Here is a 56,777-nt window from a genome sequence, read left to right as displayed (position 1 = left end):
CAGGTGACGCCGATCGTGGCCATCTTCCCGCTGATCAACATCTATGTCGACAACCAGACGACCAAGCTTCTGCTCTGCGCCTGGATTGTCGCCTTCTTTCCGATCCTCTCCAACACCACCCTCGGCCTGAACTCGGTCGACCGCAATCTGCGCGACCTGTTCAAGCTCAACGGCGCAACGCGCTGGCAGCAATTGCGCTATCTCAGGCTGCCGGCGGCGATGCCGTATTTTCTCGGCGGGCTGAAGATCGCCGGCGGCCTGTCGCTGATCGGCGCGGTGGTGGCCGAGTTCGTCGCCGGCGCCACCGGCCAGTCTTCGGGCCTCGCCTCGCGCATCATCGAGGCCGGCTACCGGCTGAACGCGCCCAGGCTGTTCGCGGCGCTGTTCCTGATCTCGCTGACCGGCATCCTGATCTTCCTCGTGCTGTCGCTGATTTCGCATCTCATCTTACGGCGCTGGCACGAGAGCGCGCTGAAGCAGGAGCGGTAGCGCCTTGATTCCGAACACAGGTTCATACCGGCTCGCCAACGCACGCGTTCATCGGTCCGTCACGCCTGGCCTTGCCGCGCCCTTCGACGGCGACGGTTTCGCACTTGCCGACATCGCGGTGGGCGACGGCAAGATTTCCAGCATTGCTGTTCCTGGCAGATCGAACGCACCTGCCGATGAGATCCACCTCGGCGGGCGGATTCTGCTGCCGTGCTTCATCGATTGCCACACCCATATCGACAAGGGCCATATCTGGCCGCGAAAACCCAATCCTGACGGCACTTTCATCGGGGCGCTGAATGCCACAGGTGCCGACCGCACTGACCGCTGGAGTGCCGAGGACGTGGCGCGGCGCATGGATTTCTCGCTGCGCTGCGCCTACGCGCATGGCACCAAAGCACTGCGCACGCATCTGGACAGTGTCCCGCCGCAGGAGGAAATCTCCTGGCCGGTGTTCGAGACGATGCGCGAGAGGTGGCGCGGCCGCATCGAGTTGCAGGGCGCCTGCCTGATTGGCGTCGAGGGCGTGCGCGACAAGAATTGGTTCGACAGGCTGGCCAAAAGGGTGGCCGCCGCCAAGGGCGTGCTTGGCGTCGTCACCTACATGGTGCCGGATCTGGAAGAACTGCTCGACCATGTCTTCTCCCAAGCCGTCAAGCATGGCCTCGATCTCGATTTCCATGCCGACGAGACCGACGACGTCGCGGCGATCTCGCTGAAGAAGATCGCCGAGGCGTCGCTGTGGAGCGGCTTCGAGGGCAAGATCCTCGTCGGCCACTGCTGTTCGCTGGCGCGCCAGCCGGACCTCGAGGTGCTGGACACGCTGGACAAGGTGGCGAAAGCCGGGCTGGCGATCGTCTCGCTGCCGATGTGCAATCTCTATCTGCAGGACCGGCGGCGCGATCAAACCACGCCGCGCTGGCGTGGGGTGACGCTGCTGCACGAGATGAAGGCGAGGGGCATTCCGATCGCGGTCGCTTCCGACAATACCCGCGATCCGTTCTATGCCTATGGCGATCTCGACATGCTGGAGGTCTACCGCATGGCGACGCGCATCCTGCATTTCGATCATCCGGTCGCCGATTGGCCGCAGGCCGTCACGGCAACGCCGGCTGATGTGATGCGGCTCGATGGTTTCGGCACGCTTGCCGCCGGCGGGGATGCCGATTTCATTGTCTTCAAGGGCCGCAGCTGGACGGAATTGCTGTCGCGGCCCGAATCGGATCGCATCGTCGTGCGCGCCGGGCGCGCAATCGACCGGCAATTGCCCGACTATGCCGAACTCGACGAGCTGATGGTGGACTGATGGATATCGCCGCGCTGAAACGCGATCTCGACGGGATAAAACTCGACGACAATCCGGCCATCGTCCAGCAGAAAAGCCGCGATTTCTACTGGTACAGCCCGGTGCTGAAGCAGCAGCTCGATCACGTCACCGGCGATCTTGTCGTGACGCCCAAGAACGAGGCCGAGCTGATCCGCGTGCTCGCCGCCTGCCACCGGCATGGCGTGCCAGTGACGCCGCGCGGCAGCGGCACAGGCAATTACGGCCAGGCGATGCCGCTCTCGGGCGGCGTCGTGCTCAATCTCGCCGAGATGAACGAGATCAAGTCGATCGCGCCGGGGCGTGTGGTGACCGGGCCGGGCGCGGTGCTGGCCGACATCGACAAGGCAACGCGGGCGCATTCAGGGCAGGAACTGCGGCTCTCACCCTCGACCTACAACACCGCCTCGATCGGCGGCTTCATCGCCGGCGGTTCGGGCGGCGTCGGTTCGATCAATTTCGGCGGCTTGCGTGATTTCGGCAATGTGCTGCGCCTGCGCGTGGTAACCATGGAGGCCGAGCCGAGGGCGCTCGAACTCACCGGCGAGGATCTGCACAAGGTGACCCACGCCTACGGCACCAACGGCATCATCATGGAAGTCGAAATGCCGCTGACCGCGGCCTATGAGTGGATCGACATCATTGTCGGCTTCGACGCCTTCATGAATGCGGCGCGCTACGCCAACGCGCTGGCCTGCCAGGACGGCATCCTGACCAAGCTGATCACGCCGATCGCGGCACCGGTGCCGCAGCTCTATTTCAAACGGCACCAGAAATTCCTGAAGGATGGGCAGAGCATCTGCGTCGTCATGGTGGCGCGGCATGGGCTGGACGCCTTTCTCGCTTTCACGCGGCGGGCTGGAGGCGAGGTGGTCTTCAATGCCGCGACGGCGACGCCAGAGGAGAAAAAGGGCCTGCCGCCGGCCTATGAGCTGGCCTGGAATCACACGACGCTCAGGGCGCTGCGAATCGACCCCGACATCACCTATCTGCAGTCGCTCTATCCCTTTCCCAACCAGCTGGCGCTGGTCGAGAAGATGGACGCGATGTTTCCGGGCGAAGTGTTCTCGCATCTGGAGTTCGTGCGGCTGGATGGCAACATCACCTGCTTCGGCCTGCCGCTGGTCAAGTTCACCACCGAGGCGCGGCTCGACGAGATCATCCGCTTGCATGAGGAGAATGGCTGCCCGATCTTCAACCCGCATCGTTACACGCTGGAAGAGGGCGGCATGAAGCAGACCGATGCGGTGCAACTCGCCTTCAAGCGCCAGACCGATCCGCAAGGACTGCTCAATCCCGGCAAGATGATCGCCTGGGAAAACCCGGATTATGATTACCGTTCGGGACGAACTTTTCTGTTCAAGGGGCTGCAGAGGACGGGATGAGGAGAGGTTCGCGCTTGAACACCCCCCTCTGGCCTTCCGGCCCGGGCCCTTCGCTGTCGCTTCGGGCGTTCGTCGCTCGGAAAGCCAAGAAATTGGCTTCCCGTCCGCTGCGCGGACCACTCCTCACCCCCCTCAAGGGGGGAGATCGGCAGCTTAAGCGCTGCCGCCAACCTGCCGCGCTGACAATTGGCGAAAGCAAGGAGATAGTCCGATCTCCCCCCATGCGGGGGAGATGCCCGGCAGGGCAGAGGGGGGTGCCTCGCGCTGACCCAGGCAATGCCTCGCCATGAACATCCTCGTCCTCCACGCCCATCCGGTCGAAACCAGCTTCAATGCCGGCCTGCACCGGACGATCGTCGAGCGACTGACGGCTGCCGGTCATGCTATTGACGACTGCGACCTCTATGCCGAGGACTTCGACCCGCGGCTCTCTCGCCAGGAACGGCTGGACTATCACAATCCGCGCGGCTCCGCCGACCCTGCGGCGCCGTATGTCGAACGCCTGCTGCGCGCCGATGCGCTGGTGCTTTCCTATCCGGTCTGGAACTACGGCTTTCCGGCAATCCTGAAAGGGTTCTTCGACCGCGTCTTCCTGCCCGGCGTGTCGTTCAAGCTGGTCGACGGCAAGGCGCAGCCGTCGCTGCACAACATCAGGAAGATCGCGGCGGTCACCACCTATGGCGGCAGCCGGTTCCGCGCCATGCTGATGGGTGACCCGCCGCGCAAACTGATCAAGCGCATGCTGCGCACCACGGTCAAGCCGGGCGCTTCGGTTTCCTACCTGGCGCATTATTCGATGAACATTTCGAGCGACGAGACGCGCAAGGCGTTCTTGGCCAAGGTCACGGCCAGCATGGACAGATTCTGATGCGCGCGCTGGTGGTTTATTGCCATCCGGTGCCGGAGAGTTTTTGCGCCGCTATCCGCGACACCGCCGTGGAGGTGCTGACGCGAAAGGGCTGGGAGGTGCGGCTGCTCGACCTCTATGCCGAGAAGTTCGATCCGGTGATGAGCTGCGAGGAACGGCGTTTCTACAACACCCAGGCGCCGCAGGACCTTGCGCTGAAGCCGCATTTCGAGCTGCTCAACTGGGCCGAGGCAATCCTCTTCGTCTATCCGACCTGGTGGTACGGGCTGCCGGCGATGCTGAAGGGTTGGCTCGACCGGGTGTGGGCGACGGACGTCGCCTTCAAGCTGCCGGCCGGCAAGGGGCGGATCAAGTCGCTGATGCGGCATGTGACCAAGGTCGGCGTCATCACCACCTGCGGCGCGCCGACATGGTGGAGCGTCGTCGTCGGCCAGCCCGGGCGCAAAACCTTGCTGCGCGGCATGCGCGCGCTGTGCGCCACGCGCTGCCGGACTTTCTTCATGGCGCACTATCTGATGGACGCCTCGACGCCGAAGACGAGAGCCGCGTTTCTGGCGAAGGTGCGGGCGAAGCTGGAGCGGTTTTGAGGGGGCGAACTTCCCTTCTCCCACAAGGGGAGAAGGGAAAAACGCGCTACATCTTCACCCGTTCCGATTTCGGATCATACATCGGCTTCAGCGATGCCTCTGCCGCAAACCGCTCGCCGGCGATCTCGATCTCATAGGACGAGGCCAGCACATCCGCCTCGGTCTCGCCCTGGCAGGGCACATAGCCCAGCCCGATCGCGCCGCCGAGATGGTGGCCGTAATTGCCTGAGGTGATCGGACCGACGATCTTGCCGTCGCGCAGGATCGCCTCGTTGTGGAAGAGCAGCGGTTGCGGGTCCTTCAGCCGGAACTGGACCAGCCGGCGGCTCAATCCGGCTTCCTTCTTCTTCAACACCGCGTCGCGGCCGATGAAATCGCCCTTGGCCGTCTTCACCGCGAAGCCGAGGCCGGCTTCCAGCACATTGTCTTCGTCGGTGATGTCGTGACCGAAATGGCGGAAAGCCTTTTCGATGCGGCAGGAATCGAGCGTATGCAGCCCGCACAGCTTCAGGCCGACATCGGCGCCGGCCTGCTCGATGGCCTCGAAGACATGGGCCGCCTGGTCGGTCGAGACGTAGAGCTCCCAGCCGAGTTCGCCGACATAGGTGACACGGTGGGCGCGGGCGAGGCCCATGCCGATCTCGATCTCCTGGAACGTGCCGAACGGGTTGTTCTCGTTGGAGAAGTCGTTGGGGCTGACCTTCTGGATCAGTTTTCGCGCATCCGGGCCCATTAGGCAGAGCACGCTTTCGGCAGCGGTTACATCGGTGATGACGACGAACTCATCTGTCAGGTGCTTGCGCAGCCAGGCGAGGTCGCGCTGCAGCGCGGCGCCGGGCACGACGAGGAAATAGGCGGTGTCCGACAGGCGCGACACCGTGAGATCGCTCTCGATGCCGCCGCGCCGGTTGAGCATCTGCGTGTAGACGATCTTGCCCGGCGCTACGTCCATGTCATTGGCGCAGAGTTTTTGCAGGAAGGCGCAGGCGTCGCGGCCTTCGACGCGGATCTTGCCGAACGAGGTCATGTCGAACAGGCCGACCTTGTTGCGGACGGCGAGGTGCTCCTCGCGCTGGTTGTCGAACCAGTTCTGCCGCTTCCAGGAATAGCGGTACTCGCGCTCCTGTCCCTCGCGCGCGAACCAGTTGGCGCGCTCCCAGCCGGCGACCTCGCCGAACACGGCGCCGCGCGCCTTCAGATGCTCATGCAGGGGTGAACGGCGCACGCCGCGCGACGTCGCCATCTGGCGATAGGGGAAATGGTCGGCATAGAGCAGGCCGAGCGTTTCGGAGACGCGCTCCCTGAGGTAGCGGCGGTTCTTCTGGAACGGCTGGGCGCGGCGGATGTCGACTTCCCACAGGTCGAACGGTGCCTCGCCGTCGTTGATCCACTGCGCCAGCGCCATGCCGGCGCCGCCTGACGAGACGATGCCGATCGAATTGTAGCCGGTCGCCATCCAGTAGCCACGCAGTTCCGGCGCCTCGCCGAGATAGTAGCGGTCGTCGGGCGTAAAACTCTCGGGGCCGTTGAAGAAGGTGTGGATGCCGGCGGTCGCCAGCATCGGCATGCGGTTTACGCCCATTTCCAGGATCGGCTCGAAATGGTCCATGTCCTCGGGCAGTTGATCGAAGCAGAAGTCCTCGCGGATGCCGTCCATGCCCCAGGGCTTGGCCACCGGCTCGAAGGCGCCGAGCATCATCTTGCCGGCGTCTTCCTTGTAATAGGCGCACTCGTCGGGCACGCGCAGCACCGGCAGGCGGCTCAGCCCCGGGATCGGCTCGGTGACGAGGTAAAAATGCTCGCAGGCGTGCAGCGGGATGGTGACGCCGTTCTGGGCGCCCAGTTCGCGCGCCCACATGCCGGCGCAGTTGACGACGATGTCGGCCTCGATCGTGCCTTGCTCTTCGCCCTGCGCCCAGGACACGCCGGTGACGCGGCCCGCCTTGGTGTGGACCTTGGTGACCTTCACATTCTCCACGATGGTGGCGCCGCGTTGGCGCGCGCCCTTCGCCAGCGCCATGGCGATGTTGGCGGGGTCGCACTGGCCATCAAGCGGCAGATGCACGGCGCCGACGACGTCGGACACGTTGAGATGCGGGTACATCTCCTTGACTTCCCTGGGCGAAATCTCGCGCACGTCGACATCGAAGGCGCGGGCGAGTGACGCCTGACGATAGATCTCGTGCTTGCGCTCCTCGGTCAGCGCGACGGTGATCGAGCCGACTTGGCGCATGCCGGTGCCGACCTCGGTCTCGGCTTCCAGCTTGACGTAGAGGTCGGCCGAATATTTCGCCAGCCGCGTCATGTTCTGCGAGCCGCGCAACTGGCCGATCAGGCCGGCGGCATGCCATGTCGTGCCCGAGGTCAGCTGCTTGCGCTCCAGAAGGACGATGTCGGTCCAGCCGAGCTTGGCCAGGTGATAGGCGACCGAGCAGCCCGAAACGCCGCCGCCGATGATGACGGCCCTTGCCTTGGCGGGAATGGTTCTGGGGGAAGGGATGTTCATGCGGCCTCGCGGCGGTAGCTGGAGACAAAGCGGCGCAGCCGGAGTGCTGCTTCCCGCAAGACGGGTTCCGGCTGGCACAGGCTGACGCGGATATGGCCTGCCGCGGCCTCGCCGAAGCTGGAGCCGGGCATGACGCCGACCTTCTCCTTGTCGAGGAAGGCGAAAGCGAATTTCTCGTCGTCGGATTCGACGGCCGATATGTCGAGCATGACATACATGCCGCCTTCGGAGCCGCGCACGCCGACATCGTTCATGCCTCGCACGGCGTCGAGCAGGACGGCGCGTCGCGCCGCATAGCGTTCGGCGATTTCCTTCACGCCATAACCCTTCTCCAGCGCCTCGGTGCAAGCGATCGAGATGAAGGCCGGGAGGCCGTAGGTCGTCACCAGATTGAGGTTGGTCAGCAGCGAGATCATCTCGCTCGGGCCGGTCAGCCAGCCCATGCGCCAGCCGGTCATGCCGTGGCTCTTGGACATGGAATTGATGACCAGCGTGCGCTCGGCCATGCCGGGTAGGGAACGCGGCGAGATGTGCTCGCCACCGCCGAGCGTCCAATAGACTTCGTCTGACAGCAGCCACAAATCGTGCTCGCGGCAGACCTCGGCCAGCTGTTCCAGCCGTTCGCGCGAATAGACGGCTCCGGTCGGGTTGTTCGGCGTGTTGATCAGGATGGCGCGCGTGTTCGGCCGAAGTGCCGCGCGGATCATGTCGGCGCGGGGCTGGAAACCGTCCTCGGCCGGCGTCTCGACAACCGTGAAGGTCGCGCCCGCGGCACTGAAGGTGTTGGGGTAGGTCGCGTAGTATGGCGCGACCACGATGGCGTGGTCGCCCGAATCGAGCACGGCTTGCACGGCGGCGTAGAGCGCCGCCTGGCCGCCCGGCGTGGCGATGACCTGGTCCGGCGTCGTCCCGACGCCCGTGCAGGCGACCGAGGCCGCCGCCATCGCCTTGCGCAGGCGCGGCAGGCCGGGCAAAGGGGTATAGTGGTGATTGCTGCCGCGAACCGCGGTCACGCAAGCCTCGATCGTTTCGGAAGGTGTGTCGAAATCGTGATCGCCGACCGACAGCATGATGATGTCCTCGCCGGCTTCCTTGCGGGCCCACGCGGCGAAATGGACTTCCCAGCCATCCTTGCCCGACGGCACGATGCCTGAAATGCGCGATGATGGTTTTGGCATCAGGCTCTCAACCTTTCGTTCTTCGGATCCCACAAGGGCTCATCGTTCTGCACGACCGCCTTGAAACGGTCGCCGAAGATCTCGATCTCCACGGCGGTGCCGGGCTCCGCCAGATCGGCACGCAGCATGCCGAGCGCGATCGACTTGCCGACGCGATGGCCCCAGCCGCCCGACGTCGTCTCGCCGACGATCTGGCCTTCACGCCACAGCGTCGACATGTAGGGCGCGTCGCAATCGCCGGGGTTTTCCACCACCAGCGTGACGAAGCGCTTCCTGACGCCCTGCTGTTTCTCGTTCTGGAGCGCCGCCTTGCCGCGGAACTCGGGCTTGTCCCATTTGACGAACCGCTCGAGCCCGCCTTGCAGGATCGAGTAGTCGGTCGAGAGGTCGCCCTTCCAGGTGCGATAGCCCTTTTCAAGCCGCAACGAATCCAGCGCGTACATGCCGAATGGTTTCAGGCCGTGCGGCTGTCCCGCCGCGCAGATGGTGTCGAAAACGGCGGCGGTGTCGTCGACCCTGGTGTGGATTTCCCAGCCGAGTTCGCCGGCGAAGGAGACGCGGACCAGCTTCGCCCAGCGCCCGGCGATCTTGGTTTCCTGATGCGTGAGCCACGGCAAGGTCAGGTCGGCCTCACAGACGGCGGCGAGGATTTCCCGCGACTTGGGTCCGGCCAGGATTTGGGTGGAGAATTCCTCGGTCCGGTCGATCAGCTTGAAAGTCGCATCCACGGGCATGTGCGATTTCAGCCATTCGAAATCATGCCATTGCGCCACCGCCGCGGTGATCAGCGTCATGGATTCCTCGCCGTGGCGCACCACCGACATTTCGGTGACGATGCGGCCCTTGTCGTCGGAGAAATAGACGAGACCGATGCGGCCGGGCTTCGGCACGAGGCCGGTCACTTGCCGGCTAAGCCATTCGGCGGCGCCCGGACCTTCGAGGTTGAAGCGCGAAAAACCCGGCAGGTCGAGGATGCCGGCGGCGTCGCGGACGGCCAGGCATTCCTCGCGCACGCGGTGCTGCCACGGCCCGTCGCGACGGAAGGTGAGCGTTGCTTCCTCCGAGACGTCGTCGCCATCCTGCGCATACCAGGTGGCGCGCTCCCAGCCATTATAGGCGTCGAAGCGCGCGCCGAACGCCTTCATGCGATCATGGATCGGCGACAATTTCCTGTCGCGTCCCGCCGGCCAGGCATGGCGCGGAAATTGGATGGCGTATTCGTTGCCGTAGATCTCCATGCCTTTGGCAACGCAGTAATCCGGAGCCGAAGCGAAGGACGTGAAGCGGCGCGGGTCGCAAGACCACATGTCCCATTCGGTCTGGCCTTGCGTGACCCATTCGGCCAACACCTTGCCTGCACCGCCGCCTTGCGCGATGCCGAAGGTGAAGACGCAGGCCTCGAACGCATTGGGGACGCCCGGCATCGGCCCGATCAGCGGATTGCCGTCCGGCGCATAGGGGATCGGGCCGTTGATGACCTTGGACAGGCCGGCGGTGCCCAGGATCGGCACGCGGGCGACGGCGTCGGCCAGATAATGTTCCAGCCGGTCGAGATCGTCGGGGAAAAGCTGGAAGGAAAAATCCTCCGGCATCGGATCGTTGTGACCCGCCCAATGCGCGCGGCAATTGCGCTCATAGGGGCCGAGATTCATGCCGTTCTTTTCCTGGCGCAGATAGTAGGAAGTGTCGACGTCACGCAGCAGCGGCAGCTTCCTGCCCTGTTCCTTCGACCATGCGGCGAGTTCGGGGATCTCCTCGAACAATATGTACTGATGGCTCATCACCATCATCGGCACCTCGCGGCCGAACATTTTTCCAACTTCGGCGGCACGGTAGCCGGCGGCGTTGACGACGATCTCGCAGCGGATCTCGCCTTGCGGCGTCACGACCACCCATTCGTCCCTTTCGCGGCGCACGCCTGTCACCGGGCAGAAGCGTATGATCCGGGCACCCATGTCGCGCGCGCCCTTGGCCAGCGCCTGGGTCAGCTGCGCCGGATCTATGTCGCCGTCGCTCGGGTCGTAGAGGGCGCCTTCCAGCTCATGCGTCTCGATGAAGGGATAGCGGCGCTTGATCTCGTCCGTGCCGACGATATCGATGTCCATGCCCTGGTAGCGGCCCATGCCCTTGGCGCGCTGGAACTCCTGCATGCGCTCTTGCGTGTGGGCAAGCCGCAGGGAGCCGGTGACATGGTAGTTCATGGGATAGTCGACGGCCTCGGCCAGCCCGCGATAGAGCTCGGTCGAATAGCGCTGCATGTTCATCAGCGACCAGGACGAGGAGAAGGTCGGCACGTTACCGGCGGCATGCCAGGTCGAGCCGGAGGTGAGTTCATTCTTTTCCAGGAGAACGCAGTCGGTCCAGCCCGCCTTGGCGAGATGGTAGAGCGAGGAGGCGCCGACGACACCGCCTCCGATGATCACCACGCGTGCCGTGCTCGGCAAACCGGCCATGTTCTTCTCCAACCCTTGGTCCAATTTCATTCAATAAACTGGCGGCGAAACCACCCAGATGACGACCGCCGGCTCCATTCCCGGATTGCGCCAGCGGAATGGCTTGCCCTCGAAGCGAAAGGAATCGCCTTCGCCGAGCCGATGCCATGTCCCCGATATTTCGATGTCGAACGTCCCCGACACGACATATCCAGCCTCTTCGGTCGGCCGACGCGCCTCGCTCTTGAGCTCGGCGCCCGGCGCGAAGACGGAACGCAGCATCTCGAAGCTACCGCCGAGATCGGGCGACAGAAGCTCCTCCATGAGGCCGGATTCGCTTGTGCCAAGGGTGCGGCGGCTGCCGGCCCGCACGACCGCGCCGCGCTCGCTTTCGACAGGCACGTCGTGGCCGAAGAACAGGCTGACCGGCACGCCGAACAGTTCGCCGAAAGCCCGGAGATCACTGAGCGACGGTGTCGACAGGCCGCGTTCGACCTGGCTGACCCAGCCGACCGACCGGCCGAGTTTCAGGGCGATCTCGGCGAGCGTCAACCCTCGCGCCTTGCGCAGCGCCCTGATGTCGCTGGCCAGCAATCGCTCGTAATTTCCCTGCAATGCTTTCGCTGTAGTTGGAGGCAAATCGCGCTCTCGTGAAAAAATCCCATCAAATTTCATGAGATGCCGGAGCGGTGAAAAAATCAAGCGGATTTTCACGGGTGCACAAGATTTGCTTGCGCGATTTTGGCGGTTCATGCAAAGGCTCGGCCGCGAGCGGCGAGTGGGGACGTCCGATCGGGACACAGGGTAAGGACGGCCCATGCTTGGAAAGAAGGCTCGAATCACGGTTGATGCCGAGATCGTCGACGACGCGATCGTATCGCGCCGGTCGGTGCGCGCTTTTCTGCCCGACATGGTCGACGACAACACGATCCGCGACATACTGGCGGTCGCGGCACGCGCCCCTTCCGGCACCAATATGCAGCCATGGCGGGTCTATGTCACCAAGGGTGACACCAAGCAGCGGATATCGGATGCCATCCTGAATTCCGGCATCCGTGCTGAAAAGGCCGATTGGGACGAATATCGCTATTATCCCACGCAGTTCTTCGAACCCTACCTGACCCGCCGCCGCGCCAACGGTTTCGGGCTCTACGGCGCGCTCGGCATCGGTCGCCGCGAGGTCGACAAGATGCGTGCCCAGCACGACCGCAACTTCGTCTTCTTCGACGCGCCGGTCGGCATGATCTTCACCATCGACCGCCGGCTTAACCAGGGTTCCTGGATCGACTACGGCATGTTCCTGCAGAACATCATGGTTGCCGCGCGGGGCAGGGGCTTGCACACCTGTCCGCAGGCGGCGTTCGCGCCCTATCACCGGCAGATCAGGCCGGTGCTCGGCATTCCCGACGAGGAGATCGTCGTCTGCGGCATGGCGCTCGGTTATGAAGATACGTCGAAGCCCGAAAACGCCTTCCGAACCGACCGCGTGCCGCTGGAGGAATGGGTGACGTTCAGCGAGTAGGCCGCTGCTGCGCTGCGACATCCGCTATTCCGTGTTCATCTGGGCGCCATGGCCGCTGACATGGGCGCCATCCTGCGGCGTCAGCTTGAGATAGGCTGATAGCGCGCACAGCGTGATGACACCCTCGATCACGAACAGTATCCGGAAGTCATTGGCGACGGCCGGGCCGCCGCCGGCCAGAAACGATAGTGCCGCGGCGGCCAGGCCGACGCTGATCGCCACCGCCAGTTGCCACAATATGTAATAGAGCGCGCTGAAGCGGGCGAGCTGATCGGGCGCGATGTCGGAATAGGCAAGGTTGCCGGTCGACGCCCATTGCGCGGAACGGAAGACGCCGAAGATGAAGATGTAGGCAAGCACGATCCACACCGGTGTGGTCGCCTGCATCAGGGCAAAGCCCGCAACCATGGCCGCGACGACGGGCGTGTTGAAAACCAGCACGCGGCGGAAACCGAAGCGGTTGAGCAGGCGAGGCATGAAGACACGCATGACCACCGACCCGACCGCGGCGACGAAGGTCAGCGATCCCGCCTGTACCGCGCTCATGCCGAAGCCGAGCTGGAACATCAGCGGCAGCAGGAAGACGACGGAGCTGAGGCCGATCGTGTCCAGACCGCCGCCGGTGAGGAAGGAGATGCGGAAGGTGCGGATGCGCAGGAGCTTGAGGTCGAGCAAGGGATTGCGCACGCGCAGGCAATAGAACGAGGCGACCGTCAGGATGACCAGCGCCAGGGCAAGCTCGGCCGCGATCACGCCGGCGGCCGCATCTTTCGCCGCCAGCGAATCCATGCCGAAGACAAGCAGGACCATGCCGCTGCCGACCAGCAGGAAGCCCGGGAAATCGAACGGTGTGCGCACGGGTTTGGTCACCGTCGGAAACAGCGAGGCGGCAAGGACAGCCGCGGCCAGCGCGAAGGGCACGTTGATGAAGAAGATCCAGCGCCAGGAAATGTAAGTGGTCAGCGCGCCGCCGACGAGCGGACCGACCAGCGGGCCGGACTGGCCGGCCAGCGAGATATACATGTTGATCTTCAGCGTCCGGCTTCGAGGGAAGGTCGACAGGATGACGACCTGACCGAGCGTGCCCATCAGCGCGCCGCCGAAGCCCTGCAGCGCGCGGGCGCCGACCAGCGTCCAGATGTTGTCGGACAGGCCGCACAGCGCCGACGAGGCGGCGAATACCAGCAGCGCAAAGCAATAGACGTTGCGCAGGCCGAAGCGGTCGGCGGCCCAGCCGCCGAGCGGCATCGAGATGATCAGGCTGGCGACGTAGACCGTGATCAGCAGGCCAAGCTGGCTCGGTGGACGGCCAAGGCTTTCGCTGATGCCGGGCAGCGCCGTCACCACGACATTCTGGTCGAGACTGGTCATGAACACGCCGCAGGCGACCGTCAGCGGCAGCAGGAGCAGGGCTCTGGCTGGCACATCGGCGCGATCGGTGGCGCCGGCGGATATTTCTGCGGTCATGGAGATATTCGAACCAAACGGATGCGCGGATTCTGGAGACGGGTTTTGTTACCCTTCGGACCGGCTTGACGGCCATATCACGCCATTATGACGGCCGCCGGTGCATTGCTGTAGCGTCAGAGCCGGCCGGCCTTGATGCCAGAATCCGTCGAGGCGCGCCTACTGGACCTCGTAGCCGACTTCCTCGCTGGCGTGACACAGCGCCTTCCAGAAGGAGCGTGCGAAAGAACGGAAGACGTAGATGTCGAACTGGTCGCCGCCGGTGCGCTGGACCTGGGCGAAGACATCGTGATGGGTGGTCGAGCGGCCGGCGCCGAGCGGGAAGGCCGGCAGCGCGAAATCGATGGCGAAGAACTTTGCCAGCACCCATTCGGCCTTCGGACCGGCGATGCGGATCGCGGTGCGGCCATGCGAAAGATCGGTCACTGTGCCGATGGCGGGGGGCACCACGCCCGCGAAAGCCGCGGCCAGCCCCTCGGCTTCGTCGGCTACGGTGAACTTTCCCGGTGCGAAACCGAATGCCGATTTGGCGCCATTGGTGGCGCCACCGCCGGCACCGTCGGGCAACGTAAGCCCGGTGACGGCGCGGATGCCTGATATCAGTTTCTTCTCTTCGCCCGGCCAGGCGGCGAGCTGCACGATCGAGCCCGGTCTCGTCTCGGTCAGGATGACTTCGACACCATGTTCGAAATTGCCGTGCGAGCCGATATGGAATTCCGGTTCCAGCGGTGAAAGGCGCTCAACCATGCATGCGGCTCCCGTCCGGATCGTAGAAGTGGTTGGAAACGATCTCGACCGGCCCGAACCGGTTGCGCAGCGGATCGGAGACATGGGCGCGCGAGCCGTGCCTGGCCTTGCCGCCTTTGACCAGCGCCAGCGCGATGTGCTTGCCGAGCGCCGGCGAATAGCAGCAGGCCGTGATGTGGCCGATCGAGCCGTGCGGGTTGGACTCGTCAAGCTCCTCGACGATATGCGCGCCGCCGTTGAGCGGCCTGTTGTCGAGCGAGACTAGGCCGACAAGTTCCAGCCGGTCGGGCGAGATGAGGCCCTCGCGGTCCATCATCGCCGAGCCGATAAACGGCTTCTTCTTCGACAGCATCCAGTCGAGATGCAGGTCGCGCGCCGTGGTGCGGCCGTCGATCTCGGCGCCCGTCACATGGCCTTTCTCGATGCGCATCGTGCCCAGCGCTTCCAGTCCGTAGGTTACAAGTCCGAACGGCTTGCCGGCCTCGACAAGCGCTTCCCAGACATGGGTGCCGTGGTCGGCGCCGCAATAGACCTCGAACGCCATTTCGCCGGAAAAGGACAGCCGGCAGATCATCACCGGCACACCAGCGATCTGGCCATGCACGATGCCCATGAACGGCAGCGCCGCATTGTCGACAGCGGTGCCGACGACGCAGCCGGCCAGGATCTGCCTGGCTTTCGGCCCGCCGATCGCGGCACCCGCCCACTGGTCGGTCACGGAGGTGACATGAACCTTGAGCTCCGGCCAGACCACATCGAGGAAATATTCCAGATGCTGCATAACCTTGCCGGCATTGGCCGTGGTGGTGGTCATCAGGAAATCCTGTTCGCCGAGCCGCCATGTGGTACCGTCGTCGAAGGCCAGCCCGTCCTCGCGCAGCATCAGCCCGTAGCGCGCCTTGCCGACGGCCAGCGTGGAAAACATGTTGGTGTAGACACGGTCGAGGAATTCGGCCGCGTCCGGACCTTGCACCGCGATCTTGCCCAGCGTCGAGACATCGACGATGCCGGCGCTTTCGCGCGTCGCCCTGGCCTCGCGCACATAGGCCTGCTCGACCGTTTCGCCGGCAAGGCCGTAGATCATCGGCCGGTACCACAGGCCGGCGGAATACATGGTTGCGCCATTGGCGACATGCCAGTCATGCATCGGCGTCAGCCGTTCGGGCTTGAGGTCGCCGAAGCGCTCCGCCGCCAGTGATCCGATCGAAACCGGTGCAAAAGGCGCCCGGAAGCGTGTCGTGCCGACTTCCGGGATCGGCTTGCCCAGCGCCTCGGCCATGATGGCCAGGCCGGGGACGTTGGAATTCTTGCCCTGGTCGGTCGCCATGCCGAGCGTGGTGTAGCGTTTCAGATGCTCGACCGAGACGAAGCCTTCGCGGTGCGCCAGCCGCACGTCCTCCGACGTCACGTCGTGCTGGAAGTCGACGAAGCTCTTGCCGCTGGCCCTGATCTCGAACACCGGCGCCGGATCGGGATCGCAAGCTACGGCTTCGACCGGGGGCAGTGCGGCCGGCGTGGCTTGCGCGCCTGCCGCGGCAAGGCCCGCGGCGCGGCCCTCGATCATCGCTTCGGCCGTGGAAAAGCTGCCGGTGAAGGCGCCGGCGCCAATCCAGTTCTGCGTCGGCTTCGGCGGCAGGAAGGCTTGTCGGGCGGCATTCCACTGCGCCTTGCCGCCGGCCTGGCTGGCCAGATGGATGGTTGGCGACCAGCCGCCCGACATCAAGAGGCAGTCGGCATGGATGCTGCGAGAATCGCCGGTGAGCGTGCCGTTGGTCATGTCGAAGCGCTGCAGCTTGACGCCGGAGAGCGCCTTGCCGCCCTCAGTGGCGATCACGGCATGGCCGGGAAAGATCTCGGCTTCGGTCTCCTCGGCCAGCTTGCGCATTTGGCCAGAAAGCTCGGGGCGGACATCGACAATCGCGGCAATCCTTGCGCCGGCCTTCTTCAGCGCCAGGGCGCAGCGATAGGCGCTGTCATTGTTGGTGAACAGCGCGACCGTCTGCCCCGCCAGCACGCCGAATTCGTTGGCGTAGCGCTCCGCGGCATGGGCCAGCATCACGCCCGGGCGGTCATTGCCCGGGAATACAAGCGGCCGTTCGAAAGCGCCGGTGGCCAGCACAACCGACCGTGCGCGGATCGCCCAGTAGCGATGGCGCGGTTCGCCCTTGCCGTGTGTCTCCTTGTGATCGGTGACCCGTTCAAGGGCGGCAAGCGTATTGCTGTCGTAGTAGCCCCAGACCGTGGTGCGCGGCAGAAGCCGGACATTGTCGTAACCCTCGAGCTGGGCCACGGTTCGCCTGGCCCAGTCGGCCGCCGGCAGGTCATCGATCGTCTCGTTCGACCAGTTGGCAGAGCCGCCGAAACGCGGATCGAGTTCGGCAAGCATGACGCGCGCGCCCTGATCAGCAGCGGCCTTGGCGGCCGTCAGCCCGGCAGGGCCGGAGCCGACCACCAGCACGTCGCAAAAGGCGTTCATGCGCTCATAGCGCGCCGGGTCGGCGGCGGAACCGGCACGGCCGAGGCCGGCCGCGCGGCGGATGAAATGCTCGCAGAACATCCAGAAGCGCGTGCCCTTCAGCGGCCCGATCACCGGACCCATGAAGGTCTTGTAGTAGAAGCCGGCCGACAGGAGCTTGCCGCCGAGCTGGTTGACGGCGCTGACGTCCCAAGCCAGCGAGGGAAAACGGTTCTGGCTGACGGCGACCAACCCGTCATGAATCTCGACCATGGTCGCCGCGATGTTGGGCTCGCGAACCTCGCCCTTCAGCACCGTCACCAGCGCGTTCGGCTCTTCCACGCCTGCTGTCAGGAGGCCGCGCGGGCGGTGGTATTTGAACGAGCGCCCGTAAAGCGTGACGCCGTTGGCCAGCAGTGCCGAAGCCAGCGTATCGCCGGCATGGCCGGTGTAGGACGCGCCATCAAAGGTGAAGCGGATGGTCTTCAGCCGGTCGATGCGGCCGCCGGTCTCGGTCCGGCGCGGGCTCACGATCTGCCCTCCGCCTTGCGACGCGCGACCGGGCCGTGATCGCCGCGTGCGAAGGCGACGCTGGAAATCTCATGCGTCAGCGTGTTGCGCACGACCCTGAGATGCGCGCGGCAGCCGCCGGAATGCTGCCAGATCTCGTTGTGGTCTCCGGCCGGGTTCAGCCGGTCATAGACATAGGCGTTCCAGGCTTCGAAGTTCTGCGAGGCGGGGTCGGGACGCTCGCGGTTGCCGTCACCCTGGTAGGTGAACTCGATGACGTCGCGCGGGCCGCAATAGGGACAAGTGATCAACATCGGATATTCCTGGTGCAGCCTTGCTCGGTGAAGCCTTGCTTGGAGAGATATTGTTCAGTGCAGTCTGGGATTGGCGCCCTGGCCTTTGTCGTCGATCACCAGGCCGCGATGGAAGCGGTCGAGCGTGAAGGGGGCGTTGAGGTCATGCGGCTCGTCCTTGGCGATGGTCCAGGCAAAGCACCAGCCGGAGGCGGGCGTCGCCTTGAAGCCGCCATAGCACCAGCCGCAGTTGAGATACATGCCGGGCAGGGGCCCGGTGGTGATGATGGGCGAGCCGTCCATCGACATGTCGCAGACGCCGCCCCAGGAGCGCAGCATGCGCACGCGGGCAAGCCCCGGGAACAGCGCCAGCATCTCGCTCATCACCTCGTCGACGATGGGCAGGTTGCCGCGCTGGGCGTAGCTGTTGTAGCCGTCGATGTCGCCGCCGTAGACGAGGCCGCCCTTGTCCGATTGCGACATGTAGAAATGGCCCATGCCGAACGTGACGACCGTATCGATGAAGGGCTTCAGCGATTCGGTGACGAAGGCCTGCAGCACATGGCTCTCGATCGGCATCGTCTCGATGCCGGCAAGCTGCATCACCCGGCCGGTGCTGCCGGCCACCGCGACCGCCACCTTCTTGGCGCGGATGTCGCCGCGTGATGTGGTGACGCCGGTGATGCGGTCGCCGTCGCGCAGGAAGCCGGTGACCTCGCAATTCTCGATGATGTCGACGCCGCGCCGGTCGGCGCCGCGCGCATAGCCCCAGGCCACGGCGTCGTGGCGGGCGGTGCCGGCGCGCCGCTGCATCAGGCCGCCGACCACGGGGAAGCGTGCATCACTGGAAATATCGAGCGCGGGGATCAGGCGCTTGATTTGCGCCGGCGTCATCAGTTCGGCGTCGACACCGAGATGGCGCATGGCGTTGCCGCGCCGTGCATAGTCGTCGAACTGGGCCGGCGTGTGCGCCAGGTTCAGGCAGCCGCGCTGCGAGAACATGACGTTGTAGTTGAGATCGTGCGACAGGTTCTCCCACAGCTTCATCGAATGCTCGTAGAAGCGGGTGTTGGCGGGCAGCAGATAGTTGGAGCGCACGGCGGTGGTGTTGCGGCCGACATTGCCGGAGCCGAGCCAGCCTTTTTCCAGCACCGCGACATTGGTGATGCCGTGTTCCTTGGCGAGATAATAGGCGGTCGACAACCCGTGCCCGCCGCCCCCGATGATGATGACGTCGTAGGATGCCTTCGGGTCCGGCTTGCGCCAGGCCGGCTTCCAGTCCTTGTTTCCCTTGAGCGCGTTCGCGAGCAGCGAAAGGGCCGAGTACTCTGCCATGGATATGATGTCCGTTTCGGGCGATGCGGCAGACTATAGAGCAGGCCGCACGCGCAAAGCCAATATTGCGCCATCGCCTTTCGACTGGCCGACGCTCCGGCCACCGCCAGATCAGCGCAGGTGCGGTCGGATCAGGGCAAACGAATCCGGGTTAACGGGTTCCTTCGACGGTACGCTGTTGATGGAGCATTGAACGGAAAACCCGCCTGTGCGGCGGGTCGTTGGCGCAACTCAGCACCATGACCGAATATCTACCATAGCTGCCTTCACCCAGTCAAGAAAAAATTCCTATCATAAAAAGTGCCGGCGCGCGGGATTGGCCGCCATCGGGCCCCTTGTTGCCCCGAGTTCGGAGCCCTGGCGGTCGGATGCGACGGCTTGCCCCATGATATGGCCGTCTTTATCAAGGACAGGCAAATTCAATTGCCATTGCCGCCTTGAGTCGCCAACAAATCATGTTTTTCAAATTGCTTCGTCTCGTCTTGATGTTCGCGCTTGTCCTTGCGGCGCCGCTTTCGTTCGATGCGTCGGCGCAAGGGCTTGGCCAGGCGCCTGCCGGACTGGTCGCCGACCAGCAGAAAATCCTTCAGGACCTGACGACCAAGACCGACAATTTCGACAAGAAGATCCAGCAGGACGGTGATGACGATGCCACTCTCGTCGATATCCGCCTGCAGCTCGAGGAGTTGTCGCGGCAATCGCTGAACAGCGCGCTGGCCTTCCGCACCCGCCTTAGCGAGATCAACAGCCGGCTCGAGCAACTCGGCCCGGCACCCGCCGCCGGCCAGCCGCCCGAGCCCGATATCGTCAGCACCGAGCGCCAGGCGCTGGTCTCCGAAAAGGCCGAGATCAACGCGGTCATCGCGCAGGCGCAGACGCTGTCGATCCGCATCAGCGGGATGATCGACAAGATCGGCAACATGCGCAGCGCGCTCTTCCGCAATCTCCTGACCAAGCGCTATGTGCTGTCGGATGCGCTGAGCCCACAGGTCTTTTCCGACGCCCGCGACGAGTTCGGCAATTTCTACAAGGCGGTCTCGTCCTGGCTGAGCTTCGCCTTCAGGTTCAAGTTCCAGGCCATTCTGGCGGCTACCTTCGTGGCGCTCGGGCTGGCCCTGGTGCTTCTGGTCGGCGGCAGGCGGTTGTTTGGACGGGTGTTCGAAGCCGATCCGTCCAATGAGGACCCGTCCTATCTCAGCCGCCTGTCGGTGGCCTTCTGGTCGACATTGCTGCCGACGCTGGCGGTCGGCGCCTTTCTTGGATCGACGATTTTCTTTTTCAACTATTACAACGTTTTGCGCGGCGACATTGGCCTTTTCCTCAACGCGCTGGCGACGGTCATCGGGGTGGTGTTCTGCGTCAATCGGCTGGCCAATGCGGCGCTCGAGCCGAGGCTGCCGAACTGGCGCCTGATCCCGGTCGAATCCGGCCCGGCGCGTTGGCTGGTGCGCCTGACCACCGCCATGGCCGTGGTCATCAGCGTCAACACCTTCCTGTCCGTCATCAACGACAAGATGGGATCGCCGCTGTCGCTGACGATCGCGCGCAGTTTCGTGGCCACCATCGTCGTCGGCATCATCCTGATCCTGATGGCGATGCTGCGGCCGTTCAAGGCCCGTGACGGCAGCTGGCGGCCTTGGCCGGCATGGCTGCGCTACCTGGCGCTGGCTCTGGGGCTCTTCACCATCATAGCCGCCTTGCTTGGCTATATCGGCCTTGCGCTGTTCGTGTCGCTGCAGGTGGTGGTCACCGGCACGGCGCTCGTCACCGCTTATATCGGCTTCCTGTCGGCACAGGCGATCGGCGACGAGGGCGCCTTCGCCAATACGTCGGTCGGGCGCTGGCTGTCGGCCAATTCCAGCTACGAGGACACCGCACTCGACCAGCTCGGCCTTGTCGTCAGCGTCGCCATCAATGTGATGATCGTGCTGGTCTTCCTGCCGCTGATCCTGTTGATGTGGGGCTTCCAACCGGGCGACATCCAGGCCTGGGCTTACAAACTGGCGACTGGGATTAATATCGGTTCGGTGACGATTTCGGTCACCGGCATCCTTTCGGGCATCGTCGTCTTCATCATCGGCTATTTCCTGACGCGCTGGTTCCAGGGCTGGCTCGACGGTTCGGTGATGGCGCGCGGCAAGGTCGACACGGGCGTGCGCAACTCGATCCGGCTGGCCGTCGGCTATGCCGGCGTGGCACTCGCGGCACTGATCGGCATCTCGGCGGCGGGCATCGATCTGTCCAGCCTGGCGCTGGTCGCCGGCGCGCTTTCCCTCGGCATCGGCTTTGGCCTGCAGAACGTGGTGTCGAACTTCGTCTCGGGCCTGATCCTGCTGGCCGAGCGGCCGTTCAAGGTCGGCGACTGGATCGTCGCCGGCGACATCAGCGGCACCGTCAAGAAGATCAGCGTGCGCGCCACCGAGATCGAGACCTTCCAGCGGCAGTCGGTGATCCTGCCCAATTCGAACCTGATCAACAACGCCGTCGGCAACTGGACGCACCGCAACAAGCTCGGCCGCATCGACATCAAGGTCGGCGTCGCCTATGGCAGCGACGTCAAGCAGGTGCACGCCGTCCTGCTCGAGATCGCCCGCGGTCATCCGCTGGTGCTGAAGAACCCCGAACCCTTCGTGCTGTTTTCCAATTTCGGGCCTGCCGCGCTGGAATTCGAGATCCGCCTGTTCCTGGCGGATGTGATGAACGGCAACATCGTGCAGAACGATATCCGCTTCACCGTGCTGGAGACGTTCAGCGACCAGCATATTGAGATACCCTCGACGCCACGCGCGGTCGTCGAGCCCAAGCATGCGAAGGCCTGGCCGACCGACGACGACAAGATCGAGGCCGATTTCGCCGAGCAGGAACGAGCAAAGGCGGAAGCCGCGGCCGAGGCCAAACGTCTAGCCAGATCGGGACGCAAGGCGAAGAAACCTGATCCGGATTAGATCGGCGATCGGAAGGTTTCAGGCCGTCGAAACCAATTGCGGCATGAATGCGGCATTCAGTTGCGGTTCAGCTTCCATCTCATATAAGCTCCCATGCAAAGGCGAGGATGCCTTGCGAAATGCAACAGAGGCGGTGGGAACACCGATATTGCACATGTGGAAGTCTCTCGTCGCTGCCGTCGCCTTGCTCGCCGTGAGCGGCTCGGCCCATTCCGCCAGCGCGGTCAACAAGGACGCCGAGACCCGCACGCTGATCGTGACGGAAGGCGGCAGCAAGACCGACCTGGCGTTGGCCGCCGGCGAAACCGTGGAATTCTGCCCGAATGGCTGCTTCGTCACCTTGCCCAATGGCGACCTCGAAGCCCTGACCGGCTCGGAAACGGTCGAGATCTCGGGCGGCGTCGCCCGCATCAAGTAATTTCGACGGCATGCCTTGAAAGGCCGGACATTTGTCCGGCCTTTTATTGTTTTCGGTAACAGTTGTTTAACAATGACGCCGGAAATACCGCGGCGGCAGCCGCCCACAACCGGGCGTTTTAACGTTCGTTACGCCGTCTCCCCGCTATACGTCTTGCGAAGACGCCGACAAACGGCGCGGCGGGTTCGAGGCAGGGCAGGACGACATGGACGCGCGGTCCGACGGAAACGCAATACCGCTTGCGGTCGATCTCGACGGCACGCTGATCGCGACCGACCTGCTATGGGAAGGACTGTTCATCCTTCTCAAGAAGAACCCGCTCTACATTTTCCTCGTGCCTTTCTGGGCCGCCGCCGGGCCGGCCCGGCTGAAGCAGGCCATCGCCCAGCGCGTCGATATCGATCCCGCGTCGCTGCCTTACCGCGCGCCATTGCTCGACCGCATACGGGCCGAGCATGCCGAAGGCCGCAAGATCGTGCTGGCGACAGGCACGCCGCGCAAATTCGCCGACGCCATCGCTCGCCACCTCGGTGTCTTCGACAGGGTGCTTGCGACGGACGGGGTCGACAATCTGACTTCCGGCAAGAAACGTGCCTCGCTTGTCGCGGCCTATGGCGATGGCGGCTTCGACTATGCCGGCAACAGCCGCCATGATCTCCAGGTTTTCGATGCGGCACGCAGCGCGATCGTGGTGGCGCCGGACCGCCACGCCGCGCGCTGGCAGGCGGCGCATGGCGCCGAAACCATGTCGGCGCCGAAACCGACATTGCGGACCATCGTCAAAATGCTGCGCGTGCATCAGTGGCTGAAGAATTCGCTGATCGCGGTGCCGATGGTGCTGTCGCATGAATATTTCAACGCCGGCATGATCTGGGAGTGCGTGCTGGCGTTCATCTCGTTCAGCGCGGTGGCGTCGGCCATCTATATCCTCAACGATTTCTTCGACCTGGCGCTTGACCGCAAGCATGCCACCAAGCGTCACAGGCCATTCGCCAGCGGCGCGCTCTCCATCCCGTTCGGGATCGGCGCGATCGCGGTGCTGCTGGCGATCGGCATCGGCACAGGACTGTTTCTGGCGCCCGAATTCCTCGCCGTGCTCGGCGGCTACATGGCTGTCACCACGGCTTATTCGCTGTCATTCAAGCGCATGCTGCTGGTCGACGTGCTGACGCTGGCCGGCCTCTACACGATCCGCGTTCTGGCGGGCGCGGCCGCGACCGGCGTCGAGGTCTCGTTCTGGCTGCTCGCCTTCTCGATCTTCTTCTTCCTGTCGCTGGCGCTGGTGAAGCGCTTCGTCGAATTGCGCACCACGGCCATTCCACCCGGCGAGCGCATTGCCGGGCGCGGATATCGCACCGAGGACCAGGAGATTGTCGCTCAGGCCGGCATGGCTTCGGCCTTCTCCTCGGCACTGGTGCTGGCGCTCTACATGGACAGTGTCGCGGTGCGTGAGCTCTACCCGCATCCCTGGCTGATCTGGCCGCTGCCGCCGATCGTGCTTTATCTCACCATGCGGGTCTGGATCCTGGCGCGTCGCGATGAGATGCATGACGATCCGGTCGTGTTCATCATCCGCGACTGGCGCAGCCAGATCGTGGTGCTGATCGGCGCCGTGCTGCTGGTGATTGGGGGCTGGTAGACATGGCCGGCGAGCGCTTCGACAGCTTCGGGCGCGCGACGTTGCCCGCGCCCCGCGTCATCGGCATCGATGACGCGATCGTGTTGCTGAAGGGCGGCCAGGCCAGGCAAGCCTCGCTGCTTGCTTATGGCAATGGCAGATCCTACGGCGATTCCTGCCAGAACGAGGCCGGCGCGGTCGTCGACATGCGGCCGCTGAACCGCATCCGCGCCTTCAATGCCGAGACCGGCCTTCTCGAAGCGGATGCGGGCGTGCTTTTGTCCGACATCATTGCCCACGCCGCGCCCTACGGCTTCTTCCCGGCAGTCGTTCCGGGCACGCAGTTCGTCACGCTCGGCGGCGCCATAGCCAACGACGTCCACGGCAAGAACCATCACCGGCGCGGCACGTTCGGCTGCCATGTCGAAAGCCTCACGCTGCTGCGGTCCGATGGACAGACCTACCGCTGCTCCGCCACGGACAATCCGCGGTTGTTCCGGGCGACGATCGGCGGCATGGGGCTGACAGGCCTGATCCTGTCGGCCTCGATCCGGTTGATGCGGGTGCATTCCCTCGACATCATCGAGAAGGTGACGCCGTTTCGCGACCTGGGCGAGTTCTTCGACCTGGCCGAGGCGGCGGACCAGGCCAATGAATATGCCGTCGCCTGGATCGATCAGCTCGCCGGCGGCAGGCGCAGCGGGCGCGGCCTGCTGTTCACAGGCAACCACGCCGAGCATGGCTCGCACACCGCCGCGCGTGCCGGCGGCAATTTCGCGGTGCCGTTCCAGCCGCCTTTCAATGTGCTCAGCCGGCCGTTCCTGAGCGCCTTCAATGCGGCCTACCGATGGCGGAAGGGCCGCTCTGCCGCGCCGCGCCAGGTCGGCTACCAGGACTTCTTCTTCCCGCTGGACGGTGTGCGCGATTGGAACAGGCTTTACGGTCCGAACGGGCTGTTCCAGCACCAGAGCGTTGTGCCGGAAGAAGCCGCGCGTGAAGCGGTGCCGATGCTGCTCGCGGCTGCCAGGCGGGCGGGGCAGGGCTCGTTCCTCACTGTTCTGAAACGCTTCGGCGGCGTCCGATCCCCGGCGCTGCTCTCCTTCCCGCGGCCTGGCTACACGCTGACGCTGGATTTCCCCAACAGGGGAGCCGCGACCCTGGCATTGCTGGATGAACTCGACCGCATCGCCATCGGAGCCGGCGGAGCGGTCAACCCCTACAAGGATGCGCGCATGAGTGCCGCGACCTTCGCCGCGTCCTTTCCGGAGTGGTCGCGGCTGGAGGCGCAGCGCGATCCGGCCTTCATGTCCGGCTTCTGGGCGCGCACCGCGAAAAACATCGACCTGGGAAGGCGGGGCGCCGAGGCCGCCGAATAGATAAAATTGAAATGGATCTTGGTTAGCGACTGGTTAACGAGGAGATTTACTCAAAATATCCTTGTGAGTTCACGAAATCTTTTCGGGTTTGTAATAGAAGGCGTCACGGGTGGGTGAGCAGCTATGAAATATATCGTCTTCATTCTCTTTACGGTCATGACCAATGCGGCCGCGCAGCTGATGCTGAAGCAAGGCATGATGTCGCTTGGGCCGATCTCGTTCGAAGGCGCCAACCCGCTTATCAAGCTGTTGCAGATCGTCTTCAGCCCCTGGGTGTTCCTCGGCCTGTGCACCTTCGTCATTTCCATGGCCTCGCATCTCTACGTGCTGTCCAAGGTCGAGCTTTCCTTTGCCTATCCCTTCCTTAGCCTCGCCTATGTCGCCGTCGCGGTCTTCGCCTATTTCGTCTTCCGCGAGGACCTCAACGGCTGGCGCATCGCGGGTATCGCCTGCATCTGCGTGGGCACGGTGCTGATCGCCCAAAGCGGCCGAGACCTGGGTGACCGGGGACATGACGAACAGACCGTTTCCATCACTCCCGACAAGATCGGCACCAGCGAGATCGTTCGATGAGACATGTGATTTTCGGCGGCGACGGCTTTGTCGGCCGCCACCTTGGCCCGAAGCTCGTGGCGGATGGCGAGGAGGTTGTCGTCGCCGACATCGTCAAGAGCGACCTGGCGCATTATCGCAACGTCGGCTTCATCCATTGCGACGTGACCGATCCCGCATCGGTGGCGGCGGTTGGGCTGAAGGCCGACGACATGGTCTATAATCTGTCGGCAAAGATGCTGTCGCCGATCCAGGTGCGCGCCAAGCGGCACGATTTCTTCTTTCCGGTCAATTTCCATGGCACCGAGCATATCATGCAGGCGATGGACAAGGCTGGCGCACCCAGGCTTGTCCACTACACGACCGACATGATCTACGGCCATACGGTCACCTTCCCGATGACCGAGGAGCATCCGGTCGCGCCGCTCGGCGAATATGGCTGGTCGAAGCAGAAGACGGAGGAACTGGCCGCCGAATGGCGCAAGCGCGGCATGTCGATCTCGCTGTTTCGTCCGCGCCTGATCATCGGTCCCGGCCGCCTCGGCATCCTTGAAAAACTGTTCAAGCTGATCGACTGGAACCTTCCGGTGCCGATGATCGGCTCGGGCCGGAATCCATACCAGTTCATTTCTGTTTTCGATTGTGCGGAAGCTGCCCGCGCGGCCTGGAAAGCCGGCGTACCGAACGAGGCCTATAATCTGGGTTCGCTCAACCCGCCGCCGGTAAGGAAATTGCTCGGCGACCTGATCAGGCATGCCGGTTCGAAATCGATCCTGATTCCGACGCCGGGCTGGGCGGTGAAGCGCACGCTCGACCTGCTCGACCTGATGAACCTGCCGATTATGGATCCCGAGCAATATCTGATCGCCGACGAGGAGTGCGTGCTCGACGTCTCCAAAGCGGGACGCCAACTCGGCTGGGTGCCGCAACATCGCGACGAGGACATGCTGATCGCCGCCTACAGCGAATACCGCGCCAGGAAGGCCGGCCACGCCGTCGCCACCAAACATGTGCCCGCCGAATAGCAGCCCGCCAACAGTTTCATCTGCGCACGATCCCCGATCCTGCGCGCGGACAGGAGATTGAAATGACCGTCATGGCCAAACCCGATCAGGCGAGCGCGCGCACCATGGTCAGCGCGCCGGCGCTGTCGCCAGCCACCATCGCCAAGCCTGACCTGATCAGCGTCGAGCAGGCCAAGGCGATGGACGTCGCTGCGATGACCGACCTGTTCAAGGCGCATCTCAACCCGGGCCAGCTGCATTTCATGAAGCTGCTCGGCTTCCACAAGATCAAGATCGAGCGCGCCGAGGGCATGTTCTACATCGACCAGAACGGCCGCAAGATCCTGGATTTCTTCGGCGGCTTCGGTTCGCTGGCCTTCGGCCACAACCATCCGCGCATCCTCGAAGCGCGCAAGAAATTCCAGGAGGAGAAGCGCCAGGAGATCGCCATCGCCTTCATGTCGCAATATGCGGCCGCGTTGGCCCACAACATCGCCAAATGTTCGCCCGGCGATCTCGACATGGTGTTTCTGGGCTCGTCCGGCTCGGAAGCGATGGAAGCGGCGGTAAAACTCGCCGAGCGTGCCGCCGGCCCGAAGCGGCCGAAAATCGTCTATGCCGAGAATTCCTTCCACGGCAAGACCAAGGGTGTGCTGGCGATCACCGACGGCCAGCTCTACCGCGCCGATTTCAAGGTGGCGGACAATGCGGTCCGGATTCCGTTCGCCGACATCGAAGCGGTCGAGCGCGCATTCCGCGCCGATCCCGAGATCGGCGTCATCGTGCTGGAAACCATCCAGGGCGGCGGCGGCATCATCCAGGCGCCCGCGGAATATTGGCAGAAGCTGCGCGCATTGTGCGATCAATACGGTGTGCTGTGGGTGGCCGACGAAGTGCAGTGCGGCTATGGCCGCTCCGGCCGCTTCTATGCTTTCGAACATTATGGCGTCGTTCCCGACGTGACGGCGCTCGCCAAGTCGCTCGGCGGCGGCAAGGCGGCGGTCGGCGCGATGGTCGCCAGGCGCGAGATCTATATGAAGGCCTATGGCACGCCGAAGACGGCGATGATCCATGCCATGGCGACTTTCGGCGGCATGGGCGAGGCCTGCGTCACCTCGATCGAAGCGCTCAACGTTCTCTATGACGAGGGCCTGATCGACAATGCCGCCGCTACCGGCGAGTACCTTTTGCAGCGCCTCCAGGCATTGAAGGACAAATACCCCAAGGTCATCAAGGATGTCCGCGGCAAGGGGCTCATGATCGGGCTCGAGTTCCATGATTTCTCGCAGACCTTGCCCACGGTGTTGCGGCCGGTGGTCAGCGTGCTTGACGACAAGCTGAAGGGTTCGCTGTCGGGCTTCGTCGGCGCGCTGCTGCTGCGTGACTATGACGTGCTCGTCGCCTTCACCGAGTACAACCGCAACGTCATCCGGCTCGAGCCGCCGCTGATCTGCCAGCGCGAGCATGTCGACCGGTTTGTCGATGCTTTCGACAGCCTTTTGTCGCGCGGCATTGTGGGAATCGTGAAGGATTTCGTCAAAAGCCAGGTTCGTTGAGCCCCACGACGATGCTGACCAAGTCGCCCACTCCGCAAAACCCGCTCGACCGGCTCACAGCGGCCGGCCTGGCGTGGGGTGAGGGGACCTATGCGCGGCTGGCGGCACCCATCGGCGCGGCGGCTTTCGCGCTCTACATCCTTTTGACGGCGCTGACGGCCTGGTTGATGCCCGATGCCAATTGGGACATGCTTCCCTATCTCGCCATATCAGAGGAAGGCACATACCCCGATGCGCAGGCGCTGCATGATTATGCCTACAACACCGTCAAGGCCGGGGTCTCGGCAGGTGACTACAAGACGCTGACCGATGATGGCGGCGGCTTCCGCAGCCACATGGCGGAGAATGCCGCCGACTTCCATTCGCTGCTCGGCATGTACCGGATCAAGTTCCTCTACGCCGAGATCCTGTCGACGCTGAGCGCGGCGATGTCGCCGGTCGAAGCGATGCGGCTGGTGCAGGTGGCCTCGGTGCTGCTGTTCGGCGCGATCACGCTGCTCTGGCTGCGCTCGGAAAAGGCCTTGGCGCTGGCGCCGGTGATCGGCGCGGTGTTGATCATGGCCGATTTCGGCGATGCGGCGCGCGCCTCGACGCCGGATCTGCTGACTTCGGCGCTGCTGCTCGGCGGGCTTTACGCCTATGTCAGGGGCCGCGAGGCGGCGACGGCGATCCTGCTCTTCCTCGCCTTCATGGTGCGGCCGGACAATATTGTCTTTCTTGCCGTTTTCGCCGTTCTGCTCATCGCCTTCCGGCAGCAGGCATGGGGTGCGCTGGTCGGTTTTGCGGCGTCCTTCGTCGCCTATTTCGCCATCTCGCACTGGGCGCATCATCCTGGCTGGTGGCCGCATCTGTGGTTCTCCAGCGTCGAGCAGCACTACAACATGGACGGGTTCGAGCCGCCGTTCTCCGTCGTTGCCTATCTCAAGGCATTTGCCGCATCGCTGCTGCGCGCCGTCAACCTGAACAGCTGGGTCGGCGTCTCGGTGCTGGCGCTGGCCGGCTGGTACGCGGTCGGCCGTGCCGGCTTCCGGATCAACCGACGCGCCGGCATTCTGTTCGCGGCGCTCGTGCTCGGCGCGCTGGCTAAATTCACCGTCTTCCCGATCCACGACACGCGCATCTATTTCCCGCATCTGGTCCCGCCATTCCTGCTGCTGGCCGCCCCTTTCATGGCGCTGTGGGCGACGATCGCCCGCGGCCAGCACCGCGCCGCCTTGCATGCCATTCCCGGAGACACGCCATGAGTTCGCTGTCCAGCCTGACGCGCATCGCGCTGTCGCTTGGCCTTCCGGCTGGTTTGCTCGACCGCGGTCCGTCGCTGCGCGGCACGAAATTCCTGGCCGGGGCGGCACTGAAAGCGCGCTTCGGCGGGACAAGGCGGCCTTTCCAGATGGTCAATGTCGGTGCCTGCGACGGCGCCCTGTTCGACGACGTCACGCCGTGGCTGCATCGCATACCGGGCGCCCGTGCCCTGCTGGTCGAGCCGATCCCCTATAACCAGAAGCGCCTGCGCGCCAATTATCCCGATACCAGCCGCTTCATCATCGAGCCGGTTGCCGTCACGAAAACAAGGGGGACGATCACCGTCCACACCTTCGATGCCGCCGCGCTCGAGGCCGGCACGCTGCCGATCGAGTTCATCGGCTGCTCCTCGGTTACCGACACCAACCTGATGTCGGGCAAGAATGCCTGGGGCGAGGATGACGTGAATTTCAACAAATTCGCGCCCTATCTCAGGGACATCGAAGTGCCGTCCGAGACCTTGCAGACATTGCTCGACCGCAACGGCATCAGCCATATCGACGCCTTCCTCGTCGATTGCGAGGGCGCAGACTGGATGGTCTTCGAGCAACTCGATCTCCAACGCTACCGTCCGGGCATGATCAAGGTCGAGGTCGGCGCACTGCCCGCTCCGGAGATCGGCCAGATCGTGGTCAAGCTCAAGACCGCCGGCTACCAGGTCGGTTTCCAGGCCGAGGACATCTGGGCCTTCGCCTGACGGCAGCGATTTTCCTGATCCAAATCGGGTCGCGACGCATTCGCGGCGTGTCGCAAACAGGCGGTAGCGCGCTCATCGTCGTCTGCATATTGTGCGCCGATCAGACGGGCGCCGACGCCGCCCGCAACAGCACCTGGAGTCGCGGGCAATGGCAGAGTTTCCGAACAAGGCGAAGGTCGTCATCATCGGCCTGGGTGGCATTGTCGGCGCGTCGATCGCCCATCACCTGATCGAACGCGGCTGGGACGACATTGTCGGTATCGACAAATCAGGCATCCCGACCGACATCGGCTCGACGGCGCACGCTTCCGACTTCTGCTACACCACCAGCCACGATTTCCTGTCCTGCTGGACGACGCTCTACTCCATCGATTTCTACGAGAAGATGGGCCATTACGCGCGCATCGGCGGCCTCGAAGTCGCGCGCGTCGGCGATGACAGCCGCATGGACGAAATCAAGCGCAAGATCGCCTCGGCCAAGGCTTTTGGCACGCGCGCCCGGCTGATCGAACCGGCCGAGATCAAGGAGAAATTCCCGCTCATCGAAGAGGCAATGGTGCAGGGCGGCCTGTGGGATCCCGACGCCGGCCTGGTCATCCCGCGCTCGCAGACGGTCGCCGGCAAGCTCGTCGACCAGGCGGAAGCCTCGGGCAAGCTCAAATCCTTCGCCAACACGCCGGCCCGGTCGCTCGTTGTCAAGGACGGCCGCATCAGCGCCGTGGTGACCGACCGCGGCACCATCGAGGCCGACTACGTCATCGTCTGCGCCGGCATCTGGGGGCGGCTGATCGCCGAGATGGTGGGCGAGGACCTGCCCGTCATGCCGATCGACCATCCGCTCACCTTCTTCGGCCCCTACAACGAGTTCGCCGGCACCGGCAAGGAGATCGGCTGGCCGCTGCTGCGCGACCAGGGCAATTCCGCCTATATGCGCGACACCGGTGATCCCAAGACCGCCGAGGGCGGGCAGATCGAGTGGGGTTACTACGAAGAGACCAATCCACGCCTTTGCCATCCGCGCGACCTGCTCGAGAAGGACCAGGCCCGGCTTTCGCCTTCGCAGCGCGACCTCGACATGGAGCAGATCCTGGCGCCGCTGGAGCGCGCCATGGAACTGACGCCGATCCTGGGCGAACTCGGCTACAACGAAAGCCATTCCTTCAACGGCCTGCTGCAGGTGACGGCGGATGGCGGTCCGTCCATGGGCGAGAGCCAGAAGGTGAGGGGGCTGTGGTATGCCGTCGCCATCTGGGTCAAGGACGGCCCCGGCATGGGCAAGCTCATCGCCGACTGGATGACGGACGGCCGCACCTCGATCGACCATCACGCCATCGACTATGCGCGCTTCTATCCGCACCAGACCAAGGAGCAGTTCATCTGGGATCGCTGCACCGAGACGGCGATGAAGGTCTACAATCCTGCCGTGCATCCGCGCGAGCCCTTCTCCAAGGGCCGCAATATCAGGCGCTCGCCGTTCTGGGAGCGCGAGAAGGAACTCGGCGGCTATTTCATGGAGCTGGGCGGCTGGGAGCGCGCGCACGGCTATGCCGCCAACGAGCATCTTCTGGAGAAATACGCCAACCGGGTGCCGGTGCGCGAGAACGAATGGGACAACCGCCATTTCTGGCGCGTGTCCAATGCCGAGCATCTGGCGATGAGCGAAGACTGCGGCATCGTCAACCTGTCGCACTTTTCGATGTATGACATCGAGGGACCCGACCACGTCGCGCTGCTGGAGTGGCTGTGCGCGGCCAAGATCGGCGGCGACAACAATATCGGCAAGGGCATCTACACCCACTTCCTCGACGAGGAAGGCATGGTGCGCGCCGACTTCACGGTCATCCGCATGGCCGACCGCTGCCGTTTGATCGATGGCGCAGACGCCGGCCCGCGCGACTTCCAGTACATGCGCCGCACCGCGCAGGATAAAGGTTTCGATGTCACCATCACCGATGTGACGGAAAAATACGTCACCATCGGCATCTGGGGCCCGAACGCGCGAGCAACCCTGCAAAAGGTGGTCGAGAATCCCGAGGGCCTTGCGCTGGAGAATTTCCCGTTCGCCGCGATCAAGCCGATCCGGATCGCCGGCAAGGACGTCACCGCCTTCCGCATCTCCTATGTCGGCGAACAGGGATGGGAACTGCACATGCGCTACGAGGACGGCCTGGCCGTCTGGGATGCGCTGCGCTCGACCGGCGTCATGCCGTTCGGCGTCGAGACCTATGCCAATACGCGGCGCATGGAAAAGAGCCTGCGTTTGCAGAATGCCGATCTGCTCACCGAGTACAACCTGCTCGAGGCCGATCTTGCCCGCCCGAAAGTCAAGGAGAACGACTTCTGCGGCAAGGCCAAGCACCTGGAATACCGCGCCCGCGAGCACCAGCCGGCGATGCTGTGCACGCTGGTGATGACCGAAAACACCGATTCCAAGGGTGTGGCGCGTTATCCGGTGGGCACGATGCCGGTGCTGGACCCCGAGACCGGCGAGACGTTGGTCGACGAACTCGGCCGCCGTTCCTTCACCACGTCGGTCGCCTACGGCCCGACCATCGGCAAGAACATCGCGCTCGCCTATCTGCCATGGGCCTATGCCCAAGAGGGCCGCAAGCTGAAGGTGGAGTATTTCGGCGAGACCTATCCGGTCGAAGTCGCTGGTGTCGGCTACAAGCCGCTCTACGATCCGGAGAATCTGAAGCCGAGAAGCTAGGCAACCTCCCAGCAGGACTCGTGAGCAAATTTTTGGATAAGCCCGGCGGCCAAGGTCGGGCTTTTCTCTTTTTCGGCTGGCGATTCTGGCTTACCCTGCGGCATGTCTGCTTTTGCTCGCGCAAGACATCTGCTTTCAGGCGCCGCCGCCCTGGCGCTGATGCTGTGGCTGGCCCCGGTGTCGCTCGCGGACGAACCCGTCGACGTCGAACTGGTGCTGGCGGTCGACGTCTCGCTGTCCATGTCGGCGGACGAGCTCGAGATCCAGCGTCGCGGCTACGCGGCTGCATTGACGCACGATCATGTGCTGCAAGCCATCGCCGCCGGCGCTTATGGCAGGATCGCCGTTACTTATGTCGAATGGGCTGGCACCAACTCGCAGCACGTCATCGTGCCGTGGACGGTGATCTCCACTCGCGCCGACGCCGAGCAGGTGGTGGCGCGGCTGTCCGCCCAGCCTCCCAACAGCGCGCGGCGCACGTCTATCTCCGGCGCGCTGGAATTCGGCGCGGACCTTTTCGCAGAAAGTGGCTTTCAAGGGACGAAGCGGGTCATCGATATTTCCGGCGACGGCCCCAACAACCAGGGCGCGCCGGTCGATATCATCCGCGACGAGGTGGTCAAGCAAGGCATCGTCATAAACGGCTTGCCGCTGATGACCCGCGGCGGTTTCACCAGCGCCTACGATGTCAACGATCTCGACCGCTATTACAGCGACTGCGTCATCGGCGGTCCCGGAGCCTTCATGGTTCCGGTCAACGACTGGACGCAGTTTCCCGAAGCTATCCGCCGCAAGCTTGTGCTTGAGCTCGCCGGCCCGGCCTCGCCGCGGTCGGTTGACCAGGCCAATCGTCCGCCGGTGGTGCTGGCGCAGGCCGAACAAACCAGCGATTGCCTGGTCGGCGAAAAGATGTGGCGCAACCGCAATTGGATGCTCGATAGCCGCTGAGAAATTCCAGAAAAAGCGCATAGCGCTTTGCCGGTACGCGCGTAACGCTTTCCCTTTGGAATTGATTGAAAAAAATAGTTAAAGCGGTTCGGCGTTTCCGTGAAATGCCGAACTGTTCCAGGCTTGCCAGTCCGGCAGAAGCAGTGGCAAACTGATCTTGCCGCGCCATCCGGCGGGCGGGGTGACGCGGTCAAACCGAGGAAACACCAGATGAGACGTCTAGCTATCCTGACTGCGGTCGCGTCCATGCTTTACGCCGACGGCGCCAGCGCCCAATACGACGATCAGGCCGCCTGCATCATGTTCGAAAATGGCAATTTTCGCGGACGGTCGATCGCGCTCGGGGCCGACGATTCGGTCAATTTTCGCGGCCGCGAGTTCTGGAACGACCGCGTGTCGTCGGTGATCGTTCGCCGAGGCTGCACTCTCGTTGCCTATGAGGATTCGCGCAGGGGAGGCCGATCGATCGAGATCAGGCGCAGGGTCCGCGATTTCGGCGGTAGCGACTGGAACGACCGAATCTCGTCCGCGGAGTGCTACTGCGACCAGTATTGACGACAAGGTCCTCGGCCTTGCCGTTTTGTGGCGGCAAGGCGAACCTTCGTCGCCGACGATGTGGGCAAACACGGCCCTGTTCATTGACAGCCGGGCGGCGTCCGTGAACATTCCCCCAGAGAAAACAAAGGGGAACTGACATGAACAGGACCATTATCCTTACGCTGGCGCTTGCCGCCGGCTTGTCCGCGCCGGCGACGGCCGCCACATCGGTCACTATCGGGATCAGCGGCTGGACCGGCTTCGCGCCGCTAACGCTCGCCAAACAGGCGGGACTCTTCGAGAAGCACGGCCTCGACGTGACCTTGAAGAAAGTGCCGCAGGCCAGCCGCCCGCTCGCCATCGCCAGCGGCGACCTGCAATGCGCCGCCACCACGGTCGAGACGTGGCAGGTGTGGAACGCCAGCGGCGTGACCACCAAGCAGATCTTCCAGCTCGACAAATCCTACGGCGCCGACGGCATCGTGGTGCGCAACGACATCAAGACCGTCGCCGACCTCAAGGGCAAGACTGTCGCGTCCTCGGCGCCGGGCACCTCGCCCTATTTCCTGCTGGCCTGGGTGCTGAACAAGAACGGCATGTCGACAAAGGATGTCACGGTCGTCAATCTCGAGCCGGACGCGGCGGCGCAGGCCTTCCTTGCCGGCCAGAACGACGCGGCCGTCACCTATGAGCCGTTCATCTCGGCGGTGCGCGACAAGGCCGACCAGGGCCACATATTGGCGACCACGCTCGATTACCCGATGGTGCTCGACACGGTCGGCTGCACGCCCGAATTCCTCAAAGCCAATCCGGACGCCGCCAAGGCGCTTGCCGACAGCTATTTCGACGCGCTCGACCTGATCAAGAAGGACCCGCAGAAATCCTACGGCATCATGGGCGCGGACGTGAAACAGTCGGCCAAGGAGTTCGAGGATTCGGCGAAGTACCTGAAATGGGCCGACCGGGCGGAGAACAAGCAGTTCTTCACCAAGGAGTTCCAGGATTTCTCCAAGACCGCCGGCGAGCTTCTGCTGCAGATGGGGCTGATCAAGGAAGCGCCTGACGTCTCCACGCTGGCCGATACCAGCGCCGTGGCGAACTGAGCGGCCGCTGTCTTGCGGCGGCGCCCCGCGCCGCCGTTTCGCTTCCACAAGGACCGTTGTAAATGCCGCGCCCCCTGCATCCGATCTCGCCGGGCACGCGAACCGTGCTCGGCATTTCCTTCTTCGTGCTGTTCGTCGTTTTCTGGGCGTGGATCACGCTTGGCGGCCACGTCAACCGCATCTTTCTCGCCGATCCGCTGTCGATGCTGCGGGATGGCTGGCGGCTGCTGGTCGAGGACCGGTTCTGGCTCGACATACTGATCACCATCTGGCGCGTCTTCGGCGGCTTTGTGCTGGCATCGGCCGTCGCCGTGCCGCTGGGCATAGCGATGGGCGCGTGGAAACCTGTCGAGGCGTTCCTGGAGCCGTTCGTCTCCTTCGCCCGCTACCTGCCGGCCTCGGCCTTCATTCCGCTGCTCATCCTTTGGGCCGGCATAGGCGAACTGGAGAAGCTGCTGGTCATCTTCGTCGGCTCCGTGTTCCAGATCATCCTGATCATCGCGGTAAAGGTCGGCTCAACGCGCCGCGATCTCGTCGAGGCGGCCTACACGCTCGGCTCCACGGACAACGGCATCGTCAAGCGTGTAATCATGCCCGCCAATGCGCCCGAGATCGCCGAGACGCTGCGGCTGGTGCTCGGCTGGGCTTGGACCTATGTCATCGTCGCTGAACTGATCGGCTCGTCGTCGGGCATCGGCTACATGATCATCAACAGCCAGTCGCGACTGGCAACCGGCCAGATCATCTTCGGCATCATCGTCATCGGGCTGATCGGGCTGTTGTCCGATCTTGCCTTCAAGGCGCTTAATCGCTGGCTCTTCCCATGGAGCCTGGCATGAGCAAGCTTCTCATCGAGGGCGTCTCGCGCACGTTCGCCGGCGTGCGCGGCGGCTCACCGGTCCAGGCGCTGATGCCTGTCGACCTGGCGGTCGCGGCCAATGATTTCATCACCATCCTGGGACCTTCGGGATGCGGGAAGTCGACGCTCTTGCGCATCGTCGCCGGGCTGGAGGCGCCGAGCGAAGGGCGCGTGCTGCTCGACGGCAAAGCGGTGATCCGGCCGGGGCCGGATCGCGGCATGGTCTTCCAGTCCTATACGCTGTTCCCATGGCTGACGGTCGCCGAAAACATCGCCTTCGGCCTGCGCGAACGCGGCATGGCCGAGCGGGAGAGGGGCGAAATCGTCGCCTCCTATATCGACCTCGTCGGGCTGAAGGGCTTCGAGAACCACTGGCCGAAGCAACTTTCCGGCGGCATGCAGCAGCGCACGGCGATCGCCAGGGCGCTGGCCAATGACCCCGCGATCCTTTTGCTGGACGAGCCGTTCGGCGCGCTCGACAACCAGACGCGCGGGCTGATGCAGGAGTTGCTGCTCGGCATCTGGGAACGGCGCAAGAAGACGGTTCTGTTCGTCACCCACGACATCGAGGAGGCGATCTTCATGGCATCGCGCGTGGTGGTGATGACGGCCAGGCCCGGCCGGATCAAGTCGGACGTCGCCATCGACCTGCCGCACCCGCGCCACTACACGCTGAAGACCAGTCCGGAATTCTCCGTGTTGAAGACGCGGCTGACCGAGGACATACGTGTCGAGGCGATGCGGTCGGCAGAGGCGCTCTGAGGCGCGCCTCTATGCCGCCAGCAGCTGCTTGCGGTCGACGCGTTCCTGCTGCGGCGAGCGGGCGTAGAGCTCGCGGTAGCATTTCGAGAAATGCGAGGCCGAAACGAAGCCGCAGGCGACCGCCACCTCGACCACCGGCATCGAGGACTGGATCAAGAGATGCCTTGCACGGTCGAGGCGGATTTCGAGATAATAGCGGGCCGGCGAGCGTCCCATCTCGGTGCGGAACAGCCGCTCGATCTGGCGACGCGACAGGTCGACATGGTCGGCGATCTCGATCAGCGACAGCGGCTCCGACAGATTGCCTTCCATCAGTTCGATGATGGTCAGCACTTTCGAGTTCTGTACGCCGAGCCGGGCGCGCAGCGGCAGGCGCTGGCGGTCGGTGGGGCTGCGCACACGGTCGGTCAGCACCTGTTCGCAGACGCGGTTGACGAGATTCTCGTCGAAATCGTCGCCGATCAGCTTCAGCATCATGTCGAGCGCGGCGGTGCCGCCGGCGCAGGTGTAGATGTTCTGGTCGATCTCGAACAGGTCGGCAAAGACATTGGCCTTCGGGAATGCCTCGGAGAAGCCCGGCAGGTTCTCCCAATGGATGGCGCAGCGCTTGTTGGACAACAGGCCGGCAGCGGCCAGAACATGCGCTCCGGTGCACAGGCCGCCGACGGAGACGCCACGATTGTATTCCTCGCGCAGCCATGCGAAAGCGGACTTGTTCTGATAGCGCTCGACATTGGTGCCGCTACAGACGATGGCCATGTTGGGGCGATCCGGCCCTCCCATTTTCCTGCGCTCCTCCTCCAGCGAGGTGTTGACCGCGCATTCGACACCGTTCGAAGCGCGCACCGGCTTGCCGTCGATGCTGGCGAGGCGCCATCGATAGGCCTCGTAGCCGAGCATGCGATTGGCCGAGCGCAGCGGGTCGAGCGCCGTCGCAAACGCGATCATGGTGAAGTCGGGAATGAGAAAAAATACAAACGATCGCTTGATCGGATGCTTAACGGCGTTCACGGGAACCTCACGCAGCCATGGCGCGAACAGAATGTCGCGAATAGCATAGCGACAACAGGAAAAACCATCCTTGTCAATCGGCTAAGGAGCTTTAGCAAGATTTAATTTGCGACATGGGTCGCAAATGGGCAATCGTGTTGCGATGCCGCGCAGCCGCGGCGCCGTCCATGATGGAAGCGCCGTCAGGGGTGTGCAAACAAACGCCGCCTCGGCGGAACCGGGCGGCGTCATCTATTCAGGCAGCGCGAAGGAGCGCTGCCTGCGGGATCGGTTCAGGCGACGAAACCGAGGCGTGCGGCAGCCATGGCGCCGGTCTGGCCGGGCATGGTGTTGGCAAGGCGCTGGCGCTCGAGGGCCGTGGTCAGGTTCATTTCGCGGCGAGGGAAAAGGCGGGCAAAAAGCTTCATGTTCATCTCCAATCGGTTGCTCAGACGGGTCGCCTTCGCTTGATGGAGTGGGGCAGCTCGTTTGCTGGCGTGGATATAGGCTTGTGTAAGTAAAAACTAAATCGCAAAAGCGAAGCACTTCATATGAAAAGCGACACGCAAGGCGGGAGCCTTTGTAGGCACTCCCGGATTTTTCGTTAGCTTACAAAGCGTTAGCTCAAAACCCAGCCGCTATGCGGCTTGTTCATATGCGCCATGCAGCGGCAGCATGGCTCCGAAATTCATGTGAACGCAAATAAAACGGCAAAACAGGTCGGTAAAACAAGAAGACCTGCCCGGCGGTTTGCGCGGCAGGCCTTCAATGCATGATACACACGGTTTACTTTGCTCCAGCCCAGGATCCGACGCCGGCGCGTATGCCGGCCTTCGTGTCGGCCGCTTCAGGCCAGCCAATATCCTTCTGCAGCTCGATCGGCAGGGAGCGGATGGCGCGTTCGGTCTGGTAGCGGGCGCGGGCCGCGCTGAATTCGGTCGCAAGCCGACCGATGGATGACAGGATAGACATTTCGATCTCCTCGTGTCGGGGCGGAAGTGCCCGGCAATGCCTTACGTCAGGTCTGTATCAGCTTCATTGCATGTCGAAGGCAGGTCTGTGTCGTGATCGTTTCGTGGCTGCCTTGGCAGCATCCTGCTTCGATGGAGTTGACTATGCGCCCGAACTGATGTTCAATCAAACGAAATGGAATGATAGTTTGCATCAGAAAAATTGAAGGTCGATCGTCATGAACGCCCCACTCAATCATCCGCTGCCGCTGCTGGACCTCGACGTGCTGCGCACTTTCGTGGCGATCGCCGAAACCGGCAGCTTCACCACCGCGGCCAATGCCGTCTTCCGTACGCCCTCGGCGGTCTCCATGCAGATCAAGAAGCTGGAAGATATTCTGGGCCGCTCGGTGTTCGCGCGCGATGCGCGCTCGGTGACGCTGACCACCGACGGGGAAATGCTGCTGGGCTATGCCCGTCGTCTGCTGTCGATCAATCGCGAGGCGGTGTCCAAGTTCATCATTCCCGACATTGTCGGCGTGGTGCGGCTGGGTTCGCCGGACGATTATGGCGAGCGCGTGCTGCCGCATGTGCTGAAGCGTTTTGCGCAGTCGCATCCATCGATCGCCGTCGACGTCACCATCGACCAGAGCAGCAATCTGCGCCGGCGCATGGATGACCGGGCGCTCGACATCACGCTGCTCACCAATTCCTACAAGACCAGCGCGCTCGGCGCCGAGGTGCTGTTGACGGAGCCGATCGTCTGGGCCGGCGCCAAGGGCGGCTGCGCGCATCTGCGCGAACCCTTGCCGGTGTCGCTGTGGGAAGAGGGCTGCGCCTGGCGGGCAGGGGCGCTCGAAGCGCTGAGCCGCGAGGGCCGCAACTACCGCATCGCGTATATGAGCGCGCATACGGCCGGCCAGCGCGCCGCCATCATGTCAGATCTCGCCGTGGCGCCGCTGCCGAAGTCTTTCCTCGGCAACGACATGGTCGAGCTCTGCCCCAAGGACGGCATGCCCGATATCGGCACCTACAACCTCGCCATGGTGGTAGCGCCGGACGCCAGCGCGCCGGTCAAGGCGGTGGCCGACCACATCCGGGCGACGTTCGAAGTCTTCCGGGAAACCGGCAAGTTCTGATCAACCGGGGTACTCTGACTGGAGGCCCTGCCCCGAAGCCTCGGTGGACGGCGCTTCGAAGCCTGCTCCGGCGCCTTCAACAGGGGGTGAGGGGTTCTCGGTCAGAAACGCCACGATCCGTTCGCGCGCGCGGCGCGATTCCGGCATATCGATCAGCGGCCAGACGTGGAACATGCCTTCCTCGTGCACGAGCTCTACCTCGACGCCAGCGGCCCGTGCTTTTTGTGCGAAGATCAGATTGTCGGGCGTGAGAAGATCGCGAGAGCCCGCCAGGAGCAATGTCCTGGGTAGTACCGAGAGATCGCCATAGACGGGGCTGATATGCCAGTCAGTCGGGTCTATTCCGGCACTGTAGAGCCGGATGGCCTCCCGTCCGCCCGCGATGCCCAGCCAGGGATCGTTCCGCTCCGCCTCGAACACCTCGGGGTTTGCAAGCGAGACGTCGAGGCCGGGTGAGATCAGCACATGGCGCGACGGCAAGGGCAGGCCTTCTTCGGCAGCCATCATGGTGAGCACCACGGCCATGTTGCCGCCGGCGGAATCGCCCATGAAGATTATGTCTTCCGCCTCCGTCTCGCCGAGCATCCGGCGATAGACGTCGCCGACCATGCCGAACATGGCGTGGAAGTCATGCTCGGGCGCGATGGGATAGATGGGCACAGTAAAGGCATAGCCCAGCCGGTCGGCCATGTCGGCGATCAGGTGCCAATGATAGGGCGTGATTTCAAAGACATAGGCGCCGCCGTGCAGATAGAGAACCCGCTTGCGCTCGCCGGCCCTGGGGGCGATCTCGTAGACGGGAAAGCCGTCGACGGTGCGCGTCTCGATGTTGAAGCGCTGCTGCACTGACACCGGAGGGTGATGGTCCTCTGTCCGGCGCGCCGCAGCGATCCAGCGCTGCAGGTTTTCCGGGCTGGAAAACGCCTTCTTGCGACTGTGCCTGAGCACGAAGGATACGACGTGGCTTTTCAAACTTGGCATGCGGATACACGAACTTCGGCGGCAGCCGACTAAGAGAAGTCCCCTTCATATTTGAAGATCGTGCCCTGGTCGAAGATGTCAAGATTTACGCTGTGTGCACACGTCGCTGTGATGGGCGCCGCATTTCTCGCGGGAGGGATCAGCGCTGCGGCAGAAGGGCTGCGCGCAGGCGGTTGCTGGTGACGGCCGGAGCCCCTCGCGGGCTCCGGCGCGTGCCGAGCAGTTTGCACTTTTCGGCGAAGGTCATCAGCGCGTAAAGCCCAAAAGCAGGGCGGAAAGCGCCGCCTGCGGGTCGCTGGGCGGCGAGGCCGGCCAGCCGATGTCTTTCTGGACATGCGCCGGCAGGCTGTTCAGGGCGCGGACGGCCTTGTTCCTGGCATGGGCCTGCCTGATGGTCGCACCGTAGCGGCCGAGATTTTCGAACATCGACATTTTCATCTCCCTTGAAGAACGGCGGCGGCCGAGGATTATCTTCGGCCGCCGTTCGATGCCGGGTAAATGCGCCTGCCATGTATCGGTCGGATTTCGCGAAAACGGTGATTTGGTTTCCGGATCAGTCATTCCGGAAACATTTGCATACAAATGAAATTGCAGGGCGATTGACACCCCCGAGCGATCGCTTCTTGGCCGCGTCCAAGAGGGCGTGCCGCGATCCTACCTAGCTTGCCCGTTGACAGCAGATGGCGGATGTCTGCTATTGTGCATTGCAGCATCGGGGGTGCGGGTAAGGAGTATGGCGTGAATGACATTCACAGTATCCAATACCTTCGAGGACTCGCCGCTTCCGCGGTAGTTTGCTTTCACATCAACGAACAGTTCGGCGGTCCGTTCGCGGTCGGTGCTGCTGGCGTCGACCTGCTTTTTTGTCATCAGCGGTTTCATCATGTGGGTGACCACGGCCGATCGCCCTGCCAATCCACGGCGTTTCATATGGCGTCGGATTGTTCGCATCGTGCCGCTCTATTGGATCGTCACGGTGCTGACCGCGCTGGCAATTTTCCTCAAGCCGCAATTTCTCTACGGACATGTGCTGAGCCCGGAAAATTTTTTCGGCTCGCTGGTGTTTCTTCCGATCGTGCAGGATGGGGTACTTCATCCCGTGGTGATCCAGGGCTGGACGCTGTGCTATGAAATGATGTTTTACGTCATTTTCGCCTTGGCGCTCTTTTTAGGCGAGAAGCAGCGTTTTGCCGCGCTGATCGGCGTGCTGACGGTGATGGTCGCATCGAACTTGCTGCTCAAAGGCTACCGCTTTACCTCTCCCCTCATGCTCGAGTTCGCGGCCGGCATTGTTATCGGGCGGCTGTGGATGGAGGATATTCGGCTCCGGCTTGTGCCGGCGCTGGCGCTGGTTGTTGGCGGATTTCTCCTGTTGATGACGATCCAGATGCTTGACCCCGAGCTGCCTCGTGTTCTGCGTTGGGGTATTCCGGCGACCCTGATCGTTGCCGGAGCGGTTTTTGCCGAGCGTGCCAGACCGTTCAACCCCGTGGCCCTGCTTACATTTTTTGGTAGTGCCTCGTATTCGATCTACTTGTGGCATGTGCTGGTGGTTGTCGTGGTAACTGGCATCATGCTGCGGCTTGGGGTTCCGCCAAATTGGCAGCCGGCGCCGATTGCCTTGATCAGCATCGCGCTTTCCGCGATGCTTTACCTGTCGATTGAAAAGCCGCTGACGGGCTTTCTCAACCGGTCGCGCGTCAAAAGCATGCCGTTGCTGGCTCAGCGGCCCAGCTTGCGCTTGCCATCGAATGAGGCAAACGACTGACAAGCGGCCAAGGCGCCTCGGCGTTGCATTGTGCCCTAATTTTATTCCCGGCCACGTCGCGCGGCGTGGCCTTCGCGCGAGCGCCGGCGCGGGGTGGCGTCGCCGGCGATGCCGTCTTCGCTCACCGTCTTGCGCGGCGGCAGCTTCACCGCCGCCGACAGTTTCGGGAACGGATCGACCTTGTTCGGCAACGCCATCGCATAGACGAAGTGCTCCTGGAATTTGGGCTCCAGTGCGGTCTCGATCTTCTCGATCTGGCCCACCGTCTCCTCGATCTCGCGACGATAGCCGCGATTGAGCAGCGCCATGCGCGCGCCCGCGCCGGCGGCGTTGCCGACGGCCGAGACCTTGTCGAGGTCGCAATCGGGGATCAGGCCCAGCACCATGGCGTATTTCGGATCGATGAAGGAGCCGAAGGCGCCGGCGAAGTGGATGCGGTCGACATGCTCGGTGTTCTGCTTTTCCATCAACAGCTTGGTGCCGGCATAAAGTGCTGCCTTGGCGAGTTGGATGGCGCGCACGTCGGTCTGGGTGATGGTGATCTTCGGCTCGCCTTCCTTCAGCACGTAGGAGAAGGTGCGGCCGTTGGCGACGATACGCGGCGAGCGCATGCTGAGCGATCCGTCGACGACGCCGTCTTCGGAAATGATGCCGGCCAGATACATCTCCGCGACGATCTCGATGATGCCGGAGCCGCAAATGCCGGTGACGCCGGTCGCCTGCACGCTGTCGAGGAAGCCCGGCTCGTCGGACCACAGTTCAGAGCCGATGACGCGGTATTTCGGCTCGAGCGTGTCGGGATCGATGCGCACGCGCTCGATGGCGCCGGGCGCGGCGCGCTGGCCGCCGGAGATTTCGGCGCCTTCGAAGGCCGGACCGGTGGGCGAGGAAGCAGCCACGACCCGGGCACGATTGCCGAGCACGATCTCGGCGTTGGTGCCGACGTCGACGATCAGCATCATCTCGTCCTGACGATGCGGGCCCTCCGACAGCGTCACCGCCGCGGCGTCGGCGCCGACATGGCCGGCGATGCAGGGCAGCATGTAGAGACGTGCGCCCGGGTTGAGCTTGAGACCGATATCCGAGGCCTTGATGCGCACCGCGCCCGAGACGGCGAGCGCGAAGGGCGCGCCGCCGAGCTCGGTCGGATCGATGCCGAGGAACAGATGGTGCATGATCGGATTGCCGACGAAGACGGAATCCAGGATGTCGTTGCGCTGGACACTGCCTTCCGCGCAGACCTTGTCGACGAGGCCCGAGATCGCCTCGCGCACCGCGACCGTCATGCCTTCGCGGCCATCCGGGTTCATCATCACATAGGAGACGCGGCTCATCAGATCCTCGCCGAAGCGGATCTGCGGGTTCGACGTGCCTGACGAAGCGGCGACGCGGCCCGACAGCAGCGACACCAGATGCATGGCGATGGTGGTCGAGCCGATATCGCAGGCCAGCCCATAGGCCTCGTTCTTGAGGCCGGGCCACAAAGCGATGACGCGCGCGATATCGCTGTCGGCATCCTTGTGGATGGCGGCGGTCGCGGTCCAGTTGCCCTTGCGCAAGATGCCCTGCACCTGCGGCAGCAAATAGAAATCGAATTCGAGGTTCTTGAAGTTCCAGTCCTTCATCAGCGCGATCTTGAGCCGGTCGAGATCGCCTGAAGGATTGTGCATGTCGGGTTCTTCGATTTCGACATAGCACATGCGGATTGCCGTATCGCGCGCGATCACCCTGGTGTCGGCATCCTTGCGGATGGTCTGTGCGTTGATGACCGTGTCCTGCGGCACGTCGATGACAAGGTCGCCGAGGATCTGCGCCGAGCAGGAGAGGCGGCGCCGTTCCGGCAGGCCGCGCACGCGCTCATAGCGCTCTTCCTTGGGCCCCTTGGGCGAGATGTGGTCGTTGGAGGAGACGATCTTGTGCTTGGCGAAATTGCCTTCCTGCACCTCGATCTGGCAGCGCCCGCAAGTGGCGCGCCCGCCGCACACGCTCTCGACATAGACGCCGAGCTGGCGCGCGGCGTCGAGCACCGGCGTGCCGACCGGAAACCGCCCGCGTTTGCCCGACGGCATGAACAGCACGAGCGGATCGGTGATGTTGGTATGCGAATTCACGATTGCGCGCTTATCCCCTTGCCATGCGGGCTTCACGACCGCCACGACGGCGACCGCCATTGCCGCCGCCTTCGCCTGGTGCATTGACCGCCGTCGGAGCGGCGACCGCTTGGCCGCCTTCGGCCGGCTTGTAATCCTTATAGGTGCGAATCCAGTTGGTGCAATTCTCGTCGGTGCCGTTCAGAACGTTGGCGCCGCGCACGGCTTCCATTTCCTGCGGACGCACCGGGTTCATGATGGCCGATGTCATGCCGGCGCCGATCACCATCGGGATGAAGGCGGCGTTGATGCCGTGGCGGTGCGGCAGGCCGAAGGAGATGTTGGACAGGCCGCAGGTGGTGTTGACCTTCAGTTCCTCGCGCAGGCGCCGCAGCAGGGCGAACACCTGGCGGCCGGCGTCGCCGAGCGCGCCGATCGGCATGACCAGCGGGTCGACGACGACGTCATGCGCCGGAATGCCGAAATCGGCGCAGCGCTGCACGATCTTCTTGGCGACGGCGAAGCGCACATCCGGATCCATCGAAATGCCGGTCTCGTCATTGGAGATGGCGACGACCGGCACGTTGTATTTCTTGATCAGCGGCAGGATGGCTTCGAGTTTTTCCTCCTCGCCGGTGACGGAGTTGACCAGCGGACGGCCCTTGGCGACCTTGAGCGCCGCCTCGATCGCGGCGGTGACCGAGGAGTCGATCGACAGCGGCAGGTCGACCAAGCCCTGGACGATCTCCAGCGTCTGTACCAGCAATGCCGGCTCGGTCGCGTTGGGGTCGACGGCGGTGACGCCGGCATTGACGTCGAGCATGGTGGCGCCGCAAGCGGCCTGTTCCAGCGCGTCCTTGATGACGGTTTCGAAATTGCCGGCGATCATCTCGGCGGCGAGCTTCTTGCGGCCAGTCGGGTTGATGCGCTCGCCAATCACGCAGAAGGGCTGGTCGAAGCCGATGATGATTTCTCGTGTCGCCGAGGCAACGATGGTCCGGGTCATGAAATCTCTCCGTCGTGATATAAAGAGTTCTTTATATCGTTATCTCTTGTCGATCAAGCGAATGGTGGTTCTCCGCGCAAGTCAATGCGCGGTCTTCACCATGTCCACCTGGGTTTCGGTAACATCGTCGTGCAGGATATGGTCGAGCCGGTCGGCGACCATCTGGTCGTCGCGGCGGATTTCGCGCTTCCACGGCTGGCGGCCCTTCAGCACGCCCGATTCATCGACGATCTCGGCGACATACTCCTCCTGGCGGTAGGCCATCACATGGACGCCTGAAACGCCTGGGATTTCCTTCACCTCGTTGATGATGTCGATGCAGAGCTGCTTGCCTTCCTTCTTCTGGTCCTGGGCGCCTTCCAGCCGCTTGATGACGGTATCGGGAATATGGATTCCCGGCACGTTGGAGCGGATCCATTTGGCGGTCTTGGCCGAGGCGAGCGGTCCGACACCGCACAGGACGAACACTTTCTCCGTGTGGCCGAGATCGCGTGCCTTTTGCATGAAGGTCTTGAACATCGGTACGTCGAAACAATACTGCGTTTGGACGAACTGAGCGCCGGCGGCGATCTTCTTGCCGAGATGGATCGGGCGGAAGTCGAAGGGTGGTGCGAACGGATTGACGGCCGCGCCGAGGAACAACTGCGGCGGCGTGGTGAGCTTGCGGCCGGACAGGAACTTGCCGTTGTCGCGCATGATGCGGATGGTTTCGAGCAGCGACATGGAATCGAGGTCGAACACCGGCTTGGCGCCGGGCTGGTCGCCGGCCTGCACGCCGTCGCCTGTCAGGCACAGCATGTTGGCGACGCCCATGGCAGCCCCGCCCAGCACGTCGCCCTGGATGGCGATGCGGTTCTTGTCCCGGCAGGCGATCTGCATGATCGGTGCGTAGCCCATGCGGGTCAGGAGCGCGCAGATGCCGACCGACGACATATGACAGTTGGCGCCCGACGCATCGACCGCATTGATGGCATCGACCCAGCCGTCGAAGATCTTCGCCCTGTTGTAGACGTCTTCGGGGTCGGCGCTGTCGGGCGGGTTGAGCTCGGTGGTGACCGCGAATTCACCGCGTCGCAGGACGCGTTCGAGCCGGCCGCGCGAGGTGTGGCCGGGCAAGGGGTCGAGCGGCAGATGGATGCCGGCCGGGTTCTCGTCACGCTGGCGGGCGATCATGCGGCCGCTCCGGTCTTCGCATCGGCCGCGGCTTCACGGGCGGCTGCCGCCTGCGCGGTGACGCGCAGCCAGGCGGACGTTTCGCGCAGCGACTGGTCGACCGGCTTCTGCACTGCAAGAATCCTGTCGCCGTGCTCCATGTTGCGCGCCCCTTCCCAGGCCTTGACCCAGACGCAAGGCATATCGGGCTCGACCTCGCAATTGCCGTTGGCGCGCACGCCGCCACAAGGGCCGTTGCGCAGCTGCTTGGGGCAGTTCATCGGGCACGACATGCCGGTCGAGGACAGGATGCACTGGCCGCACATGCGGCAGTCGAACATGAAGCCCTTGACGCGCTTTTCGACAAACTTCACCGGGGCCTCGACACGGCTGTAGCCGATGCCTTTCCACAAAGGATGCAGCAGGAGGAACGTGTCGGCGAAGCGGGCATAGAACCATTCGAGCAGGCGCGAGTGCCGGACTGACCATAATCTCACCGCGAAAGAACGCTGCACGCGGCGCTGTGGCGACACGTCGGCCGGCTTGTAGTCGGATTTCGGTGCCGCCTTCTTGACCAGGGTGGCCTGGGTGACCGGCTGGAGGGCCGCCGGGCTCTCCTTGGCGGGAATGGTTTCAGACATTTTCTTTGCCGCCCGCCTTCACCAGAGCGACCAGCCGCTCGCGGTCATATTTCGCGTCGATGTCCTGGAATGCCTTCTCGACCTCGGCTTCGAGGTCGTCGCCGACCGGAACCGGATCGGCCTTGCGCCATTCGGCTAGATAGTCGTCCGTGCCGCCGGCGCCGGTGCGCATGGCGCACATGTCGATCGCCTCGGTGAAGCGCAGCGGCAGTTCGCGCTTGGCGTTCTGGCGGCCTTTCCTGACGATGACCTGGGCAGGGATGTCGCGCCAGTAGACGACGATCAGATCGGCCATGAATTCTCACTCCTCGATCTGCGAGCATTGCCGCATGCGCAATTGGGCCGCTTGTTATGGGACGACGCGCGCGCATTCAAAAGCGACGCATTTGGATGTCGTAAAATGAAAGGCAATCTTCAATGTCGGCCTGAGGTAGAAATCAGCAGGAATGATCGATGCTGCCATCGAAGCCATTGTGCCTCAGATCGGCAATGCGGACGATCATGCTCCGTTTGGGATCGAATGGAAGATCCTGAAAAGCGAAGTCGCGATAGAAGTCTCTTACGCCTTCGTCCAGCGGGTGTGTGATAACGCCGAAGCAGCCGATATTGCTGGAAAACCGCACCGCCGTCCTGAGCGCAAACAGGAGAAGGGAGCGCCCGCAGCCGCGTCCCTGATATTTGCGATCGACGGCCAACTGGCCGAGCAGGATTACCGGAATGGGATCAGGCCGATTACGCTGTGCCGATTTGGGCAGGTATGCGCGTTCGATATGGCCAGCGCTCAGCGCAACGTAAGCCGCTATCCCACCGGTTTCGGAATCACAGATGAGGCTCGTCCGCGACAATCCATCCTGCTGGTTGCGCCATGCATGACGGCGAAGCCAGTTGTTCAACGACTCACGACCGCAATCGAAAGCGTCCCAGCTGTCATCTCCGGCAAGCGGGCGGGGTGGCGTCAGTCCCGCCATACTGGCCTGGACGCAGCAAGCCTTTGCAGTCCAGGCATGGTCGTTGGCGTCGATTTCGCCCAGGCCTCGAATTGTTCCCAATCGACTGCGGGAATAACGACGACACGGCCGCCCAAAACCTCCATCTCGGCCGCCTCAACAGCCTTGCGCCGAATGAAGTCGCTCAGATTTGTATGAGCCTGCCTGGCGGCGGCCTCGAGAATGTCACGCTCGTCCGAGGTGACGCGAACGCTGACAGGCGCCATGCTGGACATCGATAGGGCTCCATATTTTGTATGACAATAGCATACGATCGCCAGTATCGCCAGCGCTACCAGATGCCGGTTCTGAGCCCCGTCCAGAGATAGAACCAGATCGTCGGGTGGTACCACTGTTTAGATGGCAGGCCTGGATCGAACGTCACGAGTTTTCCGGCCAGAGCATCGCTGACCGCCTCGACGCAGATGTCGCGCGAAAACGCCGTTTGGCGCAGCGCATAGCTTGAGATCGTGTCGCCTGGTTTCGGCTGACCGTAGGCCTGTTTCAGCACGCCGCCCGTATCCACGCCGGCATCGACCAGATGCACCGTGGTGCCGAAATTCGCGGAATCGCCCGATGCCAACGCCCAGTAGCCGCCGTTCATGCCGCGATATTTCGGCGTGATACCTGCATGATAGTTGAGCACCGGGCAAGGCATCCTGGCCAACATGTCCTTCGACAGGAGTCGGCAGCCGTTAAGCAGGACGACGCCTGGCTGGATTCTCTGGATCGCCGCGAGACACTCCGGCCCATTGGCCGAGGCAACATGGATGATCTCCTGGCCCGGCCGCGGCTCGGTATCGAGCTTCTCCTGCGCAATCAACCGGGCGGCATGGCTGGCGTAGAGCCGCTTGCCCAGCCTGCTCAGCACCATCGTGCCGAACTGGCCGATGGCCTGCAGCCAGCCCTGGCGACGGGCACGGCCAAGCAGCAATCGCTTTTTGGATTCAGGGACTTCCAGGATCACGATGACTGGGCCGACACGATCGGCAATGGCGTTGACCATTGCCCATACGTGCTGGCCGCCTCCGGTGACAACCACGATCGGTCTCGGATTGGTTTCCGGTACTGCCATTGATCTTGCCACCCCCGGGACCAACTGCCACGGCCGGAGATTAGACGAGGCGGGTTAATCCTTGGTATGCCGGAGTCGTCAGGAAGGCTCCGCTCAGCGCTTGAACTCCATGATGTCGAGCTTCGATTCGTAATAGGGAGCGGGGAACTCGATGCGCCATTCCCCGGCGCTATTGCGGAAGGCGTAGCCGACCTGGTCGGTCCGGGGGCCGCTGCCATAGGGTTTTGCCTGATCGTTGTTGACGGAACCGGAGCCGAGATAGATCGCACGCTTTTCGCCGTCGTCGAAGAAGCGGCCCTTGGTGCGCTGCGAGCCGGTGAGCTTTTCCAGCCGCCAGCCGGAGCCGTCGTCGGTCACCCTGCATTTGAACCAGCCATAGATAACGAGCGGGCTCAGCCCGCCCACCTTGATGGTGCGGCATTGCCACTTGCCGGTGAGGTCCTTGTCGGAGAAGGCAACCAGCGGCTTGGCCAGCAAGGCGTCGAGCTGCCTGACCTCGCCAGGATTGCCCGCCTTAGCCTCGGCAAGAGCCGCCTTGCGCGTCTCGCCATATTTGTCCAGCCGCGCCTTGTCGGCGGCGGTGATCAGCTTCTGCACCTCGCCGTCAGCAAGCGCGGGCAAGGTGCAGCAGAGAAGGCCGGCAACGGCAAGCATCGCGCGAAGGGTCATCGGCATTCCTCGTCGGTGTCCGGCAGCCGACCGCTGGACGGCGCCTTTGCATGGCTTGCGCGCAATTTACCCATTCGCGGCAGGCTGTCATCCGTGCTTAACAACGAAACCACGCCGCGATCCAAATTAAGGCAATTGGCCTGGGAACAGATCAAGGCCATTCTCCAGTAGAAGGCGGCGATCCGTCCTGTCTTCGCCTTCGGAAAGGGCGATAATCGCCAATCGCCGCGCAAGAGGGCCGCAGCCCAGCCAGCGTCAGACGTCAGACGTCAGCCGCGGCCTTGGCCAGCCCAGCCGTCAGATCGCCATAGCCTGTCGCGCGCCGCTCATAGACGAGGCCAAGCAGTTTCGCGGCCTTTTCCGCGACCTTGTCGAGCTCCGGATCGTCGGTCTGGGCCAGGTAGATCAGCTTCTCGTAATTGCCGAAATAGTCCTTGATCAGCTCCGGATGCCTGTCGAGACCGAGCGGCTTCATGAAGAAGGCATCGAATTGGCGGCAGAGGAAATCGGTCATGTAGAAGGACATCATGTCGTCGTCGGCGACCTTCGCGTAGGCATCCATGCCCTGGTAGAAGGCGAAGCAATGCGGACCGGCCATGCGTTCGACGCCATGCTTCTCGCAGACCCGATCGAGCAGGCCGCCGGTGCCGCAATCGGCGTAACCGACGAAGATGTTGCTGTAGCCTTCCGCCTTGGCCTTTTCGATGGCCTTGTCCATCGCCGGCGCGATGCGGTCCGGATAAAAATGAAACTCGGCCGGAAGGCATGTCAATTCGAGGTGATGGAGCCCGAGCTGTTCCTTGACGGCCAACACCTCGCGCGCAATCATCCCGCAGGCGATGATGAGCAGCTTGTCCGCTTGATTCTGCTTGGGTCTGGGCATCTTCATGAAACCAGCCGAGCCGGCTTTCGTTGCTGTGGGGCGATCTACCGAGAGAGGGATAAACCGTCGATGAAACTGTTACGCATTGCGCCAATCGCAATCCTGGCTTGTGCCCTGGCCCTTTCGGCCTGTGCCAACACCGTTCGCGGCGTCGGCAGGGATATCAAGTCTACCGCGAAAGCCGTTGACGATACCGTCAAGAAACCCTGACCGCCGCTCCCGACATCTGGGAACAAAAAAGCCGCGCTGCAAGGCGCGGCTTCGTCTGTTGAGCGTCCGCCTTGCCTTGTATCAGGCGGAAGCGCGCACATTGTGCTTGCGCTTCATGTAGTCCTTGGCGGTCTCGACCGCCACAGCGGCGTCGCGGCAATAGGCGTCGGCGCCGACCGCCTTGCCGAATTCCTCGTTCAGCGGCGCGCCTCCGACCAGGACCACGTAGTCGTCGCGGATGCCCTTTTCCTTCATCGTGTCGATGACGACCTTCATGTAGGGCATGGTCGTGGTCAGCAGCGCCGACATGCCGATAATGTCCGGCTGGTGCTGCTCGATGGCATCGAGATATTTCTCGACCGCATTGTTGATGCCAAGATCGATGACGTCGAAGCCGGCGCCTTCCATCATCATGCCGACGAGGTTCTTGCCGATGTCGTGGATGTCGCCCTTGACGGTGCCGATCACCATCTTGCCCTGCTTGGGCGCGCCGGTGGCGGCGAGCAGCGGGCGCAGGATGAACATGCCGGCCTTCATCGCATTGGCCGACAGCAACACTTCGGGAACGAACAGGATGCCGTCGCGAAAATCCTCGCCGACGATGCGCATGCCTTCGACCAGCGCTTCCGTGAGCACCTTGTAGGGTGCCCAGCCGCGCTCGAGCAGGATGCGCGTGCCTTCCTCGATCTCTTCCTTCAGACCGTCGTAGAGATCGTCGTGCATCTGCTGCACCAACTCGTCGTCGGAAAGCTCGGAGAGGATAATCTCGTCGTCGGACATTGTTTCTCAGGCTCCTTGCTGCCGGGAACGACCATGGCAGCTTAAAATCAACGCGCCAATACCTAACCCGCAAGGGGCGGGTATCCATAGCTGATTTGCGACTTCCCGCAAAAGGAAAGCGACTGAAAAATCTATCGGTTTTCTTGTCGATTTTGCGACAGGCGTTGGCGCGGACGGGCCGTTTCGAATAGGGTGCATGGCTACGATCCGCCGGAAGCCGCGATAGGCGGCCACAACGGTTCCGGGCCGGGCGCTAGTCAAGCCGGTCCAAATTCAGGGAAGAACGATCATGAGCGAACACGCGGCAGTGGACCAGGAAGCGTCAAACGCGCGACGTGGACGCGGCGCCAGCGGCGGAGCGGCGGCAAGGCGGGCAGCGCGGTCGGGCGGCGGTCCCGGCACCCAGCTCACCTACATCAAGCGCAAGATCAACGTCTATGAAGTGCTGGACGAGGAAGGCCTGGCGCTGATCGAGAAGAACACCGACACGGTGCTCGAAGAAATCGGCATCATCTTCCGCGACGATGCGGAGGCGTTGCAGCTGTGGAAAGAGGCGGGCGCCGACGTCAAGGGCGAGCGCGTGCATTTCCCGAAGGGGCTCTGCCGTTCGCTCTTGAAGACCGCGCCCTCCATCTACACCCAGCATGCCCGCAATTCCGAACGCTCGGTGCAGATCGGCGGCAATGCCACCGTCTTCGCCCCGGTCTACGGACCGCCCTTCGTGCGCGACCTCGACGGCGTCAGGCGTTACGCGACGATCGAGGATTTCCAGAATTTCGTGAAGCTCGCCTACATGGCGCCTTCGATCCACCATTCGGGCGGCACCGTGTGCGAGCCGGTCGACGTACCGGTCAACAAGCGCCATCTCGACATGATCTACGCGCACATCAAATATTCCGACAAACCGTTCATGGGCTCGGTCACCGCGCCGGAACGTGCTGAAGACACGGTCGCCATGGCCAAGCTGGTGTTCGGCGACGACTTCGTCGAAAACAACACGGTCCTGACCAGCCTGATCAACGCCAACTCGCCGATGGTGTTCGACGAGACCATGCTTGGCGCGCTGAAGGTCTATGCGCGCCACAACCAGGCCTGCATCGTCACGCCGTTCATCCTCGCCGGCGCGATGAGCCCGGTGACGGTGGCCGGCACGCTGACCCAGGTGCTTGCCGAGGTGCTTGCCGGCGCTTCGTTCACGCAGCTGATCCGGCCGGGCGCGCCGGTGCTGTTCGGCACGTTCGCCTCGTCGATCTCGATGCAGTCGGGCGCGCCGACCTTCGGCACGCCGGAGCCGTCGCTGGTATCCTACGGCGCCGCACAGCTCGCACGGCGCCTCGGCCTGCCGTTCCGCACCGGCGGTTCGCTCTGCGCTTCCAAAATCCCGGATGCGCAAGCAGCCTATGAAAGTGCCAACACGCTGAACTCGACCATTCTGGCCGGCACCAATTTCGTCCTCCATTCGGCCGGCTGGCTCGAGGGCGGGCTGGCGTCCTGCTACGAAAAATTCATGATGGACATCGACCAGCTCGGCATGACGCAAAAATTCTCCGAAGGCGTCGACCTGTCGGAAAACGGCCAGGCGATGGACGCCATCCGCCAAGTCGGGCCGGGCAGCCACTATCTCGGCTGCGACCACACGCAGGCGAATTTCCAGACTGCCTTCTATCGCTCCAACATCGCCGACAACAATTCATACGAGCAGTGGCTGGCCGAAGGCGAGAAGACCGCGCCGCAGCGCGCCAACGAACTCGCCCGCCGCTGGCTGGAATCTTATGAGGCGCCGCATCTCGATCCGGCGATCGACGAAGCGCTGAAGGACTTCATCGCCAAGAAGAAGGGGTCGATGCCCGACGCCTTCACGTGAAAGGAGCCCGAGTCAGGCGGGGCTAAAGTCGCCAACATCATCCACAAGGAAGTCTGGCGGAGCGCCTTCTCCGATCCGGTCAAGAAGGGATGATTCCTTCGCGCGGCAGGATGGAGGAGATTGCGGCCGCGCTTGGCGCCGACGGCCTCATCCTGCGTGGCGGCTTCACCTTTGCGGACGGCGAGGCAGCGCCTTGTGGCCGCTCCGGTGCACCAACCAGGTCGGCGCTGCTGGTGGGACAGGCGGGGGCAGCACCCTGGCCGCATTTTCTGCGCTGGCGTGAAAAGCAGCCGCGAGCAATCGCCAATCCGCTCGACACCTGGTCCCGGCAGGTCATAGGCGCGGTCGCGGAAGAATTCGGCGCACGCGCCGTGTCGCCGTCCGACAAGCCCTATCTGCCGTTCCAGCGATGGGCGATGCGGGCCGAGGGCCTGAAGCCGTCACCGCTCGGCATCCTCATGCATCCGCGATATGGGCTTTGGCATGCCTATCGCGGCGCGCTGCTGTTCGAGGACGAGATCGCGCTCCCGGAGGCTCGCGAGGCGGTCCATCTTTGCGACACCTGTGTCGACAAACCGTGCCTGAAATCCTGTCCGGTCGATGCCTATTCCATCCAAGGTTTCGCCTACCAGGCCTGCCTGGCGCATGTGCGCGGGCCGAGTGGCGGGCCCTGTTGTGACGGCGGCTGCCTTGACCGCAACGCCTGTCCCTATGGCACAGCCTATCGCTACCCCTCAGAGGTGCAGGCCTTCCACATGGCAGCGTTCGCGGGCCGGTAAGCTCGTCGCGCTGCCGCACGAAATGTTGACTGCCAAAATCAAGCAACAGCTTGCCCTGTCGGCGTGCCCGGATATGTATCGCCCAGCAACCGAACGGAGCTGGCGATGCCGAAACAGGACCTTCAGATCAAGACCAGGGACGGCACGGCGAGGGCGGGGCTGTTCCGCCCGGCCAACGCTTCCCCGCCCAAGGCCGGCATCATCCTCTATATGGATGCCTTCGGCCCGCGCCCGGCGCTCGACGGCATGGCCGAGCGGCTGGCGGAGGAGGGCTACGCGGTTCTGGTGCCCGATCTCTTCTATCGCAACGCGCCCTACGGTCCTTTCGATGCCAAGACCGCCTTCGTCGAGGAGAGAACCAAGGTGCCGCTGATGGCGCTGATCAGCGGCACGACGCAGGAGATGACGATTGCCGACAGCGGCGCCTTCCTCGACACACTCGCTGCCGAAGGCGTCACCGGGCCGATCGGCGTTGTCGGCTATTGCATGGGCGGCGCGCGGGCGCTGAACGCAGCCGCCTCCTATCCGGATCGCATCAGGGCGGCGGCCAGTTTCCACGGCGGCAATCTCGCCAGCGACGCGGCCGACAGTCCGCACCGCAAGGCGGGGTCGGTCAAGGCACGCGTCCATGTCGGCATGGCCGGCGTCGACAGGAGTTTTCCGCCCGAACAATCAGCGCGGCTGGCCGAGGCGTTCAGGGCGGCGGAAGTCGATTACGTGCTGGAGAATTATGTCGGCATGGCGCATGGCTGGTGCGTGCCGGACCACAGCGTCTACAACGAAGATGGCGCCGAGCGGCATTGGAACCGGTTGATCACCCTGTTTTCCGAGACGCTCGGGTAAAGCCAATCTTCGAGAGGTCGGCGCCGCCCCTCATCCGCCCTTCGGGCACCTTCTCCCGTAGAACGGGGAGAAGGAAGAGGTACCAGTAAAAAAATCTTTCCCTCACCCCAAGGATTGGCCATTAGCCTTCGTCCAACAGGCAAATGATGGCGATGATGCTGGATGAGAGCGAAGCCTCCGACGCCGAACTGATCGGGCGGGCGAAGGGCGGAGACAGGGGAGCTTTCGGCGCGTTGCTCGAAAGGCACTATGACTTCGTCTATCGCGCCGCCTACCGCTGGTGCGGTCGGAAGGCGGACGCCGAAGACATCGCCCAGGAAGTCTGCGTCCGGCTCGGCAAGGCGATCCGCGACTATCGCGGCGGCAGCGCCTTCACCACGTGGCTCTATGCCATGACGCTGAACGCCGCGCGCGACATGATGCGCAAGAGCGCCCGCGAGACGGTCAAGACCGAAGCCTATGGCGTCCATGCGCTGATTTCGGGCG

At 63.4% G+C, this 56,777-nt stretch carries 53 protein-coding genes (2 of these 53 only partly in view); 27 read left to right on the top strand and 26 right to left on the bottom strand.

From position 1 onward, the window contains the following. The 5 genes from LB545_RS13340 to LB545_RS13320 all read left to right on the top strand — a co-directional run. Positions 1-489: the 3' portion of an ABC transporter permease gene (locus tag LB545_RS13340; protein ID WP_140495613.1), read on the top strand. The gene continues 360 nt to the left of window position 1, outside the view; the window shows 489 of its 849 coding nt (coding positions 361-849); its start codon lies off the left edge, out of view; its stop codon occupies positions 487-489. A gap of 4 nt (positions 490-493) precedes the next feature. Continuing rightward, a complete protein-coding gene (locus LB545_RS13335; RefSeq protein ID WP_140521130.1) occupies positions 494-1,795 on the top strand; it encodes a cytosine deaminase in 1,302 nt (433 codons plus the stop codon). Next, positions 1,795-3,198, top strand: a complete 1,404-nt coding sequence (locus LB545_RS13330) for an FAD-binding oxidoreductase (RefSeq protein WP_140521129.1) — start codon at positions 1,795-1,797, stop codon at positions 3,196-3,198. Before LB545_RS13335 ends, LB545_RS13330 begins: the two co-directional genes overlap by 1 nt. A 286-nt stretch (positions 3,199-3,484) precedes the next feature. Beyond that, positions 3,485-4,066: an NAD(P)H-dependent oxidoreductase gene (locus LB545_RS13325; RefSeq protein ID WP_140521128.1), complete on the top strand. Its 582-nt coding sequence runs from the start codon at positions 3,485-3,487 to the stop codon at positions 4,064-4,066. Next, positions 4,066-4,653: an NAD(P)H-dependent oxidoreductase gene (locus LB545_RS13320; RefSeq protein WP_140728966.1), complete on the top strand. Its 588-nt coding sequence runs from the start codon at positions 4,066-4,068 to the stop codon at positions 4,651-4,653. The genes LB545_RS13325 and LB545_RS13320 overlap by 1 nt, the downstream gene beginning before the upstream one ends. Before the next feature lie 46 nt (positions 4,654-4,699). Here the strand turns inward: LB545_RS13320 and LB545_RS13315 are convergent, their stop codons facing one another. Genes LB545_RS13315 through LB545_RS13300 form a run of 4 tightly spaced genes read right to left on the bottom strand, consistent with a single transcriptional unit; the run spans position 4,700 to position 11,363 of the window. Beyond that, positions 4,700-7,159: an FAD-dependent oxidoreductase gene (locus tag LB545_RS13315; RefSeq protein ID WP_224705209.1), complete on the bottom strand. Its 2,460-nt coding sequence runs from the start codon at positions 7,157-7,159 to the stop codon at positions 4,700-4,702. Then, positions 7,156-8,337 (bottom strand): pyridoxal phosphate-dependent aminotransferase, encoded by a 1,182-nt coding sequence (locus LB545_RS13310; RefSeq protein WP_224705208.1) that lies wholly within the window; start codon positions 8,335-8,337, stop codon positions 7,156-7,158. The genes LB545_RS13315 and LB545_RS13310 overlap by 4 nt, the downstream gene beginning before the upstream one ends. Further along, positions 8,337-10,790: an FAD-dependent oxidoreductase gene (locus tag LB545_RS13305; RefSeq protein WP_140495620.1), complete on the bottom strand. Its 2,454-nt coding sequence runs from the start codon at positions 10,788-10,790 to the stop codon at positions 8,337-8,339. The genes LB545_RS13310 and LB545_RS13305 overlap by 1 nt, the downstream gene beginning before the upstream one ends. A gap of 30 nt (positions 10,791-10,820) precedes the next feature. Then, positions 10,821-11,363: a helix-turn-helix domain-containing protein gene (locus LB545_RS13300; protein ID WP_181167629.1), complete on the bottom strand. Its 543-nt coding sequence runs from the start codon at positions 11,361-11,363 to the stop codon at positions 10,821-10,823. A gap of 223 nt (positions 11,364-11,586) precedes the next feature. Here LB545_RS13300 and LB545_RS13295 point away from each other — a divergent pair, with 223 nt between their 5' ends. Beyond that, a complete protein-coding gene (locus LB545_RS13295) occupies positions 11,587-12,291 on the top strand; it encodes a nitroreductase (RefSeq protein ID WP_140516370.1) in 705 nt (234 codons plus the stop codon). A 24-nt stretch (positions 12,292-12,315) separates the two neighbouring features. Here LB545_RS13295 and LB545_RS13290 read toward each other — a convergent pair whose 3' ends face one another. The 5 genes from LB545_RS13290 to LB545_RS13270 all read right to left on the bottom strand — a co-directional run bounded on the left by LB545_RS13290 (position 12,316) and on the right by LB545_RS13270 (position 19,098). Continuing rightward, positions 12,316-13,758 (bottom strand): MFS transporter, encoded by a 1,443-nt coding sequence (locus LB545_RS13290; RefSeq protein WP_140760838.1) that lies wholly within the window; start codon positions 13,756-13,758, stop codon positions 12,316-12,318. Between the two features lie 159 nt (positions 13,759-13,917). Continuing rightward, positions 13,918-14,505, bottom strand: a complete 588-nt coding sequence (gene soxG / locus LB545_RS13285) for a sarcosine oxidase subunit gamma family protein (RefSeq protein WP_224705207.1) — start codon at positions 14,503-14,505, stop codon at positions 13,918-13,920. Further along, a complete protein-coding gene (locus tag LB545_RS13280) occupies positions 14,498-17,491 on the bottom strand; it encodes a sarcosine oxidase subunit alpha (protein WP_140760807.1) in 2,994 nt (997 codons plus the stop codon). Before LB545_RS13280 ends, soxG begins: the two co-directional genes overlap by 8 nt. Next, the gene (locus LB545_RS13275; RefSeq protein ID WP_140516363.1) at positions 17,488-17,784 is read right to left on the bottom strand and encodes a sarcosine oxidase subunit delta; all 297 of its coding nucleotides are present in this window, start codon (positions 17,782-17,784) and stop codon (positions 17,488-17,490) included. Before LB545_RS13275 ends, LB545_RS13280 begins: the two co-directional genes overlap by 4 nt. A gap of 54 nt (positions 17,785-17,838) precedes the next feature. Continuing rightward, positions 17,839-19,098, bottom strand: a complete 1,260-nt coding sequence (locus LB545_RS13270) for a sarcosine oxidase subunit beta (RefSeq protein ID WP_140495627.1) — start codon at positions 19,096-19,098, stop codon at positions 17,839-17,841. A 455-nt stretch (positions 19,099-19,553) separates the two neighbouring features. Here LB545_RS13270 and LB545_RS13265 point away from each other — a divergent pair, with 455 nt between their 5' ends. The 15 genes from LB545_RS13265 (at position 19,554) to LB545_RS13195 (ending at position 37,485) form a co-directional block, all read left to right on the top strand. Next, the gene (locus LB545_RS13265; protein WP_140516361.1) at positions 19,554-22,043 is read left to right on the top strand and encodes a mechanosensitive ion channel family protein; all 2,490 of its coding nucleotides are present in this window, start codon (positions 19,554-19,556) and stop codon (positions 22,041-22,043) included. A 154-nt stretch (positions 22,044-22,197) separates the two neighbouring features. Then, positions 22,198-22,461 (top strand): hypothetical protein, encoded by a 264-nt coding sequence (locus LB545_RS13260; protein ID WP_140521120.1) that lies wholly within the window; start codon positions 22,198-22,200, stop codon positions 22,459-22,461. A gap of 205 nt (positions 22,462-22,666) precedes the next feature. After that, positions 22,667-24,100 (top strand): UbiA family prenyltransferase, encoded by a 1,434-nt coding sequence (locus LB545_RS13255; protein ID WP_140623250.1) that lies wholly within the window; start codon positions 22,667-22,669, stop codon positions 24,098-24,100. A 2-nt stretch (positions 24,101-24,102) separates the two neighbouring features. Beyond that, positions 24,103-25,455 carry an FAD-dependent oxidoreductase gene (locus tag LB545_RS13250; protein WP_140495631.1) on the top strand — a complete coding sequence of 451 codons (1,353 nt, stop codon included), beginning with the start codon at positions 24,103-24,105 and terminating at the stop codon, positions 25,453-25,455. Positions 25,456-25,578: 123 nt separating this feature from the next. After that, entirely contained in the window at positions 25,579-26,028 is a 450-nt protein-coding gene (locus LB545_RS13245) for an EamA family transporter (protein WP_140760762.1), read from the top strand. Next, positions 26,025-27,032 (top strand): NAD-dependent epimerase/dehydratase family protein, encoded by a 1,008-nt coding sequence (locus LB545_RS13240; RefSeq protein WP_224705206.1) that lies wholly within the window; start codon positions 26,025-26,027, stop codon positions 27,030-27,032. The genes LB545_RS13245 and LB545_RS13240 overlap by 4 nt, the downstream gene beginning before the upstream one ends. 104 nt (positions 27,033-27,136) lie before the next feature. Further along, positions 27,137-28,567 carry an aspartate aminotransferase family protein gene (locus tag LB545_RS13235; protein WP_224705263.1) on the top strand — a complete coding sequence of 477 codons (1,431 nt, stop codon included), beginning with the start codon at positions 27,137-27,139 and terminating at the stop codon, positions 28,565-28,567. Between the two features lie 11 nt (positions 28,568-28,578). Next, positions 28,579-29,811: a hypothetical protein gene (locus LB545_RS13230; protein WP_224705262.1), complete on the top strand. Its 1,233-nt coding sequence runs from the start codon at positions 28,579-28,581 to the stop codon at positions 29,809-29,811. After that, positions 29,808-30,566, top strand: a complete 759-nt coding sequence (locus tag LB545_RS13225; RefSeq protein WP_140670271.1) for an FkbM family methyltransferase — start codon at positions 29,808-29,810, stop codon at positions 30,564-30,566. Before LB545_RS13230 ends, LB545_RS13225 begins: the two co-directional genes overlap by 4 nt. A 148-nt stretch (positions 30,567-30,714) precedes the next feature. Next, on the top strand, positions 30,715-33,276 hold the full coding sequence (locus tag LB545_RS13220; protein ID WP_140521113.1) for an FAD-dependent oxidoreductase: 2,562 nt from the start codon (positions 30,715-30,717) through the stop codon (positions 33,274-33,276). A gap of 102 nt (positions 33,277-33,378) precedes the next feature. Next, on the top strand, positions 33,379-34,224 hold the full coding sequence (locus LB545_RS13215) for a DUF1194 domain-containing protein (RefSeq protein ID WP_140564158.1): 846 nt from the start codon (positions 33,379-33,381) through the stop codon (positions 34,222-34,224). Positions 34,225-34,434: 210 nt separating this feature from the next. Then, positions 34,435-34,779 (top strand): peptidase inhibitor family I36 protein, encoded by a 345-nt coding sequence (locus tag LB545_RS13210; protein WP_140495638.1) that lies wholly within the window; start codon positions 34,435-34,437, stop codon positions 34,777-34,779. A gap of 140 nt (positions 34,780-34,919) precedes the next feature. Then, the gene (locus tag LB545_RS13205; protein WP_140555034.1) at positions 34,920-35,864 is read left to right on the top strand and encodes an ABC transporter substrate-binding protein; all 945 of its coding nucleotides are present in this window, start codon (positions 34,920-34,922) and stop codon (positions 35,862-35,864) included. Positions 35,865-35,926: 62 nt separating this feature from the next. Then, positions 35,927-36,703, top strand: a complete 777-nt coding sequence (locus LB545_RS13200) for an ABC transporter permease (RefSeq protein WP_140495640.1) — start codon at positions 35,927-35,929, stop codon at positions 36,701-36,703. After that, positions 36,700-37,485 (top strand): ABC transporter ATP-binding protein, encoded by a 786-nt coding sequence (locus tag LB545_RS13195; RefSeq protein WP_224705205.1) that lies wholly within the window; start codon positions 36,700-36,702, stop codon positions 37,483-37,485. Before LB545_RS13200 ends, LB545_RS13195 begins: the two co-directional genes overlap by 4 nt. 9 nt (positions 37,486-37,494) lie before the next feature. Here LB545_RS13195 and LB545_RS13190 read toward each other — a convergent pair whose 3' ends face one another. The 3 genes from LB545_RS13190 to LB545_RS13185 all read right to left on the bottom strand — a co-directional run bounded on the left by LB545_RS13190 (position 37,495) and on the right by LB545_RS13185 (position 39,447). After that, positions 37,495-38,433 (bottom strand): GlxA family transcriptional regulator, encoded by a 939-nt coding sequence (locus tag LB545_RS13190; RefSeq protein ID WP_263482988.1) that lies wholly within the window; start codon positions 38,431-38,433, stop codon positions 37,495-37,497. A gap of 335 nt (positions 38,434-38,768) precedes the next feature. Further along, positions 38,769-38,903 (bottom strand): hypothetical protein, encoded by a 135-nt coding sequence (locus LB545_RS30845; protein ID WP_127853696.1) that lies wholly within the window; start codon positions 38,901-38,903, stop codon positions 38,769-38,771. A gap of 358 nt (positions 38,904-39,261) precedes the next feature. Beyond that, positions 39,262-39,447: a hypothetical protein gene (locus tag LB545_RS13185; protein ID WP_140495643.1), complete on the bottom strand. Its 186-nt coding sequence runs from the start codon at positions 39,445-39,447 to the stop codon at positions 39,262-39,264. Positions 39,448-39,664: 217 nt separating this feature from the next. Here LB545_RS13185 and LB545_RS13180 point away from each other — a divergent pair, with 217 nt between their 5' ends. After that, on the top strand, positions 39,665-40,564 hold the full coding sequence (locus LB545_RS13180; protein WP_140495644.1) for a LysR substrate-binding domain-containing protein: 900 nt from the start codon (positions 39,665-39,667) through the stop codon (positions 40,562-40,564). On the opposite strand, the gene LB545_RS13175 is transcribed toward LB545_RS13180, so the two are convergent. The 3 genes from LB545_RS13175 to LB545_RS13165 form a co-directional block, all read right to left on the bottom strand. Beyond that, the gene (locus LB545_RS13175) at positions 40,565-41,545 is read right to left on the bottom strand and encodes an alpha/beta hydrolase (RefSeq protein ID WP_140559611.1); all 981 of its coding nucleotides are present in this window, start codon (positions 41,543-41,545) and stop codon (positions 40,565-40,567) included. Between the two features lie 246 nt (positions 41,546-41,791). After that, positions 41,792-42,151: a hypothetical protein gene (locus LB545_RS31005; RefSeq protein WP_318012538.1), complete on the bottom strand. Its 360-nt coding sequence runs from the start codon at positions 42,149-42,151 to the stop codon at positions 41,792-41,794. A gap of 48 nt (positions 42,152-42,199) precedes the next feature. Next, the gene (locus LB545_RS13165) at positions 42,200-42,430 is read right to left on the bottom strand and encodes a hypothetical protein (RefSeq protein WP_224705265.1); all 231 of its coding nucleotides are present in this window, start codon (positions 42,428-42,430) and stop codon (positions 42,200-42,202) included. On the opposite strand from LB545_RS13165, the gene LB545_RS13160 reads away from it, so the two are divergent. Further along, entirely contained in the window at positions 42,429-43,313 is an 885-nt protein-coding gene (locus LB545_RS13160; protein WP_263493892.1) for an acyltransferase family protein, read from the top strand. The two genes, LB545_RS13165 and LB545_RS13160, sit on opposite strands and share 2 nt — an antisense overlap. 41 nt (positions 43,314-43,354) lie before the next feature. Here LB545_RS13160 and LB545_RS13155 read toward each other — a convergent pair whose 3' ends face one another. The 11 genes from LB545_RS13155 to LB545_RS13105 form a co-directional block, all read right to left on the bottom strand. After that, the gene (locus LB545_RS13155) at positions 43,355-45,484 is read right to left on the bottom strand and encodes an ASKHA domain-containing protein (protein ID WP_140559613.1); all 2,130 of its coding nucleotides are present in this window, start codon (positions 45,482-45,484) and stop codon (positions 43,355-43,357) included. Beyond that, the gene (locus LB545_RS13150) at positions 45,435-46,409 is read right to left on the bottom strand and encodes a methyltetrahydrofolate cobalamin methyltransferase (RefSeq protein ID WP_140495648.1); all 975 of its coding nucleotides are present in this window, start codon (positions 46,407-46,409) and stop codon (positions 45,435-45,437) included. The genes LB545_RS13155 and LB545_RS13150 overlap by 50 nt, the downstream gene beginning before the upstream one ends. An 81-nt stretch (positions 46,410-46,490) precedes the next feature. Continuing rightward, a complete protein-coding gene (locus LB545_RS13145) occupies positions 46,491-47,582 on the bottom strand; it encodes a methylenetetrahydrofolate reductase (RefSeq protein ID WP_140516341.1) in 1,092 nt (363 codons plus the stop codon). Continuing rightward, positions 47,579-48,202, bottom strand: coding sequence for a methylenetetrahydrofolate reductase C-terminal domain-containing protein (locus LB545_RS13140; RefSeq protein WP_140555039.1), 624 nt, complete (start codon positions 48,200-48,202; stop codon positions 47,579-47,581). The genes LB545_RS13145 and LB545_RS13140 overlap by 4 nt, the downstream gene beginning before the upstream one ends. Further along, on the bottom strand, positions 48,195-48,497 hold the full coding sequence (locus LB545_RS13135; protein WP_140516337.1) for a virulence factor: 303 nt from the start codon (positions 48,495-48,497) through the stop codon (positions 48,195-48,197). The genes LB545_RS13140 and LB545_RS13135 overlap by 8 nt, the downstream gene beginning before the upstream one ends. A 142-nt stretch (positions 48,498-48,639) precedes the next feature. Next, complete coding sequence (locus tag LB545_RS13130) at positions 48,640-49,095, bottom strand: GNAT family N-acetyltransferase (protein WP_318012537.1); 456 nt, start codon at positions 49,093-49,095, stop codon at positions 48,640-48,642. Positions 49,096-49,157: 62 nt separating this feature from the next. Next, the gene (locus LB545_RS13125; protein ID WP_140559615.1) at positions 49,158-49,424 is read right to left on the bottom strand and encodes a DUF1778 domain-containing protein; all 267 of its coding nucleotides are present in this window, start codon (positions 49,422-49,424) and stop codon (positions 49,158-49,160) included. A gap of 56 nt (positions 49,425-49,480) precedes the next feature. Continuing rightward, positions 49,481-50,263 (bottom strand): formyl transferase, encoded by a 783-nt coding sequence (locus tag LB545_RS13120; RefSeq protein WP_140559616.1) that lies wholly within the window; start codon positions 50,261-50,263, stop codon positions 49,481-49,483. Between the two features lie 93 nt (positions 50,264-50,356). Continuing rightward, the gene (locus tag LB545_RS13115) at positions 50,357-50,932 is read right to left on the bottom strand and encodes a DUF4893 domain-containing protein (protein ID WP_140559617.1); all 576 of its coding nucleotides are present in this window, start codon (positions 50,930-50,932) and stop codon (positions 50,357-50,359) included. Between the two features lie 262 nt (positions 50,933-51,194). Continuing rightward, positions 51,195-51,821, bottom strand: coding sequence for a DUF1638 domain-containing protein (locus LB545_RS13110; protein WP_140555044.1), 627 nt, complete (start codon positions 51,819-51,821; stop codon positions 51,195-51,197). Positions 51,822-52,106: 285 nt separating this feature from the next. After that, a complete protein-coding gene (locus LB545_RS13105; RefSeq protein WP_140495658.1) occupies positions 52,107-52,805 on the bottom strand; it encodes a corrinoid protein in 699 nt (232 codons plus the stop codon). A gap of 289 nt (positions 52,806-53,094) precedes the next feature. Here LB545_RS13105 and LB545_RS13100 point away from each other — a divergent pair, with 289 nt between their 5' ends. The 4 genes from LB545_RS13100 to LB545_RS13085 form a co-directional block, all read left to right on the top strand. Further along, positions 53,095-54,669 carry a trimethylamine methyltransferase family protein gene (locus LB545_RS13100; RefSeq protein ID WP_140559618.1) on the top strand — a complete coding sequence of 525 codons (1,575 nt, stop codon included), beginning with the start codon at positions 53,095-53,097 and terminating at the stop codon, positions 54,667-54,669. Between the two features lie 89 nt (positions 54,670-54,758). After that, entirely contained in the window at positions 54,759-55,448 is a 690-nt protein-coding gene (locus LB545_RS13095) for a 4Fe-4S dicluster domain-containing protein (protein ID WP_140559619.1), read from the top strand. Positions 55,449-55,553: 105 nt separating this feature from the next. Beyond that, positions 55,554-56,291 carry a dienelactone hydrolase family protein gene (locus tag LB545_RS13090; RefSeq protein WP_140559620.1) on the top strand — a complete coding sequence of 246 codons (738 nt, stop codon included), beginning with the start codon at positions 55,554-55,556 and terminating at the stop codon, positions 56,289-56,291. Between the two features lie 146 nt (positions 56,292-56,437). Continuing rightward, positions 56,438-56,777, top strand: the 5' portion of a protein-coding gene (locus LB545_RS13085) for an RNA polymerase sigma factor (RefSeq protein ID WP_140495662.1). 221 nt of this gene lie beyond the right edge of the window; only the first 340 of its 561 coding nucleotides appear in the window; it begins with the start codon at positions 56,438-56,440; its stop codon lies off the right edge, out of view.

Source organism: Mesorhizobium sp. BR1-1-6, assembly GCF_020165355.1.
Lineage (GTDB): Bacteria > Pseudomonadota > Alphaproteobacteria > Rhizobiales > Rhizobiaceae > Mesorhizobium.
This window is presented reverse-complemented; position numbering and strand designations above follow the sequence as displayed.

Excerpts from the sequence above, each read along its gene's own strand:
- LB545_RS13265 (WP_140516361.1), top strand. The coding sequence starts at position 19,554 with ATGTTTTTCAAATTGCTTCGTCTCGTCTTGATGTTCGCGCTTGTCCTT.
- LB545_RS13210 (WP_140495638.1), top strand. The coding sequence starts at position 34,435 with ATGAGACGTCTAGCTATCCTGACTGCGGTCGCGTCCATGCTTTACGCC.
- LB545_RS13245 (WP_140760762.1), top strand. The coding sequence starts at position 25,579 with ATGAAATATATCGTCTTCATTCTCTTTACGGTCATGACCAATGCGGCC.
- LB545_RS13240 (WP_224705206.1), top strand. The coding sequence starts at position 26,025 with ATGAGACATGTGATTTTCGGCGGCGACGGCTTTGTCGGCCGCCACCTT.
- LB545_RS13235 (WP_224705263.1), top strand. The coding sequence starts at position 27,137 with ATGGTCAGCGCGCCGGCGCTGTCGCCAGCCACCATCGCCAAGCCTGAC.
- LB545_RS13325 (WP_140521128.1), top strand. The coding sequence starts at position 3,485 with ATGAACATCCTCGTCCTCCACGCCCATCCGGTCGAAACCAGCTTCAAT.
- LB545_RS13180 (WP_140495644.1), top strand. The coding sequence starts at position 39,665 with ATGAACGCCCCACTCAATCATCCGCTGCCGCTGCTGGACCTCGACGTG.
- LB545_RS13255 (WP_140623250.1), top strand. The coding sequence starts at position 22,667 with ATGGACGCGCGGTCCGACGGAAACGCAATACCGCTTGCGGTCGATCTC.
- LB545_RS13230 (WP_224705262.1), top strand. The coding sequence starts at position 28,579 with ATGCTGACCAAGTCGCCCACTCCGCAAAACCCGCTCGACCGGCTCACA.
- LB545_RS13195 (WP_224705205.1), top strand. The coding sequence starts at position 36,700 with ATGAGCAAGCTTCTCATCGAGGGCGTCTCGCGCACGTTCGCCGGCGTG.
- LB545_RS13155 (WP_140559613.1), bottom strand. The coding sequence starts at position 45,484 with ATGGCGGTCGCCGTCGTGGCGGTCGTGAAGCCCGCATGGCAAGGGGAT.
- LB545_RS13185 (WP_140495643.1), bottom strand. The coding sequence starts at position 39,447 with ATGTCTATCCTGTCATCCATCGGTCGGCTTGCGACCGAATTCAGCGCG.
- LB545_RS13160 (WP_263493892.1), top strand. The coding sequence starts at position 42,429 with ATGTGGGTGACCACGGCCGATCGCCCTGCCAATCCACGGCGTTTCATA.
- LB545_RS13250 (WP_140495631.1), top strand. The coding sequence starts at position 24,103 with ATGGCCGGCGAGCGCTTCGACAGCTTCGGGCGCGCGACGTTGCCCGCG.
- LB545_RS13290 (WP_140760838.1), bottom strand. The coding sequence starts at position 13,758 with ATGACCGCAGAAATATCCGCCGGCGCCACCGATCGCGCCGATGTGCCA.
- LB545_RS13225 (WP_140670271.1), top strand. The coding sequence starts at position 29,808 with ATGAGTTCGCTGTCCAGCCTGACGCGCATCGCGCTGTCGCTTGGCCTT.
- LB545_RS13320 (WP_140728966.1), top strand. The coding sequence starts at position 4,066 with ATGCGCGCGCTGGTGGTTTATTGCCATCCGGTGCCGGAGAGTTTTTGC.
- LB545_RS13270 (WP_140495627.1), bottom strand. The coding sequence starts at position 19,098 with ATGGCAGAGTACTCGGCCCTTTCGCTGCTCGCGAACGCGCTCAAGGGA.
- LB545_RS13150 (WP_140495648.1), bottom strand. The coding sequence starts at position 46,409 with ATGACCCGGACCATCGTTGCCTCGGCGACACGAGAAATCATCATCGGC.
- LB545_RS13140 (WP_140555039.1), bottom strand. The coding sequence starts at position 48,202 with ATGTCTGAAACCATTCCCGCCAAGGAGAGCCCGGCGGCCCTCCAGCCG.
- LB545_RS13165 (WP_224705265.1), bottom strand. The coding sequence starts at position 42,430 with ATGATGAAACCGCTGATGACAAAAAAGCAGGTCGACGCCAGCAGCACC.
- soxG (WP_224705207.1), bottom strand. The coding sequence starts at position 14,505 with ATGGTTGAGCGCCTTTCACCGCTGGAACCGGAATTCCATATCGGCTCG.
- LB545_RS13200 (WP_140495640.1), top strand. The coding sequence starts at position 35,927 with ATGCCGCGCCCCCTGCATCCGATCTCGCCGGGCACGCGAACCGTGCTC.
- LB545_RS13175 (WP_140559611.1), bottom strand. The coding sequence starts at position 41,545 with ATGCCAAGTTTGAAAAGCCACGTCGTATCCTTCGTGCTCAGGCACAGT.
- LB545_RS13105 (WP_140495658.1), bottom strand. The coding sequence starts at position 52,805 with ATGTCCGACGACGAGATTATCCTCTCCGAGCTTTCCGACGACGAGTTG.
- LB545_RS13115 (WP_140559617.1), bottom strand. The coding sequence starts at position 50,932 with ATGACCCTTCGCGCGATGCTTGCCGTTGCCGGCCTTCTCTGCTGCACC.
- LB545_RS13315 (WP_224705209.1), bottom strand. The coding sequence starts at position 7,159 with ATGAACATCCCTTCCCCCAGAACCATTCCCGCCAAGGCAAGGGCCGTC.
- LB545_RS13095 (WP_140559619.1), top strand. The coding sequence starts at position 54,759 with ATGATTCCTTCGCGCGGCAGGATGGAGGAGATTGCGGCCGCGCTTGGC.
- LB545_RS13090 (WP_140559620.1), top strand. The coding sequence starts at position 55,554 with ATGCCGAAACAGGACCTTCAGATCAAGACCAGGGACGGCACGGCGAGG.
- LB545_RS13295 (WP_140516370.1), top strand. The coding sequence starts at position 11,587 with ATGCTTGGAAAGAAGGCTCGAATCACGGTTGATGCCGAGATCGTCGAC.
- LB545_RS13190 (WP_263482988.1), bottom strand. The coding sequence starts at position 38,433 with ATGATCGCGTTTGCGACGGCGCTCGACCCGCTGCGCTCGGCCAATCGC.
- LB545_RS30845 (WP_127853696.1), bottom strand. The coding sequence starts at position 38,903 with ATGAAGCTTTTTGCCCGCCTTTTCCCTCGCCGCGAAATGAACCTGACC.
- LB545_RS13100 (WP_140559618.1), top strand. The coding sequence starts at position 53,095 with ATGAGCGAACACGCGGCAGTGGACCAGGAAGCGTCAAACGCGCGACGT.
- LB545_RS13305 (WP_140495620.1), bottom strand. The coding sequence starts at position 10,790 with ATGGCCGGTTTGCCGAGCACGGCACGCGTGGTGATCATCGGAGGCGGT.
- LB545_RS13110 (WP_140555044.1), bottom strand. The coding sequence starts at position 51,821 with ATGAAGATGCCCAGACCCAAGCAGAATCAAGCGGACAAGCTGCTCATC.
- LB545_RS13125 (WP_140559615.1), bottom strand. The coding sequence starts at position 49,424 with ATGTCCAGCATGGCGCCTGTCAGCGTTCGCGTCACCTCGGACGAGCGT.
- LB545_RS13330 (WP_140521129.1), top strand. The coding sequence starts at position 1,795 with ATGGATATCGCCGCGCTGAAACGCGATCTCGACGGGATAAAACTCGAC.
- LB545_RS13220 (WP_140521113.1), top strand. The coding sequence starts at position 30,715 with ATGGCAGAGTTTCCGAACAAGGCGAAGGTCGTCATCATCGGCCTGGGT.
- LB545_RS13145 (WP_140516341.1), bottom strand. The coding sequence starts at position 47,582 with ATGATCGCCCGCCAGCGTGACGAGAACCCGGCCGGCATCCATCTGCCG.
- LB545_RS13135 (WP_140516337.1), bottom strand. The coding sequence starts at position 48,497 with ATGGCCGATCTGATCGTCGTCTACTGGCGCGACATCCCTGCCCAGGTC.
- LB545_RS13275 (WP_140516363.1), bottom strand. The coding sequence starts at position 17,784 with ATGTTGATCACTTGTCCCTATTGCGGCCCGCGCGACGTCATCGAGTTC.
- LB545_RS13205 (WP_140555034.1), top strand. The coding sequence starts at position 34,920 with ATGAACAGGACCATTATCCTTACGCTGGCGCTTGCCGCCGGCTTGTCC.
- LB545_RS13260 (WP_140521120.1), top strand. The coding sequence starts at position 22,198 with ATGTGGAAGTCTCTCGTCGCTGCCGTCGCCTTGCTCGCCGTGAGCGGC.
- LB545_RS13215 (WP_140564158.1), top strand. The coding sequence starts at position 33,379 with ATGTCTGCTTTTGCTCGCGCAAGACATCTGCTTTCAGGCGCCGCCGCC.
- LB545_RS13120 (WP_140559616.1), bottom strand. The coding sequence starts at position 50,263 with ATGGCAGTACCGGAAACCAATCCGAGACCGATCGTGGTTGTCACCGGA.
- LB545_RS13310 (WP_224705208.1), bottom strand. The coding sequence starts at position 8,337 with ATGCCAAAACCATCATCGCGCATTTCAGGCATCGTGCCGTCGGGCAAG.